Below are 49,944 nucleotides of genomic sequence, written 5' to 3'. Positions count from 1 at the left end.
GGGAGGGGAGAGCGGGGTGTGGGGGGGGGGGGGGGGGGGGGGGGGGGGGGGGGGGGGGGGGGGGGGGGTGTGGGGTGCCCCTTGCAACCCGGCGTCCCCCCGGGGCCCCCTGCTGTTCCACTCGCTTCCTCAGATGCCCGATTTGGGGCGGAGGTTGCCTGTCTGCCCTGTGGGATGCGCTACAAAACCCCGGATCCGTTTGAGGATTGAAAGCAGGCTTTCGTAGCGTCGTCCGGGCTGTTCGTCGGGCAGTGCGCCGCATCCGCGGCACCGGACAGCCATCGCCGAGTCCCCGTACGGCGCGAGCCAGGGGAGCCGGGGACCCATCGTCCCCTGGGGTGAATCGGGCGCCCGCGCGAAAGCGAGGGGGCCCGTAGGAGACCTTCCTGCTCCGAACCCGTCAGCTAACCCGGTAGGCGAGAGGGAAGGAAAGGACCAGCCACTTCATGGCGTTCATGTGCGCCACCGGGAAGCACCGCAAGCCCGGCCGGGTCAAGCGGACCACCGCTCAGGCGGCCGGTATCGCGGCCCTCACCACCACCGGCGTCGTCGGCACCCTCGCCGCCTCCCCGGCGCTCGCCGCCGAGAACTCCGTGGAGCAGACCGGTCTCACGCCCGTTCTCACCGCGAGCGACGACGTGGCCGAGCAGATCGACGCGCAGGCCGCCGCCCAGAAGCAGGCCGCCCAGGAGAGGGCGGCCGAGGAGGCCGCGGCCAAGGCGGCCGCCGAGGACGTCAAGCGGGAGCGCGAGGCCCGGGCCCGAGCCGCCCGCGAGGCCGAGCGCAAGCGCCTGAACGCCTTCGTCGCCCCGATCCCGCATTCCTACGTCTCCACGGCCTACCAGGCCAGCAGCTCCCTGTGGTCCTCCGGCTCGCACACCGGCATCGACTTCCACGCCGCCAGCGGCACGTCCGTCCACGCGGTCGGCTCCGGCACCGTGGTCTCCACCGGCTGGGGCGGCGCGTACGGCAACCAGATCGTGATCCGGATGGCCGATGGCATGTACACCCAGTACGGTCACCTGTCGTCCATCGGCGTCACCGTGGGCCAGAAGGTCATCCCGGGCCAGCCGATCGGCCTGTCCGGCGCGACCGGCAACGTCACCGGCCCGCACCTCCACTTCGAGGCCCGGACGACCCCCGAGTACGGATCGGACATCGACCCCGTGGCCTACCTCCGCAAGCACGGCGTCAACGTCTGACCCTCCGTCGCACGGCACGCGAAGCCCCGGCTCATCGAACCGGGGCTTTCGTCGTTTTTCGCAGTGTCCGCCGGGCCCGTTGTCCAAAAAATATCCATGGATTCCGGCCCGCCGTCGGAAATTCCGGCTCATTGCAATAGAGTCACGGAACACACGTCCATCGTCGACGTTTCACGGGGATAAAGGCGGAGGTCGGGCATGCGTATTCCGGCGCACTCGGTGTGCACGGCGATCCGGGACGACATCGTCGCGGGTGTCTACGAGCGCGGCGGCCGCCTCACCGAGGAAGTCCTGGCCCGCCGCTACGGCGTCTCGCGCGTTCCCGTCCGCGAGGCCCTGCGCACGCTGGAGGCGGAGGGCTTCGTGGTGACCCGCCGGCACGCGGGCGCGTGCGTGGCCGAGCCCACCGAGCAGGAGGCCGCCGACCTGCTGGAGATGCGCATGCTCCTGGAACCGCTCGGAGCGGCGCGGGCCGCACAACGGCGCACCGAGGCCCATCTCAAGGTGCTGCGCGGCCTGGTCCGGCTGGGCCAGGAGCGGGCCAGGAGGGGGAACAGCGAGGATCTGCGCTCGCTGGGCGGCTGGTTCCACGAGACGCTCGCCCAGGCCTCCGGCAGCCCCTCGCTGACCTCGATGCTCACCCAGCTGCGCCACAAGATCGCCTGGATGTACGCGGTGGAGGCGCCGTCGAGCCCGCTGGAGTCCTGGGCGGAGCACGGCGCGATCGTGGATGCGGTGGCGCGCGGCGACGGCGAGCGCGCGCGGGCGGTCACGGCGCTGCACGCCGAGCGCGCGGCGGCCGTGCACCGCCTGCGTTTTTCCGGCGCCGCAGAGCGTGTGAGGACTTCGCAACATGCCGTAAACATGTCGGGCCAGCGGCATTAACACGGGCGCCGTATACAAAGAAGGGTTATTCGGGGGCGGAGTATTTTCCGCTGCCCGAATTCCGTTGCGCCGTAATTGGCGAGAGGGCTCCACGTGCCTGTCGGCCGTAAATCGGCGATGAATGGAGCGGGCGGTGCGGCGCAAACGGCGAAGCCGCGCCGCCCATAAGGGCGGACGCGGCTCCGGAGTCGGGCGCGCGAGGCGCTCAGACGGTTTCGGGCAGCTCTTCCAGGCCCTCGGCGACCAGCTTGGCCAGACGGTCCAGGGCGGCGTCCGCGCCCTCGGCGTCGGAGGCGAGGACGATCTCCTCGCCACCCTGGGCGCCCAGGCCCAGGACGGCCAGCATGGAGGCCGCGTTGACGGGGTTGCCCCCGGCCTTGGAGATCGTCACCGGGACGCCTGCGGCCGTGGCGGCTCGGACGAAGATGGAGGCGGGACGGGCGTGGAGGCCCTCGGCCCAGCCGACGTTGACGCGGCGCTCAGCCATGTGTTGCTGCCCTTCAGTCTTCAGGGTTGTCTAGACCAGTTTCCCATATCGCGAAGCATGCCCGGAGCGGACCTTCGTCCCCTCCGGTGTGTCGCCGGACCGCGGCCTCGGTCCGGCTTGTCGTCCTCCACAGACTGCCTCGCGCCGTTGTCGTACGCGAGCCGTACTCTGGGGCCCATGCAGACCCCGGCGGACCGGCAGGACCGGCACGAGTACCCCGCCCACTGGGAGGCGGACGTGGTGCTGCGCGACGGGGGCACCGCGCGCGTCAGGCCCATCACCGTCGATGACGCCGACCGCCTGGTCAGCTTCTACGAACAGGTCTCGGACGAGTCGAAGTACTACCGCTTCTTCGCGCCGTACCCCCGGCTCTCCGCCAAGGACGTCCACCGCTTCACGCACCACGACTTTGTGGACCGGGTGGGACTCGCGGCCACCATCGGCGGCGAGTTCATCGCCACCGTACGCTACGACCGCATCGGCACCGACGGGATGCCCGCCTCCGCGCCCGCCGACGAGGCCGAGGTCGCCTTCCTGGTGCAGGACGCCCATCAGGGCCGCGGGGTCGCCTCCGCCCTGCTGGAGCACGTCGCGGCCGTCGCCCGGGAGCGGGGCATCCGCCGCTTCGCCGCCGAGGTGCTGCCCGCCAACACCAAGATGATCAAGGTGTTCACGGACGCCGGCTACACCCAGAAGCGCAGCTTCGAGGACGGCGTCGTACGTCTGGAGTTCGACCTCGAACCCACCGACCGCTCCCTCGCCGTGCAGCGCGCGCGGGAGCAGCGCGCCGAGGGCCGCTCGGTACGACGGCTCCTCGTGCCCGGCTCCGTGGCGGTCGTCGGCGTCGGCCGCACCCCCGGCGGGGTCGGCCGCAGCGTCCTCGGCAACATCCGGGACGCCGGCTACCCCGGCCGCCTGCATGCCGTGAACAAGGCCTTCCCCGAGGACCTCGAGGAGGTCGACGGGGTGCCCGCCCACCGCTCGGTGCGGGACATCGAGGGGCATGTCGACCTCGCCGTCGTCGCCGTGCCCGCCGAGCACGTGCCCGCCTCGGTCGCCGAGTGCGGCGAGCACGGCGTCCAGGGGCTCGTCGTACTCTCCGCCGGATACGCCGAGAGCGGCCCCGAAGGGCGCGAACGGCAACGGGCCCTCGTCCGGCAGGCGCGCGCGTACGGCATGCGGATCATCGGCCCCAACGCCTTCGGGATCATCAACACCGCCCCGGACGTCCGGCTGAACGCCTCCCTCGCCCCGGAGATGCCCCGCCCCGGCCGCATCGGTCTGTTCGCCCAGTCCGGCGCCATCGGCATCGCCCTGCTCTCCCGGCTGCACCGACGCGGGGGAGGGGTCACCGGGGTCACGGGCGTGTCCACCTTCGTGTCCGCCGGCAACCGCGCCGACGTCTCCGGCAACGACGTCCTCCAGTACTGGTACGACGACCCCGAGACCGACGTCGTCCTCATGTACCTGGAGTCCATCGGCAACCCCCGCAAGTTCACCCGGCTCGCCCGGCGGACGGCGGCGGCCAAGCCGCTGGTCGTGGTGCAGGGGACGGGGGCCGCGCCGCAGGGCCACGCGGTGCGCGCCACGCGGCTGCCGCACGCGACCGTCTCCGCGCTGCTCCGGCAGGCCGGGGTGATCCGGGTCGACACGATCACCGAACTGGTCGACGCGGGCCTGCTGCTCGCCCGGCAGCCGCTGCCCGCCGGACCGCGCGTGGCGATCCTCGGCAACTCCGAGTCGCTGGGCGTGCTGACCTACGACCGCTGTCTCGCGGAGGGGCTGCGGCCTTCGCGGCCGCTGGACCTGACGACCGGGGCGACGGCGGAGGACTTCCACCGGGCGCTGGGCGCCGCGCTGGCGGACGACACGTGTGACGCCGTCGTGGTCACCGCCATCCCCGCCATCGGCGAGCGCTCGCCGGATGATGCGGAGCTGGCGGAGGCCCTGCGGTCGGCCGCGGCGGCCGTGCCGGGCAAGCCGGTGCTGGTGGTGCACGTGGAGCTGGGAGGGCTCGCCGAGGCGTTGTCGGCTGCGGCGAGCACCGCGCCCCAGGCCGTCGCCAAGGCACCCGGCACCGAGGGCGGTGCCCGGAACGCCCCGCCTCCGGCCCCGGCGGAGCGGGGGGAGCCCCGGCGCCCCGCGGAACGGCCGCCCACCGCGCGGGCGGCAACCGGAAACGGCGAACCCGGGCCCACCCCCGCGGTCGCGCCGGCTCCGCCGGAGGGCACCCGGCTCATCCCCGCCTACCCCGCCGCCGAGCGCGCCGTCCGGGCCCTGGCCGAAGCCGTCAGGTACGGGCAGTGGCGGCGGGAGGCCATGGACCCGGGGAAGGTGCCGGAGTACGACGACATCGACGAGAAGGGGGCCGCCCGGCTGATCGGGGACCTGCTCGCGCGCGGGGAGGGACTCACCATCCCCGCCGCGGAGACCTGCGAGCTGCTCGCGAGGTACGGCGTCCCCGTCCGCCAGGCGCTCCCGGCGCCCACCCCGGACGCCGCCGCCGAGGCCGCCCGCGCCCTCGGCTATCCCGTGGCCCTGAAGGCGACCGCCCCCCATCTGCGGCACCGGGCCGACCTGGGCGGCGTACGCCTGGACCTCGCGGACGAGGAGCAACTGCGCCGGGCCTACGCCGAGTTGACCGAGCTGTTCGGGGCGGCGGAGGGGTTGCGGCCGGTGGTGCAGGGCATGGCACCGCGCGGGGTCGACACGGTCGTACGGGCCGTGATCGATCCGGCGGCCGGGGCGGTGCTGTCCTTCGGGCTGGCCGGGGCCGCCTCGCAGCTGCTCGGGGACATGGCGCACCGGCTGGTCCCGGTCACCGACCGGGAGGCCACCTCGCTCGTGCGGTCGATCCGCACGGCACCGCTGCTGTTCGGCTGGCGCGGCTCCACGCCGGTCGACACCCCCGCGCTGGAGGAGCTGCTGCTGCGCGTCTCCCGGCTCGTGGACGACCACCCGGAGGTGGTCGCCGTCACCCTGGAGCCGGTCGTCGTCGCCCCGCACGGCGTGAGCGTCCTCGGCGCCACCGTACGGCTCGCACCGCCGCCCGCCCGTGACGACCTCGGCCCCCGCACGCTGCCGGCCTACTGAGCGGAGGGGAGGGGGCCGCACGGAGATCGCCGGCCGGCGGCTGCCCGAGGGCTGCCGGCGGGACCGGGGGGATCCTCCGGCACGGCGGGCAGCCGCGGCCGGCCGCCGGGCACGACCTCACGCACCACCACGGCTCGGAGGCCGTCTCCACCGACCCGGATCTCGTCCCGTGCCCCTCCGCCTCTCAGGACGCCGCCTTCCGCGCCCCACCGCCGAGGAGAGGGCGCGTCCGCGGGAAGCGCCGGGCGCGCGGCACCGTCCGTCGTGGTCGCGTCGGAGGCGGACGCCGACGGCTCCGGACCCGCTTCCCGCCCCATCGCCGCGGGGGGACCGGACATCCTGCCGGGACTCGTCCGGCGGCGCGCACCCGAGCGGGCGCAGGGCGCCCCCCGGTCCCCGCGACTGGCCCGGAGCGCCCTTGCCCACGGATTAAGATGGACGCCATGGCCAAGACCAGTACGACGACCCAGGGGCTGCGCGCGGCGATCGAGCGCAGCGGCTACTACCCGGCCCTCGTGGCCGAGGCGGTGGAGGCCGCTGTGGGCGGCGAGCCCATCCGGTCGTACCTGGTCCACCAGGAGACCACGTTCGACCAGAACGAGGTGCGCCGACACGTGACCGTGCTGGTCCTCACCGGCAACCGCTTCATCGTGAGCCACACCGACGAGCAGGCCGCCGACACCACCTCCCCGACGCCGTACGCCACGACGTCCACCGAGTCCGTGAAGCTCGGCCGCATCTCCTCGGTCGTGGTCAGCCGCGTGGTCGCGAACCCGGAGCAGTACACGCCGGGCACGCTGCCCCGCGAGATCGTGCTGACCATCGGCTGGGGCGCGGTGAGCCGCATCGACCTGGAGCCCGCCGCCTGCGGCGACCCCAACTGCGACGCCGATCACGGCTACACGGGCAGCTCCACGGCGGACGACCTCAGCCTGCGCGTGAGCGAGGCGGGGGACGGCCCGGAGACGGTGCGCCAGGCGCTCGCCTTCGCTCAGGCCATCTCGGAGGCGACCGCGGACGTCACGCGCTGATGTCCCAGCTCTCCGCCTGGGACCACCCGGAACCGCTCGCCCTGGACACCGCGCCGCTGCCCGAGTACGGCACCGGCTCCCTCGCCGACCTGCTGCCCACCCTGGCCGCAGGGACAGGCGTCCCCGGCCTGACCGCCACGATCGAGGAACTGACCGCGGCCGACCGGGTCTGTGTCTTCCTGATCGACGGCCTCGGCTGGGAGCAGCTGCGGGCGCACCCCGACGAGGCGCCGTTCCTGACCTCGCTGCTCGGCAGCTCCCGCGGCGGCACCGGCCGCCCCCTCACCACCGGCTATCCGGCCACCACCGCGACCTCGCTGGCCTCCGTCGGTACCGGCCTGCCGCCGGGCCTCCACGGCCTGCCCGGGTACACCGTCCGCAACCCGGCCACCGGCGAGCTGATGAACCAGCTGCGCTGGCAGCCGTGGGCCCCGCCGCACCCCTGGCAGCCGTATCCCACCGTCTTCCAGCTGGCGCACGAGGCGGGGGTGCACGCCGCCCAGGTGTCCTCGCCCGCCTTCGCGCAGACCCCGCTCACCAAGGTCGCGCTCAGCGGCGGCACCTTCCACGGCCGGCTGTCCGGCGAGGAGCGCATGGACCTCGCGGCCGAGCAACTGGCCGCCGGGGACCGCTCGCTGGTGTACACGTACTACGCCGAACTGGACGGCGCCGGGCACCGCTACGGCGTCGCCTCCGACACCTGGCGCGGCCAGCTCATGTACGTCGACCGGCTCGCCCAGCGCCTCGCCGAGCAACTGCCGCCGCGCAGCGCGCTCTACGTCACCGCCGACCACGGCATGGTCGACATCCCGTTCGACGAGGAGCACCGCATCGACTTCGACACGGACTGGGAGCTGCGCGCCGGGGTCGCCCTGCTGGGCGGCGAGGGACGGGCCCGGCACGTGTACGCGGTGCCGGGCGCCGAGAACGACGTCCTGACCGTCTGGCGCGAGGTGCTCGGCGAGCAGTTCTGGGTGGCGTCGCGGGACGAGGCGATCGCGGCGGGCTGGTTCGGTCCGCGCATCGACGAGCGCGTGTACGCGCGGCTCGGGGACGTGGTCGCGGCCGCGCACGACGACGTCCTGATCACCGCCTCCGAGCGGGAGCCCAAGGAGTCGGCGCTGGTCGGCAACCACGGATCGATGACCCCCGCCGAGCAGCTGGTCCCGCTGCTCGAAGTACGCTCCTGAACCGCCCTCCGCACGACCGCTCGATGAACCACTCGTCGAACGACTCACCGAAAGGTGCTCAACTCCTCATGCCCGAGCTGGTGTTCTTCTCCGGAACGATGGACTGCGGGAAGTCGACGCTGGCTCTGCAGATCGAGCACAACCGCTCCGCCCGGGGCCTCGTCGGAATGATCTTCACCCGGGACGACCGGGCGGGCGAGGGCAAGCTGTCCTCCCGGCTGGGCCTGGTCACCGACGCGGTGGAGGTCGAGGACGGCCAGGATCTCTACGCCTACATCGTCGAGCACCTCTCCCAGGGCGGCCGCGCGGACTACGTGATCGCCGACGAGGCGCAGTTCCTCGCGCCCGGGCAGATCGACCAGCTCGCGCGCGTGGTGGACGATCTCGGGCTCGACGTCTACGCCTTCGGGATCACCACCGACTTCCGCTCCAAGCTCTTCCCCGGCTCGCAGCGGCTGGTGGAGCTGGCCGACCGCATCGAGGTGCTCCAGGTGGAGGCGCTGTGCTGGTGCGGCGCCCGCGCCACCCACAACGCCCGCACGATAGACGGTGAGATGGTCGTCGAGGGCGCCCAGGTGGTCGTCGGCGATGTCAACCAGTCCGCGGGCAAGGTCGGCTACGAGGTGCTGTGCCGCCGCCACCACCGGCGCCGGATGACCGCCGCGTCGGCCCGCGCGGCGGCCCTCTCCCCGGACGTCCTGCCCGTGGCGCCCGCCTGAGAATCCGCCCGCGGCATCTGGGCCCCAGGTGCCCGGCGCGGGTCCTGGATCACCGAATGCCCCGGGGTGCCCGGCGCGACTCCTGGATCACCAGGATGCCGTGGCGCTCAGCACGGGTCCCTGGATCACCGAGAACTCGGCTCCCTCCGGGTCCGCCACCGTCGCCACCCGGCCGTGCAGGCTGTCGCGGGCCGGCCTGAGCACCCGGCCGCCGAGGTTCACGACCTGCCGCAGCGCCGCGTCGGCGTCGGCGACCGTGAAGTACGTCCGCCAGTACGACCCCCGGTCCCGGGGCAGTGCGTGGCCCACGCCGTGCAGCCCCGCCACCGGACGGCCGCCGAGGTGCAGCGTCACGTAGTCGAAGTCGGCGGACACCACCGGCTCCTCCTCGTAACCGAACACGCTCGCGTAGAACTTGGCGATGCTCTCGGTCTCGAAGGTGAGCAGCTCGTTCCAGGCGGGCGTGCCGGGCACACCGGTGATCGCCGTCCCGAGATGCGCGGCGCCCTGCCAGATCCCGAACACCGCCCCGGAGGGGTCGGAGGCGATGGCCATCCGCCCGGCCTCGGCGGCGTCGATCGGGCCGACCGCCACCGTGCCGCCGCACAGCCGTACCGTGTCCGCGGTCCGGTCCACGTCGTCCGAGGCGAGGTACGGCGTCCAGGCGATCGGCAGCCGGCGGTCCGAGGGCAGCTGGCCCATGCCCGCCACCTCCCGGCCGTCGAGCAGGGCTCGCACGTAGGGGCCGAGCTGCTGCGGGCCCGGCCGGAACTCCCAGCCGAACAGCTCACCGTAGAACTCCTCGGTGGCGGCCAGGTCGTGCACCATCAGGCTCACCCAGCAGGGCTCGCCGGGCGCGCGCCGCGCGTGCGGACCGGCCGACTCCCGTGCCTCGGTCATCGATCACTCTCTCCCCGGCCCCTCACGGTGGCCGTGTCGCTTCCGCTCCCCGGAAGGGTGTCCACGCCGACCGCGTGCACGCCCGTGCCGGTGCCCGCATCCTCCCCGGTGCCGTCTGTCCGGCCGCGTCACCGCCCGGCGGTGTCACGAGGGGAATGCCTGAACTGCCGTCGTTCGCCACTTGCTGACGATGCCGTCGGGTGTCCGCCGGCTGTACAGCACGTGCTCGATCCCGTACGCCACGTGATCGAGCCTGTCCGGCCGAGCAGAGTAGCCGGACCTGGACGCCGCGGCCACCCCTGGCGTATGGATGGACGCCATGACAGTCATCATCAGCGCAACCGAACTCGCACACGAGCTGACCGGCGCGAACCCGCCGGTGCTGCTGGACGTCCGCTGGCAGCTGAGCGTGGCGAAGGCGGCGGGCGCGCCGCCCTTCGACGGACGGGCCGAGTACGCGGCCGGGCACCTCCCCGGCGCGGTCTTCGTCGACCTCGACCGGGAACTGGCCGCCACGCCGGGCACGAACGGCCGCCACCCGCTGCCCGACCTCGCGGAATTCGGTGCCGCGATGCGCCGAGCGGGCGTGTCGGCGGGCCGGCCGGTCGTCGTGTACGACGGCGGGCAGGGCTGGGCGGCCGCGCGGGCGTGGTGGCTGCTGCGCTGGACGGGTCACCCGGACGTGCGGGTCCTCGACGGCGGGTTGGCGTCCTGGGAGGGCGAGCCGTCCACGGAGGTGCCCGAGCCGGCCGAGGGCGACTTCGTGCCGGAGCCGGCCGCCGCGGGACTGCTGGACGCGGACGCGGCCGCGGCGCTGGCCCGCACGGGTGTGCTGCTGGACGCGCGCGCGGGTGAGCGGTACCGCGGTGAGGTGGAGCCGATCGACCGGGTCGGCGGCCACATTCCGGGCGCGGTGTCGGCGCCGACGACGGAGAACGTGGGTCCCGACGGCCGCTTCCTGCCCGCGGCGGAACTCAGGGACCGCTTCAAGGCCCTGGGCGTCTCGCAGGACACCGAGGTCGGCGTGTACTGCGGTTCGGGCGTCTCCGGCGCCCACGAGGTGCTCGCGCTGGCCGTGGCGGGCATTCCGGCGGGTCTGTACGCCGGCTCGTGGTCCGAGTGGTCCTCGGACCCGTCCCGCCCGGTGGCGGTGGGCGCGGACCCGCAGTAGGGAGATCAGGCCGGAGGGGAGGGCACGCGTGCGCGTGCCCTCCCCTCCGTAGGTCCGGCGGCCGGTTACTCCTGCTTCTTGCGGCGTGTGCCGAAGACGATCTCGTCCCAGCTCGGCACGGCGGCGCGGCGGCCGGGGCGGACGCCGTCGGCCTCGGCCTGGCGGTCGGTGGACCCGATGAGCCGGTCGCGGTGGCTGCCGACCGAGCGGGGCATGAGGACGTCGGCGTAGGCCGAACCGGCCGAGGCGGCGGGCGCCGGGGGTTCTTCCTCCACGGGTTCCTCGGCGGGTTCCTCCGGGGTCTCCGACGGGCGTTCCGGCACCACCAGGTCGCCCCGGAAACTCGGCACGGCCTCCAGCAGGCTGGTCAGCGAGTCGCGCTCACCCGTGCTCTCCTCGGGCGGCTCGGACGGCTGCGCGGGCAGGCTGGGCCGCTCCCGGTCGCCCCGGTCCAGGGCGCGGTCCATCGACCGCTCGCGCGGCAGCCGGGCGATGCGCGGGACGAACGGGAAGCTCGGCTCGGGCACGGCGAGGTCGTCGGACTCGCCGATCAGCGAGCGCGCCTCGTCGTCCACGGCCTGGACGAGCCGCCGGGGCGGGTCGTACGTCCAGCTCGCCGAGTGAGGTTCGCCCGCGACCCGGTAGACGAGCAGCACCTCCCAGGTGCCGTCGTCGCGCCGCCAGGAGTCCCACTGCACGGTGTCCTTCTCGGCGCCGCGCAGCAGCAGTCGCTCCTGGACCGTCTCGCCGAGCAGGGGGCCGGAGTTCTCGCCGGGACGGCGGACCGGGGTCTTACGGGCGCGCTCGGCCATGAAGGCGCGTTCGGCCAGCACGGGACCCTCGAAGCGCCGCACCCGGTCGACGGGGATGCCCGCGAGCTGTGCGACCTCTTCCGCCGTGGCACCGGCGCGTATACGGGCCTGGATGTCGCGGGGCCGGAGATGGCTCTCGACCTCGATCTCGATCTGGCCGAGGCGGGGCCGGTCGCCGCGCACGGCGGCTCGCAGCCGCTCGTCGATCGGAAGCGTGTACTCCGTAGAGTCGGCAGCCTTCAGCACCAGTCGTGTGCCGTCATTCGAGACGGCCACGACACGCAGTTCGGGCATGGGGACCTCCCGGGTGGTGCCTGCCGACGTCACGTGCGTCGCTGCTTCCGCTAGTCGAGTGTGGCCTGCCCGGGTGCAGCCTGCCACAACCTTGCCGAGTTGCCCGGCGTGTCGGGCACGGGCCCTGGACCGCCGTTATGGCACGGTTACCTGTTCGCAACGCTAAGTGACCAACTCCGTCACCCTGTGCAACTTGCCCCCTCCCGGCGGTCCTGCAAGGCCGCGGGCACCCTGGTGGGAGACCGGACCCAGGGCTCGCAACAGTACTCCATTCGGACCACGTGCGTGGATTGGCGCGCCGCCCAACTTCTGGCAAGGCGTGCGACTTGGCCGTCCGCAACCGGTTTTGTCGATCACGAACGTGGCGAACTTCACGCAATCCCCAGAAACGGAACTAATGGTTTCGTCTGTACGTCCCTTTCTGGTGCGGCCGATCGGTCAATGTCGTCAACTAGGCCGTCAAGTACGGGAAAGGCAGGCAAGTTCCGGGTATGCGCAAGACGCCCGACGCGGGTCGGAAACGGATCGACCTGAACGTCCCCCAGGTCGCCGGCGGTGCCCTCGCCGCGGTCGTGGCGGCCAAACTCGCTTCGTACTTCGGGGTGTACGGCACGATCCTCGGCGCCGGAGTCGTGAGCGTCGTGGCGACCTGCGGCGGCACGGTGTTCCAGCACTTCTTCAAACGGACCGGGGAGCAGTTGAAGGAGAAGGCCGCGGTGGCCGCCCGGCCGCGGGGGCCGAAGGCGCCGCCTCCTTCCGGCGGGTTCACCGAGGGCACCGTCTACCGCGCGCGGGCGAAGAGCGTCCGGCGCCCGGTCCTCGCGGCCGCCGTCGTCTTCGGCGTCACCATGGCCGGCATCACCGCGTACGAGCTGGTGTCCGGCGACAGCTTCAGCGGCGGCCGGGGCACCACGGTGAGCGACGCCGTCACCGGCCGCGGCTCCTCCTCCGTGAAGTCCGGCTCCACGGAACCAGGTTCTTCGCCGTCCGGGTCGGCGGAGTCGGGTTCCCCGGGGTCCGGTTCCTCGAATTCCGGGGAAGGCGCGTCCCCTTCGCCGTCCTCCGGTACGTCCGACGGCCACCGGTCCGGGACCGGCGCGGGGGCGGCCGGCGGCGGGACGCCCGAGTCCGGCGACCCGGCCGGCACGGGGCCGGACGCCGACCCGAGTCCGTCCCCGACCCCCACGCCCAGCGGGTCCGCCGCGACGCCTACGCCCCCAGAACCCTCCGCAAGTAGTCGTTCTGGAACAGCCGTTCCGGGTCGAGACGGTCCCTCAGCGCCGTGAACTCGCCGAAGCGCGGGTACACACGGCCGAAGTACTCGGCGTCCCGCGTGTGCACCTTGCCCCAGTGCGGCCGGCCCTCGTGCGCGGTGAAGATGCGCTCGGCGGCGGTGAAGTAGGCCTGGTACGGGGTGCCCCGGAACATGTGCACGGCGATGTAGGCGCTGTCCCGGCCGGAGGCGGTGGACAGTGTGATGTCGTCGGCCGGGGCGGTGCGCACCTCCACCGGGAAGCTGACGCGCAGGCCCGAGCGGTCGACCATGGCCTTCAGTTCGCGCAGCGTCTCCACCAGGGCCGCACGCGGAACGGCGTACTCCATCTCGACGAAGCGCACCCGGCGCGGGGAGGTGAAGACCTTGTAGGGGATGTCCGTGTACGTCCGTGCGGACAGCGCCCTGCTGGAGATCCGCGCGATCGCGGGGACGGTGGCGGGAGCGGCGCGGCCGACCCACTGGGCCACCTGGAAGACGCCGTTGGAGAGGAACTCGTCCTCGATCCAGCCGGCCAGCTGCCCCACGGGCTGCTCGGGTCCGGCGCTGCGGTTGTTGCGCTTGGTGTTGGTGCTGCCGGTGTGCGGGAACCAGTAGAACTCGAAGTGCTCGTTCTCGGCCCACAGCTGATCGAACTCGGCGAGGACCCGCTCGAAGGGCATCGGTTCCTCGCGCGCGGTGAGCAGGAACAGGGGCTCCACGGCGAAGGTGATCGCGGTGACGATGCCGAGGGCGCCGAGGCCCATTCGGGCGGCCGCGAAGACCTCGGGATTCTCCTTCTCGGAGCAGGTGAGCACCGAACCGTCGGCCGTGACGAGTTCGAGTCCCTTGATCTGGGCGGCGATGGAGCCGGACTCGCGGCCCGTGCCGTGCGTACCGGTGCTGGTGGCCCCCGAGACGGTCTGCTCCATGATGTCGCCCATGTTGGTGAGCGACAGCCCCTCGCGCGCGAGAGCCGCGTTGAGTCTCTTGAGCGGGGTGCCCGCCTCGACCGTGACGGTCATGGACTCCCGGTCGATCCCGCGGATGCCGGTCAGCAGGTGAGGGCGGATCATCACACCGTCGGTCGCGGCGATCGACGTGAAGGAGTGGCCGGTTCCGACCGCCTTCACCCTCAGGCCGTCCTCCCGTGCCCGGCGCACCGCCGCGGCCAGCTCCTCCACGGAGGCCGGCGCGATCTGCCGGGCGGGCCGGGCGGAGACGTTTCCGCCCCAGTTACGCCAGGTGCCGTTCTTCGCGCTCGCTGTGGTGCTCAACGGTGCCTCCCCGCCCCGCGGCCGGCCTGCGGAGCCGGCGGTACCCGAGGAAACCGACCGCGACCGCGACGGCTCCGGACACGACCGGAACCCCGTACCCCGCACGCGCCCCGGCTGCGTCGATCACCCAGCCGGCCACGGAGGAGCCGAGCGCGACGCCGACCGCGAGGCCGGTGCTCACCCAGGTCATGCCCTCGGTCAGCTGCGCGCGAGGTACGTGCTCTTCGATCAGGGACATCGTCGTGATCATCGTCGGTGCGATGGACAACCCCGCAACGAACAGCGCCACGGCCAGAAGCGGCAGGTTTCCGACCAGTAGGAGGGGGATCATACTCACGGCCATCGCCGCCACGCCCAGCAGCCAGCGACGTTGCGGCGCCCCGGCGAACCGCATCAGCCCGAAGACGACCCCGGCCACGCAGGAACCGGCCGCGTACAGGGCGAGGACCACGCTCGCCGCGCCCTTGTGGCCGCGCTCGTCGGCGAAGGCGACGGTGACCACGTCCACCGCCCCGAAGATCGTCCCGGTGGCCACGAACGTGGCCACCAGCACCTGGAGTCCGGCCGAGCGCAGGGGGCTGCCGCCGCCGTGGTGCTCGCGCGGGTGCGGCTCCGGCTCCGTGGCGCGCTGGGTGGTGAGCCAGAAGACGCCGGCCGCCAGGAAGCAGCCGGCCAGCAGGGGCCCCGCCTCCGGGAACCAGGCCGTGGAGAGTCCGATGGAGATGATCGGGCCGAAGATGAAGCAGACCTCGTCGACGACCGACTCGAACGAGTACGCGGTGTGCAGCTTCGGGGTGCCCCGGTAGAGCGCCGCCCAGCGGGCCCGGATCATCGCGCCCAGGCTCGGCACCGAGCCGATCCCGGCGGCGCACGCGAACAGCACCCCGTCCGGCCACCGGAAGTGGGCGGCGAGCAGCAGCCCGGCGGCCGCGGTGAGGGCCACCAGGGTCGCCGGACGCAGCACCCGACGCTGTCCGTGCTGGTCCACCAGCCGGGATATCCGCGGTCCGATCGCCGCCGCGGACAGCGCGACGGTGGCCGACAGGGCACCCGCGAGCCCGTAGCGCCCGGTCAGCTGGGAGACCATCGTGACCACGCCGATGCCCATCATCGACAGCGGCATCCTGCCGAGGAACCCCGCGGCGGAGAAGGCCTTGGTGCCGGGTTCGGCGAACAGGGCTCTGTAGGGGCTGGGCACGTGGTCTCCGAGGCGGCTAGGTAAGGCGCGAATGCGGCTGATACAGCTTACGAGTTAGGGCACCCTAATTGCACCAGGTCCAACGGCGGGAAAAACCGCCCAAAACCATCTGGAACCCGACTCTTCACCCGGCTGTTTCCCGGCTGTCAGCACCGGGTGGCAGGATCAAGACATGCCAGACGCGCTCGATGCCACCCCGTACGACGCCCTGCTCCTGCTCTCCTTCGGCGGCCCCGAAGGCCCGGACGACGTGGTCCCGTTCCTGGAGAACGTCACGCGCGGGCGAGGCATCCCGAAGGAACGCCTGAAGGAAGTCGGTCAGCACTACTTCCTGTTCGGCGGGGTCAGCCCCATCAACGACCAGAACCGCGCCCTGCTGGACGCCCTGCGCAAGGACTTCGCCGAGCACGGCCTGGACCTGCCGGTCTACTGGGGCAACCGCAACTGGGCGCCGTACCTGACGGACACCCTGCGCGAGATGGTCGCCGACGGCCGCCGCCGCATCCTGGTGCTCGCCACCAGCGCCTACGCCTCCTACTCGGGCTGCCGCCAGTACCGCGAGAACCTCGCCGACGCGCTGGCCGCCCTCGAGGCCGACGGCCTGGAGCTGCCCGAGATCGACAAGCTGCGGCACTACTTCAACCACCCCGGCTTCGTCGAGCCCATGATCGACGGCGTGCTGCGCTCCCTCGCCGACCTCCCCGAGGACGTCCGTGACGGCGCCCACATCGCCTTCACCACCCACTCCATCCCGACCTCCGCCGCCGACACCTCCGGCCCGGTCGAGACCCACGGCGAGGGCGGCGCCTACGTCGAGCAGCACCTGGACGTGGCCCAGCTGATCGCCGACGCCGTCCGCGAGCGCACCGGCGTCGACCACCCCTGGCAGCTCGTCTACCAGTCCCGCTCGGGAGCCCCGCACATCCCGTGGCTGGAGCCGGACATCTGCGACCACCTCGAGGAGCGGCACGCCGCGGGCGCCCCGGCCGTCGTCATGGCCCCCATCGGCTTCGTCTCCGACCACATGGAGGTCCTCTACGACCTCGACACCGAGGCCACGGCCAAGGCCGAGGAGCTGGGGCTGCCGGTGCGCCGTTCGGCCACCGTGGGCGCCGACCCGCGGTTCGCCGCCGCCGTCCGCGAGCTGATCGTGGAGCGCGCCGTCGTGGAGCGCGGGCAGCAGGTCACCCCCTGCGCCCTGGGCGCCCTCGGCCCGAGCCACCACCTCTGCCCGGTCGGCTGCTGCCCGGCCCGTGCCCCCCGCCCGGCCGCGGCCGGCGCCGACAGCCCCTACGCGTGAGGAGACCCGTGACCGACGCCCTGCACCGGGACCTGCTCGACCTGGCCCAGGAGGCCGCCCGCCGCGCCGGCGAGCTGCTGCGGGACGGCCGCCCGGCCGACCTGGCCGTGGCGAGGACCAAGTCCAGCCCCATCGACGTCGTCACCGAGATGGACATCGCGGCGGAGAAGCTGATCACCGACCTGATCTCCGGCCGGCGCCCCGACGACGGCTTCCTCGGCGAGGAGGGCGCCTCCGTGGCGGGCACGAGCGGTGTCCGCTGGGTGATCGACCCGCTCGACGGCACCGTCAACTACCTGTACGGCCTGCCGACCTGGGCGGTGTCCATCGCGGCCGAGCAGGACGGCGAGACCGTCGTCGGGGTCGTCGCGGCGCCCATGCGCGGCGAGACGTACCACGCCGTGCGCGGCGGCGGCGCGTGGGCCACGGGCGCGTGGCAGGGCGAGCGGGCGCTCACCTGCCGCCCCGCGCCCCCGCTGGACCAGGCACTGGTCTCCACCGGCTTCAACTACGTCGCCGAGGTCCGCGCCCACCAGGCCGAGGTGGCCGGCCGGATCGTCCCGCTGCTCCGGGACATCCGGCGCGGCGGCTCGGCGGCGATCGACCTGTGCGACGTGGCCTGCGGCCGGCTCGACGGGTACTACGAGCGGGGACTCAACGCGTGGGACTTCGCCGCGGGGGACCTGATCGCCCGGGAAGCGGGCGCCCTGACCGGTGGACGGCCCGGAGAGCGCCCGTCACGTGACCTCACGGTCGCCGGTACGCCAGGGGTCTTCGAGCCCCTCCAGCGGCTGCTGGAGGACTTCGGGGCCTGGCACGACTGACCGCCGCGCGGCAGCCGCACGCAAAAGGACCCCGGCGCTGGATTCGCCGGGGTCCCTTCTTGCGCTTTCGGGCCGATCAGACGCGTGACGCGCCGACCTCCACACCGTGTTCGGCGGCAAGGCGTCGCAGGTCGTCCAACTCTGCCTGCTCCACCTCGGCGAGGAAGTCGTCGCCCTCGTCACGAGCCCGCGACAGGTCGGACTCGGTCGCCTTTATGCGCTGCAGAAGTCCTGCGGTGAAAGCGTCCATGCTGCGCCCCCTCGTCCTGGGTCGTGGGTCGGGTGGCACGGGGGTGTGCCTGTTGAGAAGGGGCGATCACGTCTTACGTAGGTGCCCAGCGCTGCCCGGCTGGGCGGCGACGGTGCCGGACACCCACGCCCGCCCTGCGGAAGCGGACCGCGGAGTACCGCATGGTGCTGCGGCACATGCAGAGCGTGATCGCGGGGTGTAAAGCCGTCCTCCCCCCACTCCCTTCGCCGGAAACCTCAACCGGAGGAGAAAATCTCGTCATCCCGTCCCGCAACCCCGGTCCCTGCGGTCCGGACCTCGCCTTACAGCCGACTTACGGCCGAAAAGGGCAGGATGGAGGTCGCATCCACGAACACCCCTGCCCGCACGCGCCCACGGCGCGCTACGCGGGTGGACATGAGGAAGGACAAGCGACGTGCGCGTACTCGTCGTCGAGGACGAGCAACTGCTCGCCGATGCGGTGGCCACCGGACTGCGCCGGGAGGCCATGGCCGTCGACGTCGTGTACGACGGTGCGGCCGCCCTGGAGCGCATCGGCGTCAACGACTACGACGTGGTCGTCCTCGACCGCGACCTCCCGCTCGTGCACGGCGACGACGTCTGCCGCAAGATCGTGGAACTGGGCATGCCCACGCGCGTGCTCATGCTCACCGCGTCCGGCGACGTCAGCGACCGCGTCGAGGGCCTGGAGATCGGCGCCGACGACTACCTGCCCAAGCCGTTCGCGTTCAGCGAGCTGATCGCGCGCGTGCGCGCCCTCGGCCGCCGTACGAGCGTGCCCCTGCCGCCGGTCCTGGAGCGGGCCGGCATCAAGCTCGACCCCAACCGCCGCGAGGTCTTCCGCGACGGCAAGGAGGTCCAGCTCGCGCCCAAGGAGTTCGCCGTCCTGGAGGTGCTGATGCGCAGCGAGGGTGCGGTCGTCTCCGCCGAGCAGCTGCTCGAGAAGGCGTGGGACGAGAACACCGACCCCTTCACCAACGTGGTGCGCGTGACGGTGATGACCCTGCGCCGCAAGCTGGGCGAGCCGCCCGTCATCGTCACGGTCCCCGGCTCCGGCTACCGGATCTGATCACCCGTGGCCGCGACGCCGGCGCCGCCCCAGGCGCCCCCGAAACCCACCTGGGACCCCAGGAGGCCGCAGCCCACCTTCCCGTGGCTGCGCCCGACCATCCGGATACGGCTCACGCTGCTCTACGGCGGCATGTTCCTGATCGCCGGCATCCTGTTGCTGTCGATCATCTACCTGCTGGCCGCGCAGGCGATCAGCAGCGGCAACCAGCCGCTGTTCAAGATCGTGAGCTTCCAGCAGCTGAAGGTCTCCAGCGACAACTGCCCCGCGATCAACACGACCGCCCTGTCGTTGCAGGACTTCAACGACGCGATCAGCCGGTGCGTCGACAACCAGCGCCAGGCGGCCCTGGACAACCTGCTCAGCCGGTCGCTGCTGGCCCTGCTCGGCCTCGCCGTGATCGCCTTCGCGTTCGGCTACGCGATGGCCGGCCGTGTGCTGTCCCCGCTCGGCCGGATCACCCGCACCGCCCGCCAGGTGGCCGGATCGGACCTGTCCCGCCGGATCGAGCTGGACGGCCCGGACGACGAGCTGAAGGAGCTGGCGGACACCTTCGACGACATGCTGGAGCGCCTGGAGCGGGCCTTCACCGCCCAGCAGCGTTTCGTGGGCAACGCCTCCCACGAGCTGCGCACGCCCCTGGCGATCAACCGCACGCTGCTGGAAGTGCACCTGTCCGACCCGAACGCGCCGATGGAGCTGCAGCAGCTCGGCAAGACGCTGCTGGCCACCAACGAGCGCAGCGAGCAGCTCGTGGAGGGCCTGCTGCTGCTCGCCCGCAGCGACAACCAGATCGTCGAGCGCAAGCCGGTCGACCTGGCCGAGGTGGCCACCCAGGCCATCGACCAGGTGCACGCCGAGGCCGAGGCCAAGGGCGTCAAGATCCGCGGCGAGCGAAAGCCGGCCGTGGTGCAGGGCAACGGCGTGCTGCTGGAGCGGATCGCGCTGAACCTCGTACAGAACGCGGTGCGCTACAACATGGCCGAGGACGGCTGGGTCGAGGTCGCCACCGAGGTCCAGCACGGGCAGGCGGTGCTCACCGTGTCGAACACCGGGCCGGTCGTACCGGCCTACGAGATCGACAACCTCTTCGAGCCCTTCAGGCGGCTCCGCACGGAGCGCACGGGCAGCGACAAGGGGGTGGGTCTCGGCCTGTCCATCGTCCGGTCCGTGGCCCGCGCGCACGGCGGGCACATCGTGGCGGAGCCCCGTGAGGGCGGTGGCCTGGTGATGCGCGTCACCCTGCCGCAGTGATCGGTGGCGACACACGCGAAGGAAGTTCGCTTTACGCGGAATTTCCAGAGCACCTGAGGAGGTTGTCCCTGTGCGATCGATCACATGGGAGGATTTCCGGACATGCACTCTCCGTGATCATGGCACGTGGTAGAAAGCCGGGAAAGTCCTGGTTTTCAGGGCTCTTGATCACGGGAAGTACACGGGGAGGCGCCTTTGAGGTGCGACATTCGAACCGTGTACGGTCCTCACCGCCATCCAAGCCGATCACTCTTGAGGGGTCGGGTTGGGTGTCGATTGAGTAACAGACCTTGATGTGAGGCAAAATCTCCGCCTCAGGTCGGGCACAAGTCCGGCCTCTCACGCGTTACGTGCGCTGGAGACACCGCAGACACCCAGAGGGGGAGAGCGATATGGCAACCGATTACGACACTCCACGCAAGACCGACGACGACGTCGACTCGGACAGCCTCGAAGAACTGAAGGCCCGGCGGAACGACAAGTCCACCTCGTCGGTGGACGTCGACGAGTTCGAGGCCGCAGAAGGGCTCGAGCTGCCCGGCGCCGACCTTTCCAACGAGGAGCTGGCCGTCCGTGTCCTGCCCAAGCAGCAGGACGAGTTCACGTGCATGAGCTGCTTCCTGGTGCATCACCGCAGCCAGCTGGCCCGCGAGAAGAACGGTCAGCCGATCTGCCGCGACTGCGACTGAGGGCGGGTCGGCCATGTCTGGCTCGACCCCTCCACGGAAGCGCCGCTTTCCCCTGAGGAAAGCGGACCACGGGCCGTCCGACGGCCCGCACGGCGCGCGTGACGACGAGCGGGGCTCATCCGGTGCGGGAGCCTCGCTCGAACCGGCGGCCGCCGGGGCCGGCGGGCCGGCGCCGGTGGGGCATCCCGCGCCCGTCGCGAGGCGGCGGGCCGCGGTGATGCGCGAGAAGGCCCGGGACATGGCCCGGGAAGGGGCCCGTAGGGGCGGCAGCCGCGCTCGCGCGGGGCTGGCGTACCTCGCGGACCGGATCATCGAGATCGCCCCGCGTATCCCCGTACGCGACCTCGGGACCCTGCGCAGGCAGTTCCCCGGCCTCGGGCCCGAGGAACTCGCCGACAAGCTGGTGGCGGGCGCCGCGGCCGGGACCTCGACGGTCGGGGCCGGCATCGGGGCTGCGGCGATGCTGCCGGTACCACCGGCCATGCCGACCGAGCTGGCCGCGGAGATCACCGGGGTCGCCGCGATCGAGCTGAAGCTCATCGCCGAACTGCACGAGGTCTACGGCGTACGGCCGCCGGGGAACCTCAAGACCCGCAGCACCGCGTATCTGTCCTCCTGGTCGGGGGAGCGCGGGATCGACGTGATGAAGCCGTCGTCGTACGACGCGGCCCTCGGCGGCCGCATGAAGCGCGAACTGCGCCAGCAGATCATGAAGCGGATGGTCCGCGACCTGCCCAACCTGATGCCGTTCATGGTCGGAGCCGCGGTCGGGGCGGCCATGAACCGCCGGGACACCAGGAGACTCGCGGCGCGCATCCGCGCCGACCTGCGCAAGATGCAGGTGCCGTGGGACGAGCTGCCCGAGCTGCCGCCCCTGGAGAAGCCCGCGGAGCCGCTGAGCCTGCGCGACCTTCCCGGACAGCCCTAGGCGTTCGCCGTCCGGGCCGCGTCGATCGCCGCGGCCAGCTTCTCCGGCTCCCGCGTCGACAGGTACAGGTACGGCGTCGGGTCCTCGGGGTCGGTGACCTCCACGCGCAGTGCCGTGGGGATGTAGGCCCGCAGCAGCAGGAAGGCGCGGGTGTCGGCCTTGTACGTCCGCCAGGCGCGGGCCTCCTCCGCGTCCATGATCTCCGACCCGCCCAGCGCCGACACCGGGATCTTCGCCTCGCCCGCGACCAGGCAGTCGCCCACGACCCGGATGCGCGGGGAGCCGTAGGCGCTGGCCACCACCGCCGCGGCCGCCGTGCCGCCGACCAGGCCGCCGAGCAGCGGCAGCGTGCCGAAGGGGAGCAGGATCAGGGCGAACGAGACACCCACCAGGAAGCTGATCAGCCACCACGAGCGGGGGGCGGTGAGGCGTTCTTCGTAAGGGGCGGCGGAATGCTGCATGGAGCCAAGCTTGGCACGGGATCCGGATTACCCCGACGCGCGGGTAAGGTCTGCGCCTGTGAGTGGTAGTTCCGCAGCTCTTCAGCCTCCCGCCGACGCGGTGAAACCGGTACGGCACCCCGACGCGCCCGCGCCCGGGGAACTTCTCGGTGCCCACTACGAGCACTGTTTCGGTTGTGGTCCCGGCCAGCCGCACGGACTGCACCTGGCGGCCCGGGCCGGTGAGGGCGTCTCGCTGACCGCCGAGTTCACCGTCCAGCCCGCCCACCAGGGCGCCCCGGGCCTCGCGCACGGCGGAGTGCTGGCCACGGCCCTGGACGAGACCCTGGGCTCGCTGAACTGGCTGCTGCGGACCATCGCCGTCACCGGCCGGCTGGAGACCGACTTCGCGCGGCCCGTGCCCGTCGGCACCACGCTGCACCTGGAGGCCGAGGTCACCGCCGTGGCCGGACGGAAGATCTACTCCACCGCCACCGGGCGCATCGGCGGCCCCGAGGGGCCCGTCGCCGTCCGCGCCGACGCCCTCTTCATCGAGGTCAAGGTGGACCACTTCATCGACCACGGCCGCGAGGAAGAGATCCAGGCCGCCATGAACGACCCGGACCAGATCCGGCGTGCCCGCGCCTTCGAGGTGAACCCGTGAGCCGAACCCCCCTGAACGTGCTGATCCGGCGCGTCGACCCGGACGTACCGCTTCCGGAGTACGAGCACCCGGGGGACGCCGGCGCCGATCTGCGCACCACCGAGGCCTGTGAACTGATGCCCGGTGAGCGTGCCGTGCTGCCCACGGGTGTGTCGATCGCCCTCCCGGAGGGGTACGCGGCCTTCGTGCACCCGCGTTCCGGCCTCGCCGCCCGCTGCGGCGTGGCCCTCGTGAATGCCCCAGGGACGGTTGACGCCGGGTACCGTGGGGAGATCAAGGTGATCGTGGTGAATCTCGATCCGCGCGAGTCCGTGCGGTTCGAGCGCTTCGACCGGATTGCCCAACTGGTCGTCCAGCAGGTCGAGAGGGTCCGCTTCCAGGAGGTGGCGGAACTTCCCGACTCGGCGCGGGCCGAAGGGGGCTTCGGGTCCACCGGTGGCCATGCCGCGGTGGGCGGCGAGAGCGGCACAAGCGGTCGGGCCGCCGATGGCGGTCCGACGGGTGGGAATCGATACGCTTCGGTCGTATCCGACCGGGAAGGACAGTGACGTGTTCGGACGTCGCAACAAGAAGGGTGCCGCCGAGGACGCGGCCGGCGAGGCCGAGCAGGTCGTCGACAGCGTCGACACCGAGGCGGACGAGACGGAGGAGGCCGGGCGCGAGCGCGTCCGGCTGGAGCCCGAGCCCCGGCCCGACGGGCCGTGGGACAGCAGCGAGGTGGGCGACCCGGGTGAGGGCCGCGTGGATCTCGGCGGGCTGTTCATTCCGGGCGTCGACGGCATGGAGCTGCGGGTCGAGGTCGCCGGTGACGCGATCGTCGCCGCGACCGTCGTGCTGCGCGACAGCGCCATCCAGCTCCAGGCGTTCGCCGCGCCCAAGCGCGAGGGCATCTGGGGCGAGGTCCGCGAGGAGATCGCGGCCGGCATCACCCAGCAGGGTGGCATCGTCGACGAGGTCGAGGGTCCGCTGGGCTGGGAGCTGCGCGCCCAGGTGCCCGTGCAACTGCCGGACGGCACCGGTGGCTTCCAGGTCGTGCGCTTCGTCGGCGTGGACGGCCCGCGCTGGTTCCTGCGCGGTGTGATCTCGGGCCAGGGCGCCGTGCAGCCGCAGGCCGCCGGCCTGCTGGAGCAGATCTTCCGTGACGCGGTCGTGGTCCGCGGCGAGGGCCCGATGGCGCCGCGCGACCCGATCGTCCTCAAGCTGCCCAACGACGCCCAGATGGTCCCCGAGGGCGTCCAGCAGGAGGAGGGCTCGCGCTTCTCCGGCGGCATGGGCCAGCTGCAGCGCGGACCGGAGATCACTGAGGTCCGCTGACACCGGGACGACGAGAGGGCCGCACCCCTTGGGTGCGGTCCTTTTCGCATGCGTGACCCCTTGACGGACGAATGGTCTGTACCTACGGTCTCCGGCCAACGCCTGCGTTCATAAAGGCACTCCGCGTTCACATACGAGAACGGAGTCACCGTGCGTCGTACCCCACTGCTCGCCCTCGTGACCGCGCTCCTGCTGGGTGCTTTCACGGCACCGACCGCCCACTCCGCCCCCGCCGCCTTCGCGCACCCCGGAGTCACCGTCTCCCGGGGGCAGCTCGACTTCGCCCGCGACAAGGTGCTGGCCGGTGCCCAGCCCTGGAAGGGCGCGTACGACCAGATGATGGCGAGCAAGTACGCCGACCTGAACCGCACCCCCACACCCCGGGCCACCGTCGAGTGCGGCTCCTACTCCAACCCCAACTACGGCTGCACCGACGAGCGCGAGGACGCGATCGCCGCCTACACCGACGCCCTCGCCTGGTACATCACCCGGGACGCGCGCTACGCCCAGAAGGCCATCCAGATCATGGACGCCTGGTCGGCCACCATCACCAGCCACACCAACAGCAACGCACCCCTGCAGACCGGCTGGGCGGGCTCCTCCTGGCCCAAGGCCGCCGAGATCATCAAGTACACGTACACCGGCGCCTGGCCGAACTCCGGCCGCTTCGCGACCATGCTCCGCAACGTCTACCTGCCGGTCGTCATCAAGGGCTCCAACTCCAACGGCAACTGGGAGCTGTCGATGACGGAGGCCGCGGTGGGCATATCCGTCTTCCTCGAGGACAAGGCGTCGTACGACACCGCCATGGCGAAGTTCCGCACCCGTACGGCGGCCTACGTCTACCTCGCCTCCGACGGCGACCTGCCGAAGACCGTGCCCAGCCAGAACCTGGACACCCGGGACAAGATCGTCTCCTACTGGCAGGGCCAGTCCACCTTCGTCACCGGGCTCACCCAGGAGACCTGCCGCGACTTCACGCACACCGGCTACGGCATCTCCGCGATCTCCCACATCGCCGAGACCAGCCGGATCCAGGGCCAGGACCTGTACGGCACCGATGTCGGCGAACGCCTGCGGCAGGCGCTCGGCTTCCAGTCCAAGTACCAGCTCGGCACGGCCGCCCCCAGCTGGCTGTGCGGCGGCACCCTCAAGCTCGGACTCGGCCCCGTCACCGAGGTCGGCTACAACGCCCTGCACAACCGCCTCGGCATCGCCATGACCAACACCCAGACGCTGACCCAGGGCAACCGCCCGGCCGGCAGCAACAACCTCTTCGTCGCCTGGGAGACCCTCACCCACGGCGACAACCCGAACTGAACCGTTGAACGGCCGGGCGCCGCACGGGGATACTGGCGCCCGGTCCACGGGGACGACGGGGGAGGCCACATGAGCCAGGTGCTCACCGAGACCATGGTGCGCGTCGAGGACGTCCACAAGTCGTACGGGCGGGGCGCCGCCACCGTGCACGCCCTGCGCGGGGTGTCCTTCGAGGTGCCGCGCGGCGAACTCGTCGCCCTCAAGGGCCGTTCCGGCTCCGGCAAGACCACGCTGCTGAACCTCGTCGGCGGACTCGACACGCCCGACCGGGGCCGGGTCGAGGTCGACGGGCGGCAGCTGCGGGAACTGGGCGAGAGCGAGCTGCTGCGGCTGCGCCGGGACCGGATCGGGTTCGTCTTCCAGTCCTTCGGGCTCATCCCGATCCTCACCGCGGCCGAGAACGTCGGCGTACCGCTGCGGCTGCGCCGCGCCGAGCCACGCGAGCGGGAGGAGCGCGTCGAGCTGCTGCTCTCCCTCGTCGGGCTCGCCGGTCACGCGGCCCAGCGGCCCGGCGAGCTGTCCGGCGGCCAGCAGCAGCGGGTCGCCATCGCCCGCGCCCTCGCCAACCGCCCGGCCCTGCTGATCGCCGACGAGCCGACCGGGCAGCTCGACGCCGAGACCGGGCACGCCGTGATGGAGCTGCTGCGGGCCGTCGTCCGCACCGAGCAGGTCACCGCCCTGGTCGCCACCCATGACGCGACCCTGCTGGACCTCGCCGACCGGGTGCTGGAACTGAGCGACGGCGAGATCACCGAGCACTGAACCGCACGGGCCGCGGGAGGCTCATCAGGGTTGCGTCAAAGTTGCCCTCCGCCGCGGCCCCTGTCCCGTTTGCCGTGATTGCTGGCCGTAAGGTCGACGCTGCGTAGGCAGGAGTCACGGGAAGACAATGGGGCCATGGCACGCGGCAAGCTTCGGATCTACCTCGGTGCGGCACCGGGTGTCGGCAAGACCTACGCCATGCTGTCCGAGGCGCACCGCCGCATCGAGCGCGGCACCGACTGCGTCGTGGCCTTCGTCGAGCCCCACGGCCGCTCGCGCACCGAGGTGATGCTGCACGGCCTGGAGCAGATGCCGCGCAGACAGCTGGAGTACCGGGACACCTCCTTCGGCGAGATGGACGTCGACGCCGTGCTGCTCCGCGCCCCCGCCGTCGCCCTCGTGGACGAACTCGCCCACACCAACGTCCCCGGCTCCCGCAACGCCAAGCGCTGGCAGGACGTCGAGGAGCTGCTCGCCGCCGGCATCGACGTCGTCTCCACCGTCAACATCCAGCACCTGGAGTCACTCGGCGACGTCGTGGAGTCGATCACCGGGGTGCGGCAGCGCGAGACCGTGCCCGACGAGGTGGTCCGGCGGGCCGACCAGATCGAACTGGTCGACATGTCCCCGCAGGCCCTGCGCCGCCGCATGGCGCACGGCAACATCTACCAGCCGGACAAGGTCGACGCGGCCCTGTCCAACTACTTCCGCCCCGGCAACCTCACCGCCCTGCGCGAGCTGGCGCTGCTGTGGGTGGCCGACCGGGTCGACGAGTACCTGAACGAGTACCGCAGCGAACACCGGGTCTCCCGGATCTGGGGCTCCCGCGAACGGATCGTCGTCGGGCTCACCGGCGGACCCGAGGGGCGCACCCTCATCCGCCGTGCCGCCCGGCTCGCCGAGAAGGGCGCCGGCGGCGAGGTCCTCGCCGTGTACATAGCCCGCAGCGACGGCCTGACCTCGGCCTCCCCGAAGGAGCTGGCCGTCCAGCGCACCCTCGTGGAGGACCTCGGCGGCACCTTCCACCATGTGGTCGGCGACGACATACCGGCCGCCCTGCTGGACTTCGCGCGCGGTGTCAACGCCACCCAGATCGTGCTGGGCTCCTCGCGCCGCAAGGCCTGGCAGTACGTCTTCGGACCCGGTGTCGGCGCCACGGTCGCCCGGGACTCCGGCCCCGACCTCGACGTCCACATCGTCACCCACGAGGAGGTCGCCAAGGGCCGCGGACTGCCCGTGGCCCGCGGCGGACGGCTCGGGCGGGCCCGGATCATCTGGGGCTGGGTGGTGGGTCTGGCCGGGCCCGCGGTCCTCGCGGTGCTGCTGAACACCGTCGATCTCGGCCTCGCCAACGACATGCTGCTGTTCCTGGCCGTCACGGTCGCGGCGGCGCTGCTCGGCGGCCTGCTCCCGGCCCTGGCCTCGGCGGCCTTCGGCTCGCTGCTGCTGAACTACTTCTACACCCCGCCCCTGCACCGGCTGACCGTCGCCGACCCCAAGAACATCGTCGCCATCGCGATCTTCTTCGGCGTCGGCATGTCGGTCGCCTCGGTGGTGGACCTCGCGGCCCGGCGCACCCACCAGGCCGCCCGGCTGCGCGCCGAGTCGGAGATACTCTCCTTCCTCGCCGGGAACGTGCTGCGCGGCGAGACCAGCCTGGAGGAGCTGCTGGAACGGGTCCGCGAGACCTTCGCCATGGAGTCGGCCGCGCTGCTGGAGCGGGCGAGCGACGTCGACCCGTGGACCTGCGCCGGCCGCGCCGGATTCGGGCCCTCGCTCGAGCGCCCCGAGGACGCCGACGTCGACATGCCGGTCGGCGACCACATGGCCCTCGCGCTCACCGGCCGGGTGCTGCCCGCCGCGGACCGCCGGGTGCTGGCCGCCTTCGCCGCCCAGGCAGCCGTCGTCCTCGACCGCAGGCGCCTGCGGGAGGAGGCCGACCAGGCCCGCGCGCTCGCCGAGGGCAACCGCATCCGCACCGCCCTGCTGGCCGCCGTCAGCCACGACCTGCGCACCCCGCTCGCCGGGATCAAGGCCGCGGTCTCCTCCCTCCGCTCCGACGACGTGGCCTGGTCCGAGGAGGACCAGGCGGAGCTGCTCCAGGGCATCGAGGAGGGCGCCGACCGCCTCGACCACCTCGTGGGCAACCTCCTCGACATGTCCCGCCTGCAGACCGGCACCGTCACCCCGCTCATCCGCGAGATCGACGTGGACGAGGTCGTCCCGATGGCGCTCGGGGGCGTACCCGAGGGCAGCGCCGAGCTGGACGTGCCCGAGACCCTGCCGATGGTCGCCGTCGACCCCGGGCTGCTGGAGCGGTCGGTGGCCAACCTGGTGGAGAACGCCGTCAAGTACAGCCCGCGCGGGCGGCGCGTCCTGGTCTCCGCCAGCGCCATAGCCGACCGGGTCGAGGTGCGCGTGGTGGACCGCGGGCCGGGTGTGCCGGACGAGGCCAAGGACCGCATCTTCGAGCCCTTCCAGCGGTACGGTGACGCTCCGCGCGGTGCGGGGGTCGGGCTCGGCCTCGCGGTCGCCCGGGGCTTCGCCGAGGCGATGGGCGGCACCCTCACCGCCGAGGACACGCCGGGCGGCGGGCTCACCATGGTGCTCAGCCTCCGCGCGGCAGGATCGCGTCCCGGCTCACCCGACGTGGGCTCGGACATCGCAGAACCGGAAAGGCAGGCCCTATGACGACCCGGGTGCTCGTGGTCGACGACGAGCCGCAGATCGTGCGCGCCCTCGTGATCAACCTCAAGGCGCGCAAGTACGAGGTCGACGCGGCCCCCGACGGCAGGACCGCCCTCGAACTCGCCGCCTCCCGCCACCCCGACGTGGTCGTCCTCGACCTGGGCCTGCCGGACATGGACGGCGTCGAGGTGATCAGGGGGCTGCGCGGCTGGACCCGCGTCCCCATCCTGGTCCTCTCGGCCCGCCACTCCTCCGACGAGAAGGTGGAGGCGCTGGACGCGGGCGCCGACGACTACGTCACCAAGCCCTTCGGCATGGACGAGCTGCTGGCCCGGCTGCGGGCGGCCGTGCGCCGGGCCGAGCCGGTCGGCCCCGGCGAGGACGACCTGACGACCCTCGAGACGGAGGGCTTCGCCGTCGACCTCGCCGCCAAGAAGGTCAACCGCGACGGCAAGGACGTCCGGCTCACCCCGACCGAATGGCATCTGCTGGAGGTGCTGGTCCGCAACACCGGCCGCCTGGTCAGCCAGAAACAACTGCTGCAGGAGGTGTGGGGGCCGTCGTACGGGACCGAGACCAACTACCTGCGCGTCTACATGGCCCAACTGCGCAGGAAGCTGGAGACGGATCCCGCGCACCCCAAGCACTTCATCACCGAGCCCGGGATGGGGTACCGCTTCGAGAAGTGAGCGGTGACGAAGTACCGCTTCGGGAAGTGAGCTGCCTTACGGTCCCGTCGGCGCTCCCCGGTACGCTCTAGTTATGACTGCTGTTCCTCGATCCGAAAAGCCGGCCGGCCGGTTCCGGCGCATGCTCGACCGGCTCTCCTCGTCGCAGGAGGACCTGGAGTCCGAGGAGCTGCGTGAGGACGCCGAGACGGCGGGCTGTACCAAGATCGGCGACTGTCGGGACCGGCAGATCGTCACCGTAACTGGTACCTTGCGCACGGTCACGCTGCGCCCGCGGGCCGGAGTCCCGGCCCTGGAGGCCGAGCTGTTCGACGGCTCCGCCGCGCTGGACGTGGTGTGGCTCGGCAGGCGCTCCATCGTGGGCATAGAACCGGGGCGCAAGCTGATCGCATCGGGCCGGATCTCGATGAGCCGGGGCCGCCGGGTGCTGTTCAACCCGAAATACGAACTGCGACCCCTTGGACGGGAGTAGCCGGTGACGTCCCTCGACAAGCCGACCGAAGGCACCGACCAGAGCCCGTCGGACCATGCCCGCGCGGTGACCGAGGCCGCGCTGTTCGAGGCGTTCGGCGGTGTCCGCGGCATGGTCGAGACGGTCGTGCCCGGCCTGCTCTTCGTCGCGATCTTCACGATCGACAAGAACCTGCATCTGGCGGCGATCGCCGCGCTGGCCGTGTCCCTGGTCCTGGTCGTGGTGCGGCTGGCCAGGAAGGACACCGTCAAGCACGCCTTCAGCGGGGTGTTCGGCGTGGCCTTCGGCGTCGTGTTCGCGATGTTCACCGGCAACGCCAAGGACTTCTACCTCCCCGGCATGCTCTACACGCTGGGCCTGGCGCTGGCGTACATCGTCACCACCCTCGCCGGTGTGCCTCTGATCGGCCTCATCCTCGGCCCGGTCTTCAAGGAGAACCTCTCCTGGCGCACCCGCAACCCCGGCCGCAAGAAGGCGTACGCGAAGGCCAGTTGGGCCTGGGGCCTGATCCTGCTCGCCAAGTGCGCGATCCTCTTCCCGCTGTACTGGTGGTCCGACACCACCAAGCTCGGCTGGGTCCTGGTCGCCCTGAAGATCCCGCCGTTCCTGCTGGCGGTGTGGCTCACCTGGGTCTTCCTCGCCAAGGCCCCCGCCCCCATCGACGTGTTCGCGGAGATGGAGGCGGAGGAGAGGGCGGCCGAGGAGAGGAAGGCCGCGCTCGCCGCCGAGGACGGCGAGACGGCCGGAGGACGGCACCGCCGCGACTAGCCGGCCGTACGACGACGAAGGGCGCCCTTGGCAGCAAGGGCGCCCTTCACGTTCGTACCGCCGAAAGGCCTCAGGCCTCTTCCCGCCGCACCGACAGCAGTTCCTCCAGCTGCTCCTCCCGGGCCTGCGCGGCCACGAAGAGCAGCTCGTCGCCCGCCTCCAGGGAGTCCTCCTTGGAGGGGGTCAGCACACGGGTGCCGCGGATGATCGTGACCAGGGAGGTGTCCTGCGGCCACTCCACGTCGCCGACCTGGGTGCCGGCCAGTGCCGACTCCTCGGGCAGGGTCAGCTCGACGAGGTTGGCGTCGCCGTGGCTGAAGCGCAGCAGCCGGACCAGGTCGCCGACGCTCACCGCCTCCTCGACCAGGGCGGACATCAGACGCGGGGTGGAGACGGCCACGTCCACGCCCCAGGACTCGTTGAACAGCCACTCGTTCTTGGGGTTGTTCACGCGGGCGACGACACGCGGGACGCCGTACTCCGTCTTGGCGAGCAGCGAGACGACCAGGTTGACCTTGTCGTCGCCGGTCGCGGCGATGACGACGTTGCAGCGCTGCAGCGCCGCCTCGTCCAGGGACGTGATCTCGCAGGCGTCGGCCAGCAGCCACTCCGCCTGGGGCACCCGCTCCACCGAGATGGCGGTCGGGGCCTTGTCGATGAGCAGGACCTCGTGGCCGTTCTCCAGCAGCTCGCCCGCGATCGAGCGGCCGACGGCGCCGGCACCGGCAATGGCGACCCTCATCAGTGACCGCCCTCCTCTTCCGGGCCCCCGGCGAACGCCGCCTCGACCTTCTCCACGTCGTCCGTCCGCATCATCACGTGCACGAGGTCACCCTCCTGCAGCACCGTCTGGGAGGTGGGCAGGATCGCCTCGCCCAGGCGGGTCAGGAACGCCACCCGGACGCCCGTCTCCTCCTGCAGCTTGCTGATCTTGTGCCCGACCCACTTCGCGGAGGCGTGCACCTCGGCGAGCTGGACGCCGCCGGTGGGGTCGCGCCACAGCGGCTCGGCACCCGAGGGGAGCAGGCGGCGCAGCATCTGGTCGGCGGTCCAGCGGACCGTGGCCACGGTGGGGATGCCCAGGCGCTGGTAGACCTCGGCGCGGCGGGGGTCGTAGATGCGGGCGGCCACGTTCTCCACACCGAACATCTCGCGGGCCACGCGCGCGGAGATGATGTTGGAGTTGTCACCGCTGGAGACGGCGGCGAAGGCGCCGGCCTCCTCGATGCCCGCCTCGCGCAGGGTGTCCTGGTCGAAGCCGACCCCGGTGACCCGGCGGCCCCCGAATCCCGGGCCCAGCCGGCGGAAGGCGGTGGGGTCCTGGTCGATCACGGCGACCGTGTGTCCCTGTTGCTCCAGGGTCTGGGCAAGAGCGGAACCCACTCTTCCGCAGCCCATGATGACGATGTGCACGACCGTCCTTCCGGTGTCCAAAAGTTACTGCTCAGCATCAGGGTCTCAGACCGACGCCCAAAGCTACACACGGGCGGTTCGGGGCGGGCACCCCCGTGCCGGGGTTCGCGCGATCAGCGGCGCCGCTCCCCGTCGCCGACCACGGAACGCGCCCACCGGCGAGTGATGCTGCGCACGCTGAACAGGGTCAGGATTCCGAGGCCGACAAGGGCGACCGTGCCCCCGATCAGCTCAGCGGTCGCGGGCATGGAACCTCCGAGGTGCGAAGACAGGCGGGGTTTGCCATCTAGGCACGGAAGCCGGGCGAGCCACGGAATCCGCAGTTCCTGTGAGGCTTGAGTTCACTCGTGGGGCAGATACGGGACGGCGACTGGGCGGCTGCCAGTTCGAAGGCTTACGATCCTCTCTCGTGTCCAAACTGACCGACGTGCCCAAACGGATCCTGATCGGGCGCGCACTGCGCAGTGACCGGCTGGGTGAGACTCTCCTGCCGAAGCGCATCGCACTGCCCGTCTTCGCCTCCGACCCGCTGTCCTCCGTCGCCTACGCGCCGGGAGAGGTCCTGCTGGTCCTGTCCATCGCGGGCGTGTCGGCGTACCACTTCAGCCCCTGGATCGCCGTCGCGGTCGTGGTGCTGATGTTCACCGTGGTCGCCTCCTACCGGCAGAACGTGCACGCGTACCCGAGCGGCGGCGGCGACTACGAGGTCGCCACGACCAACCTGGGGCCCAAGGCCGGCCTGACCGTCGCCAGCGCCCTGCTCGTCGACTACGTCCTGACCGTCGCCGTCTCCATCGCCTCCGGCATCGAGAACCTCGGCTCCGCGGTCCCCTTCGTGGTCGAGCACAAGGTGCTCTGCGCGACCGCCGTGATCGTGCTGCTGACGTTGATGAACCTGCGGGGCGTGAAGGAGTCGGGCAAGCTCTTCGCGATCCCGACCTACGTCTTCGTCGGCGGCGTCTTCGTCATGATCGCCTGGGGCGCGTTCCGGGGCCTGGTCCTGGGCGACACCATGAACGCGCCGACGGCCGACTACCACATCAAGGCCGAGCACCAGGGCCTCGCGGGCTTCGCGCTCGTCTTCCTGCTGCTGCGCGCCTTCTCCTCCGGCTGCGCCGCGCTGACCGGCGTGGAGGCCATCTCCAACGGCGTGCCGGCCTTCCGCAAGCCCAAGTCGAAGAACGCGGCGACCACGCTCGCCATGATGGGCCTGCTGGCCGTCACCATGTTCTGCGGCATCATCGCCCTCGCCATGGCGACGAACGTCCGCATGGCCGAGCACCCGGCCACCGACCTGATCCGGGGCGGCACCCCGGTCGGCTCCGGCTACGTCCAGAACCCGGTGATCTCCCAGGTCGCCGAGGCGGTCTTCGGCAAGGGCAGCTTCCTGTTCGTCCTGCTCGCCGCCGCCACCGCCCTGGTGCTGTTCCTCGCCGCGAACACCGCCTACAACGGCTTCCCGCTGCTCGGCTCGATCCTCGCCCAGGACCGCTACCTGCCGCGCCAGCTGCACACCCGCGGCGACCGCCTCGCCTTCTCCAACGGCATCGTGCTGCTCGCCGGCGCGGCGGCCCTGCTCGTGGTCATCTACGGCGCCGACTCCACCCGGCTGATCCAGCTGTACATCGTGGGCGTGTTCGTGTCCTTCACGCTCAGCCAGACCGGCATGGTCCGGCACTGGAACCGCCACCTCGCCGTCGAGAAGGACCCGGCCAAGCGCCGCCACATGGTCCGCTCCCGCGCCATCAACGCCTTCGGTGCCTTCTTCACCGGCCTGGTGCTGGTCGTCGTCCTGGTCACCAAGTTCACGCACGGCGCCTGGGTGGCCCTGCTGGGCATGTGCATCTTCTACGCGACCATGACCGCGATCCGGAAGCACTACGACCGCGTGGCCGAGGAGATCTCCGCCCCCGAGGGCCCCGCCGACGACATGGTCCGCCCCTCCCGGGTCCACTCCGTCGTCCTGATCTCCAAGATCCACCGTCCGACGCTGCGCGCCCTGGCCTACGCCAAGCTGATGCGCTCGGACACCCTGGAGGCGCTCACGGTCAACGTCGACCCGGCCGAGACCAAGGCCCTGCGCGAGGAGTGGGAGCGGCGTGGCATCGACGTACCGCTGAAGGTCCTCGACTCGCCGTACCGCGAGGTCACCCGCCCCGTGATCGAGTACGTCAAGGGCCTGCGCAAGGAGTCCCCGCGCGACGCGGTCTCCGTGATCATCCCCGAGTACGTCGTCGGCCACTGGTACGAGCACCTGCTGCACAACCAGAGCGCCCTGCGCCTCAAGGGCCGCCTGCTGTTCACCCCGGGCGTCATGGTGACCTCCGTGCCCTACCAGCTGCAGTCCTCCGAGGCGGCCAAGCAGCGCGCCCGCAAGCGGCAGGAATGGAACGCGCCCGGCGCCGTCCGACGCGGACCGGCGGTGGAGCGGCCGAAGGAGTCCTCGGCGGCCAAGGACTGAGGCAGGGCGGGGAGGCCGTAGACTGGTGGGCTGTTGTCCGGCCCACCGGTGTGCGGCCGTACCCGTCCTTCCCTGTCTCACCTTCCTCGATCTGGAGTCACCCCACCATGCAGGCAGAACCGACGAAGTCTCTGGTGGGCGAGGAGTACGAGGTCGAGATCGGCCCCGTCGCCCACGGCGGCCACTGCATCGCCCGTACCTCCGAGGGCCAGGTGCTGTTCGTCCGGCACGCGCTGCCCGGCGAGCGGGTCCTGGCCCGGGTGACCGAGGGCGAGGAGGGCGCCCGCTTCCTGCGCGCGGACGCGGTGGAGATCCTCCAGGCCTCCAAGGACCGCATCGAGGCCCCCTGCCCCTTCGCCGGCCCCGGCCGCTGCGGCGGCTGCGACTGGCAGCACGCCAAGCCGGGCGCCCAGCGCCGCCTCAAGGGCGAGGTGATCGCCGAGCAGCTCCAGCGGCTCGCGGGCCTCACGCCCGAGGAGGTCGGCTGGGACGGCACGGTGGTGCCGGCCGAGGGCGACAAGCTGCCGGCCGGCCAGGTCCCGCAGTGGCGCACGCGCGTGCAGTACGCGGTGGACGCCGACGGCAACGCCGGACTGCGCCGCCACCGCTCCCACGAGGTCGAACCGATCGACCACTGCATGATCGCCGCGCCCGGTGTCAGCGAACTGGGCATCGAGGACCGGGACTGGTCCGGCATGGCGTCCGTCGAGGCGATCGCCGCGACGGGTTCCCAGGACCGCATGGTGATCCTGGAGCCGCGGCCCGGCGCGCGGCTGCCGCTCGTCGAACTCGACCGGCCCGTCTCCGTGATGCGCGTCGACGAGAAGGACGGCGGCATCCACCGCGTCCACGGCCGCGCCTTCGTCCGTGAGCGCGCCGACGACCACACCTACCGCGTCGGCAGCGGCGGTTTCTGGCAGGTCCACCCGAAGGCCGCCGACACCCTGGTCAAGGCCGTCATGCAGGGCCTGCTGCCCCGCAAGGGCGAGATGGCCCTGGACCTCTACTGCGGCGTGGGCCTGTTCGCCGGCGCCCTCGCCGACCGCCTCGGCGAGAAGGGCGCGGTCCTCGGCATCGAGTCCGGCAAGCGGGCGGTGGAGGACGCGCGGCACAACCTGGCCGACTTCCCGCGGGTCCGCATCGAGCAGGGCAAGGTCGAGTCGGTCCTGCCGCGCACCGGCATCACGGAGGTCGACCTCATCGTCCTCGATCCCCCGCGGGCCGGCGCCGGCCGCCGCACGGTCGAGCACCTCTCCTCCCTCGGCGCCCGCCGCATCGCGTACGTCGCCTGCGATCCCGCTGCGCTGGCTCGGGATCTGGGGTACTTCCGGGAGGGTGGGTACCGGGTGCGGACGTTGCGGGCGTTCGATCTGTTTCCGATGACGTCGCACGTGGAGTGCGTGGCTATTCTCGAGCCCGCAGCAAAAGGCCTCTGAGCTGCAGTTTTCTCGGGCTCTCAGGCGTGACCGGATGTGCTCGACCTGTTTCCCGAAGTGCACGACGTCACACTCGCCTATGCTCCCTGTCCGCCGCTGACCTGGTGTTCTGCGAGTCAGACGAAGGCAGTTGACGCGGATCCGTGGGTCCAGCCTCGCGCTGTGGCACCTCGTCTTGACGCTCGACCGACGCCCGTTCTGACGGCTTGTCAGCCGATCGCGTCGACGTAGTCCGCCGTCCGCCGATATCCGAATGGCCGCGGTGTTCACGAGCGGCGGCACGGGTGAGCGGCACCGGGAGAGGCGGAGACAGCGGGGTCCGAGCAGCAGGGTGTACAGCGCTCCTCCCGGCGACGGCCGCCGTTGTGCGGAGTCCTCGCCGGGTGCTCGGTTTCGTAAGGCCGGTTCGGCGGCCGGTCGGTCGGTGGGACGAGGGCGTACTCGGGGAATGCCGGGCAGACGGGTCACATCGAAGGCCGGGCGCCGCAAGCGCGTTGATGTCGGCCGTTTCCAGGACGCGGCGTGGTGCGCCGTGGCGGGTGGTCTGGATCATGGTCTTCGCCTTCGTGCCGGGTAGCGGCGTGATGAACGCGGGGCGGAACATGAACGACCGCGGGCTCAGATCCAGCAGGGCGTTCTCCGTCTCGCCCTTCACCCGCGCCCACATCATGCGGGTCCGGCCCGTACCGTCCGTGCCCGCCCCCGAGACGTAGCAGAAGGCCAGGTGAGGACTTGAGGCGAGCAGGGCGCGGGCGGCTGCCAGCGGGAAGTCGTAGGAGACCACCCGGTAGGCGGGCTCCTTCATGCCGGCCGCGGCGGTGCCCAGGCAGTAGAAGCAGGCGTCGTAGCCGGTCAGTTGCTCGTGGACGACGGTGAAGTCGGTGAAGTCCTCGTGGTGCAGCTCGCGGAGTCCGGGGTGGACGCGGCCGGTGGGCGTGCGGCCGACGACGAGGACGTCGGTGACCTCCTTGTCGCGCAGGCACGCTTCCCGCACTCCCTGGCCCACCATGCCGGTGGCGTCGAAGACGAGGATGCGCACGGTGTTCCTGTTCTGTCGGTCCGGCCGGTCCCGTCCGGCTCAGACGGGGTACGTGACGTCGGTGAGCTGCTCGGACACCGCCCACAGGCGCTGCTGGAGGGCGGTGTCGCGGGACTTCCTGCTCGAGGCCACGACCCGGGGGTGTCCGCGGGTTCCGCCCATGCCGCCGGGGCCGTAGTACTGGCCCCCCGGTGACGGTGGGGTCGGTGGCGGCCCGCAGGGTGGGCAGGGCGCCCATGGCGGCCGGCTGGGCGATCAGGGGGAGGAGCAGGTCCGCCGTCCTGCGCAGAGGGCGGGGCAGGTTCTGCTGGAGTTCGGTGGCGGCGGCACCGGTGTGCGCGGCGACGGCGATGGTGGTTCCGTGCGGGGCGAGGCGGCGCTGGAGTTGGTAGGTGAACATCAGGTTCGCGAGCTTGGCCTGGCCGTAGGCGGCGACGAGGTTGTAGGAGCGGTCGAAGTGCAGGTCGTCGAAGTGGATGTCGGCCTGGATGCGGTGGCCGAAGCTGCTGACGGTGACCACCCGGGAGCCGGGCACGGGCAGCAGCGCGTCCCGCAGCAGGCCGGTGAACGCGAAGTGCCCCGTGGTCAGCAGGCGCAGCCGCAGTCGGCGGGGCTCCCAGGGTGGCGGCGAAGTGTGAGGACGGATTTCCTGGTGCCGGTCTCGCTGAGCCCGGGGCAGGGGCCCTGGACCTGTCCGGCGGCTGGCTACCGTTCCAGGAATTCAAGCGCGCGCGGGACGAATCTGTCGTGGTGCTGGAAGATCCCGCCGTGTCCGGCGTCGGGGTAGAGGGGTTCGAGTTCGCCTTGGGGCAGCCGGGCCGCCAGGTCGACGGTGTTGACGCTCGGGACCATGCGATCGCTCGCACCGTTGGCCACCAGGACCGGTTGGTGGATGCGCGACAGATCGGCCGGTGCCTGGCGGCCCCAGTGGTGGATGGCCTTCAGCTGGGCGCGGAATGATGAGAGCGAGATGGCTTTGTCGCGGTCGTTCGTGCGTTCCTTCAGCCGGTCCAGGAAGGCGTGGGCCGCCCGGCGGCCACCGGCGGTGTCGGTGAAGAAGAGGTACTGCTTGGGGTCTTTGCGGGTCAGGACGGCCTTGACGGTGTCCTTGATGGTGAGACTGGTGACCTTGTCGATGCCGGGGCCTCCGGCGGGTCCCGTGCCCGCGAGGATGAGCTTGCGTACAAGATCGGGTTCTTCTGCCGCGATGATCTGGGCGATGAAGCCGCCCATCGACAGGCCGAGCAGGTCGACCCTGTCGTACCCGAGGGCCCGGATGAACAGCACGGTGTCGCGGGCCATCGCCTCGATCGTGTCGGGTGTGGAGCCGCCGGACGCGCCGACGCCGCGGTTGTCGAAGGTGATCACGGGGCGCCGGGCGGCGATTCCGTCGACGACGCGGGGATCCCAGTTGTCCAGGACTGCGGACAGGTGGGTGAGGAGGATCAGGGGTACGCCGTCGTCCGGGCCGAGCCGCCGGTAGGCGAAGGTCACGCCACGCACGGACACGGAGCGGTTCGGTGTGTTCTCGTACGACATCGGGGCGGGTGCACTGGACGGTCTGCTCATGGCCGGGTCCTGAGGTGGTGTGGCGGGGGAGTGGGGTGTGGAGGGTCTTGTTGCTGTCGCAGGTGACGTGCGCCTGGGACTCGTTTTCACCCTTACGTCATCGCGACGACGACTTTGCCGGCCTTTGCCCGTCCCTTCTCGAGGTATTCCATGGCCTGGAGGGTTTCTTCGAACGGGAAGACGCGGTCGACGACGGGGCGGATCTTCCCGGTGTCGATGAGGGGGGTGAGTTCGCGCAGTTGGTCGCCGCTGGCCTTCATGAACAAGAACGAGTACGTCACACCGTGGCGCCTGGCGTTGCGCCGGGTTCTGAAGCTGAGGGCGGTCATGGCCAGGCGGAGTATCGGGTTCGCACCCAGTTCGCGGGCGAAGGCCGGGTCGGGCGGGCCCGCGACGCTGATGACTGTGCCGCCGGGTTTGAGAACGCGCAGGGACTTGGCGAGGTTCTGGCCGCCGAGGCTGTCGAGGACGACGTCGTAGCCGTCGAGGACCTCTTCGAAGTCCTGGGTGCGGTAGTCGATGACGACGTCCGCGCCGAGGTCCTTGGCCAGGTGGACCTTGGCGGTGCTCACGGTGGTGGCCACGTGCGCGCCCAGCGCCTTGGCCAGCTGGACGGCGATGGAGCCGAGGCCGCCGGCGCCCGCGTGGATGAGGACCTTCTGGCCCGGCTGCACGCGGGCCCGCTCGACCAGTGCCTGCCATGCGGTGAGGGCGACCAGGGGGAGGGAGGCGGCCTCGGGCATGGTGAGGGTGGCCGGTTTGGGTGCCAGGTCGTCCTGGTGGACGGCGATGAGTTCGGCGAAGGTGCCGATGCGGTCCTTGTCGGGCCGGGCGTAGACCTCGTCGCCCACCGCGAAGTTGGTGACGGACGGGCCGACCCGGACGACCGTCCCGGCGAGGTCGTTACCCAGAATGAGCGGGAGGCGGTATGGCATGAACGCCTTGAAGTCCCCGTTGCGGATCCTGAGGTCCAGCGGGTTCACGCCCGCCGCGTGGATCTTGACCAGGACGTCGTCGGCACCTGTCTGGGGGTCGGCTGCCTCCGCGGCGCGCATCCCGGCCTGGTCGCCGTACTTCTCGACCACGAAAGCCTTCATCGTCGTCTCCGTTCCGTTTCCCGTCCGTGAAAGGTCGGGGTCTCCGCTCGCCCCGGGCTTCTCCCGGTACGAGATTGCTGTGTTGCTCTCCTGGCCGCGGCGCGGGCGCACCTCGTCCTCAGCCGCGTTCACCCATCAGGCCACCGGCACGACCGGGGCGGTGACGCGGTCGGCGGCGCCTCCCTGGAGGCGGTCCAGGGTGGCGGCGATCCCTTCGTGGGGCACGCCGAGCGGCACCGCGCTGACCTCGGCCAGGCGGCTGTACTGCTCGTCGGTCAGCCGGACGTCGAGGGCGCCGAGGTAGCTGTCGAGCTGGGAGAGACTGCGCGGGCCGATGATCGGGACGAGCGTGGCGACGGAGCGGGCGGCGCGCTCGCGCACCCAGGCCACCGCCACCTGGGCGGGCGTCACGCCGGTCTCCTCGGCGATCGCCAGGACGGTGTCGACGACGGCGGTCTTCTGGCCGGTGCTCTCGGTGTGGATGACCATGCCCAGGTCGCTCAGGCGCCCCTCGGCGGAGCTGCGGTACTTGCCGGTGAGCAGTCCGCCGCCGAGCGGGGACCACAGGGCTGCGCCGAGCCCGAGGCTCTCGGCCATGGGCAGGAGCTCACGGTCGGCGGTGCGCTCTACGAGGCTGTACTCGTGCTGGATGCCCACGATCGGGGCCCAGTTCTTCAGGTCCGCTAGGGTTACCGCGCGCGAGACGCGCCAGGCGGGGAAGTTGGACAGCGCGGCGTGGTGGATCTTGCCGGCGCTCACCAGGTCGTCGAGCCCGCGCAGGAGTTCCTCCATCGGAGTGAGCTCGTCGGGGAAGTGCACCCACAACAGGTCGATGTAGTCGGTCCCCAGGCGCTTCAGGCTGGCCTCGACCGAGGCGACCATGTTCTTGCGGCTGTTGCCGGTCTTGGAGATGTCCGGCTGCGGGGCGGCGCCGAGGGTGAACTTCGTGGCCAGGACGAAGTGGTCGCGGTCGGCGGAGATCAGCTTTCCGGTCAGTTCCTCCGACTCGCCGAACTGGTAGCCGTCCGCGCTGTCGAGAAAGGTGCCGCCGGCCTCGGCGAACCGGTCGAAGATCCGCCGGGCCTCGTCGGGCTCGGCGCCTGCGCCCCAGCCGGTGCCGAAATTCGCGGTGCCGAGCGCGTACTCGGAGACGCGCAGTCCGGTCCGGTGACCGAAGGTCGTGTAACGCATGAGATGTCCTTGCGAGAGGGGTGTGGAGGTGGTCGCGCCGGGATAAAGGGGGGAGCGTCAGTCCGCGTTCGGCTGGGGGGCCGCGGACAGGCTCTGCTTGACATACCGGCTGGTCTCGTCGGCGAGGATCTCGGGCAGGCCGGTCTCGATGCCGTACAGGGCCTGGGCCGCGACGTCGGCGGCGGCGACCTTCTGATCGGCGGGCACGCCGGCGGCCATGTCGGTGTCCATGTAGCCGACGTGCAGCGCCGAGACGGTGATCCCGCGCGGTGCCAGCTCCTCACGGGTCGCGTCGCTCAGCGCCCAAGCGGCGGCCTTGGACGCGGCGTAGGAGCCGAGTCCTGCCGGGTGGAACCAGGACAGGGCGGACAGGACGTTGAGCACGGCGCCGCCGCCGTTGCCCTCGATGACGGGGGCGAAGGCGCGGGTCGTGGCGAGCGGGCCGAAGAAGTTGGTCTCCATCTCCCGGCGCACCTCGGCCACGTCGCCTCCGATGAGCGTCGCGCCGGTGGAGATGCCCGCGTTGTTGATCAGCAGTGTCGCGTCGGACGCCACGCGGGCGGCCTCTCGTATCGACGCCTCGTCCGTGACGTCCAGCCGCAGCGGGATGACGCCCGGCACGTCGACCGTCTCGGGGCGTCGGGCCGCGCCGTACACCTTCGCGCCGCACTCGACGAGCTGGGCGGCCAGGTGCCGCCCGAAGCCCCGGTTGGCGCCGGTGACGACTGCGACCGCGTTCCTCAGTTCCATGTCCACTCCTGGCCGTGGCGGGCGCCGGCGGCCACCCGCAACTGTTTAGATTATGAAGCCAATCTAAACATGGGTCTATGATAGATGCCAGTCGACATCTAAATGGGAGGTGACCGTGGGCCGTGTATCGCAGGCGCAGGCGGAGGAAAACCGCAGGCGGGTGGTGGACACCGCATCCCGGCTGTTCCGGGAGCAGGGCACGCAGGTCAGCGTCGCCGACCTGATGAAGGCGGCCGGACTGACCCACGGCGCCTTCTACAAGCAGTTCGCCTCCAAGGAGGCACTCGTCGACGAGGCCACCGCCCACGCCTTCGCCGAGCTCGCCCAGCGCTACAGCGCCGGGCTCGAGCGGCACGACGGGCAGCGCGCCGCCGCCCAGCAGGCGCTGATCGACGCATACCTCTCCGTCGAGCACCGCGACGACCCGGCGGGCGGCTGCCCGGTCGCCGCGCTCGCCACCGACATCGCGCGCGAGGGCGGGAGGCGCGAGGCCCGTCGCGTCTACGCCGAGGGAGTGGCCGACTTCGCCGGCTTCCTGGCCAGTGACGACCAGGACGGCATCGTCCGCCTCTGCACCCTGTTCGGTGCGCTGGTCCTGTCCCGGGCCACCAAGGGCTCCCCGCTCTCCGGGGAGATCCTCGCCGCCGCGCACGCGGCCTTGACCGAAGCGGGCTGATCACGGGCGCGGTGGCCGCGTCGTGGCAGCCGTCCGGTCCCCGGGGAGGTGACGAGCCGGTCGTCATGACGCTCGTTTGACGCTCTGCGCACGTGGAGAGGGAGGCAGAGGGCCGACATCGCGCTCTGACCTGGTATTTCACAGCATGCAAAGGGCCTCTGACCTGCATGTCCTCCTGGATCGCCAAGGCGCGCCGGGAAGCCTCGACCTGTTTTTCCAAGTGCAAGACGTGAAGCGCGTGATCTGCGACGAACGCCGTTTGACCTGGCGTTCTAGTTGGCGTACCGGGACGGCGGTGCGGTCGTCCCTTCTCTCGGTACGTAGGGAGGCCGACCGCCTCGACGCCCAGTTGACGCTAGTTCTGATGGCTCGTCATGTGTGCTCGTTGCCTCCTCGGCGGCTCGCCTGTGGAGCCAGGATCATCCTGGCTCCACTCCACGGTGCGGGTGTGTCACTGGAACTGTGCGAAGAACCTCCAGATCTCTGCTTTGGTCCAGGTGGCGACGCCGCTTTCGCCGGAGGAGCCGTCGACCGGACCGGGTATGTGGCCTCCGTCGAACGCGGCCCATTGGACCGGGTATCCGGCACGGCAGCCGGAGTAGGTGGTGGTGATGTGCGTTCGGCTGCCCGGCGCGGGCTCGCGCGGGGTCTGGGGGGTGCAGCCGTTGTTGCTGACGAATCTGTCGCGCAGGGACCGTCCTTGCGCGATGTCGAGGACGGAGTCGCTGACGCCGTGGATTCCGAAGTAGGCGATGGGCTGGGTGCCGCCGCTGCACCCGCTGATCTGGGCGCCGGACATGACCGCGACGGCCCTGAAGACGTTCGCCCGGCTGCATGCGAGTGCGTAGCTCATACCGCCGCCCCAGCTGAATCCCGTGGCGAAACGCTGTGCCGGGTTGACACAGAGGCCGCCCTCGATTCGCCGGATCATGTCGTCGACGAAGGTGATGTCCTCACCGCCCGAGTTGGCCCAGCCGTTGCCGAGGCCCTGGGGGGCGACGAGGATCGCGCTGTTGTTCGACTGCTCCTGTTGGCCGTAGTAGGACCAGGCGTTGCCGCTCGTGCCGCCCGAGGCGACGTCGCCGGCGGTTCCGCCCCGCCAGTGGAACGCGAAGATCAGCCGGTAGGGGTGGCTGTTGTCGTAGTTGTCGGGAACCCTGAGGATGAAGCTGCGGCTCTTGCCGCCGCTCTGAATCGTGTGTGTACCGCTCGCCAGAGTCGGTGCGCTGCCGCATCCGCCGCCGCCACCACCGGACGACAGCTTGATCATCTGCCATTGCTGGTTCGCGCCGCCCCAGTCGGTGTACTGGACGACGTTGCCGCCGTCGGCGGTGGAGGCGCCCTGCACCTCCACCGCCTTGCCGCTGTTGCGGTTGATCAGCCGGACGTGGCCCGCGTCGGAGTCGGCCAGGCGGAACTGCTGGTTGGCCCCGTTGCGGTCGGCCCACTGCTGGATCGCGGCACCGTCTGCGGTCGAGGCGCCGGCCACGTCGAGAACCTTGCCCGAATGCCGGGCCTTGAGGCGGTAGAAGCCGTCGCCGGAGTCCACGAACTGCCACTGCTGGTTGGCTCCGTCGTTGCGCGTCCACTGGCTGACCCGCGCGCCGTCGGCGGTGGACGAGCCGGAGACGTCCAGCGCCTTGCCGCTGTTGCGGTTGACCAGGACGTACCAGGCACTGGTGTCCACCGTCGCCGCCTCGGCGGGCGCCGGATTCACCACGGCGAGCATGCCGATCGCGAGGGCGGCGGCCACCACGGCGGCGACCCGGGACCACCAGCGATGTCTTCCTGGAGGGGCGAGGGATGCCGCATCGTGGGCCGTCATCGATTCACCCTTTCGTCTGTGACAGGCCTCATCAGGCGCGGGTCCAGCGTTGGTTGCTGCCGTTCGAGCAGGTGTAGAGCTGGATCAGGGTCCCGTTGGCGGTGCCGGCCGCGACGGCGTCGAGGCAGAGGCCGGACTGGACGCCGACGATGGATCCGTCGGAGTTGAGGCGCCATTTCTGGTTGTCGCCGCCCCAGCAGCTGTAGATCTGGACTTTGGTGCCGTTGCCGGTGCCGGCGGCGTCCAGGCACTTGTTGCCGTAGACCCTGAGCTCGCCGGCGGCGGTGTACGTCCACTGCTGGTTGGTGCCGTTGTTGCAGTCCCACAGCTGGAGCTGGGTGCCGTCGGCGGTACTGGCGCTGGGCACGTCCAGGCAACGGCCCGAACCGACGCCCTTGATCTGTCCGGAATCCGCAGGGGGCGTCGTGGAGCCGCCGTTGAGTGCGTTGAGGACGGCGGTGTAGGCGGGCTTCTTGCTGCCGTCGCCGTTGAACAGGAGCGGCGTGTCCCCCGATCGCCAGGAGTCGGTGTCGCGCACTCCCCAGACGGTGATGCCGAGGCAGCGCGAGACGGCCAGGCAGTCGTTGGTCACGCTGGCGTAGGTCGAGGACGAGGCGCCCTGGATGTCGAGTTCGGTGATGGCCACGTCGACGCCGAGGGCGGCGAAGCTCTGCAGGGTGGTGCGGAAGTTGCTGTTGTAGGGGCTGCCGCTGTTGAAGTGCGACTGGAAGCCGACACAGTCGATCGGCACGCCGCGCTGCTTGAAGTCCCGGACCATGGAGTACACGGCCTGGGTCTTGGCCCAGGTCCAGTTCTCGATGTTGTAGTCGTTGTAGCAGAGCTTGGCCGCCGGGTCGGCGGCACGCGCGGTCCGGAAGGCGACCTCGATCCAGTTGTTGCCGGTGCGCTGCAGGTTGGAGTCGCGCCGGGCTCCCGAACTGCCGTCCTCGAAGGCCTCGTTCACGACGTCCCACTGGGCGATCTTGCCCTTGTAGTGGCCCATCACGCCGTTGATGTGGTCGATCATCGCCTGGCGCAGCGAGCTGCCGCTGAGGCTCTGCATCCAGCCGGGCTGCTGGGAGTGCCAGGCCAGGGTGTGACCGCGCACCTGCTTGCCGTTCTGCAACGCCCAGTTGTAGACGCGGTCACCGGCGGTGAAGTTGAACTGGCCCCGCTGCGGTTCGGTGGCGTCTATCTTCATCTCGTTCTCGGCCGTGACCATGTTGAACTCACGGCTCGCGATCGTCGTGTACGCCGAGTCGCCCAGCCTGCCCGAGGCGATGGCGGTGCCGAAGTAGCGGCTGCTCTGCGCCGCCGCGGCGCCGAGCGTGCTCTCGGCGGCGTGTGCGGTCGGCGGCGCGACCAGCGCGGTGACCGCACCGAGGACGCCGACGACCAGCGCCAGCAGCAGGCCGCGGATCTTCCGGCGGATAACGGGTCTGGGAAGGGCATACGAGCCCATGACTGTGCCTCCGAGGTAGAAATCATGGATGGACTGAAGTGCAGGGGATTGCGTCGTCCGCTCCCATTCGGCAGACGGACGGGGCGGGCCGGAGCCCGGGCAGCACGGAATCACCGGACACCGCGGTCACGGGACCGGGACCATCCCAACCGGCACGGGCCGCACCCGGCGCGCCGTCGGGTGACGTACGGCGGGCGGCGGCGGTGTCTCGACACAGGCATGGGGTACTCCATCGCGGCTCGGCCGGGGGACCGTCACGCGCCGTCGCGTACCTCTCCAACTGCGCGAACAGCCGGGATGCGCTGGTGCGAACCTCACCGGAACGAAACGGGGTGGCGCAGGTGCTGTGGTGCGCGGATCTGTCGTGCAGCTCGTGGATCTGCCGTGCAGCACGGATTGCCCAGGCCGGTAGGCCTCGGGATCTCGAACTAGGGCCGGTTTCTCAGACAGGGATGATTGAGGTGGTGACCATGGATCGTCAATACTTCCTGCAGGAGAAATTTCCGATCGTCATACGAAACTTTCGGAATGGTGAGCTGGCACGGTCGACCGTGTGTCAGCACCGTCCGAGCATCGCTCCGTTCCGGGGTCAAGTGGCGTACGAGTCAGTCATTTGACGGTGTGACGTGTGCTGTTCGGCGCGTAGGGGTTCGAAGGGTTTCGGTGTTGGTAGCGATACATGCGAGAGGTATTGACGCCGTTCACCGGCTCTCTATCATTCGGGTTGCTCGATACTTCGACTTATGTTCGATATGACGAACGTGTCGAGCTGCCCCATCACACAGCAGGGCCGTTCCGGGTGGCACCGCCTGAAGTCAGAGCCGCAAGGGTCAGATACCGCATGCGTATGTCATGACCGCGCCAACGCTCGTCGCCGTCTGCCGTGGTGCTCCGGCACCACGGCAGACAGTCCGGCCGGCCTCTGACGAGGCCAACCGGAACCGCCTACTCAAGGTTGAGGAAGTAATCCATGCACAGAGGAAGTTTCAGCCGCAGACATCCGTCTGTGGTGCTCGCCGCCGTGGTTGCGGCCCTGGCCGCGCTGGCGGCGATGCTCGTCGCTGCCCCGGCTCAGGCGGCTTCCAGCGGCGCCTTGCGCGGTGTTGGTTCCGGCCGGTGTCTCGATGTGCCGGGCGCCAGCCAGACCGACGGCACGTATCTGCAGATTTATGACTGCTGGGGCGGGACCAACCAGCAGTGGACGTTGACGGACACCAACCAGCTCACCGTGTACGGCAACAAGTGCCTGGATGTTCCGGGCCATGCCACGGCGGCCGGTACCCGGGTGCAGATCTGGACCTGTTCCGGCGGGGCGAACCAGCAGTGGCGGGTGAACTCCGACGGCACGGTCGTCGGGGTGGAGTCCGGACTGTGCCTGGAGGCTACGGGCGCCGGTACGGCCAACGGCACAGCGGTGCAGATCTGGACGTGCAACGGCGGCAGCAACCAGAAGTGGTCCGGCCTGTCCGGGACCCCGACCCCGCCGGACGGCACGTGTTCCCTTCCGTCGACGTACCGGTGGACGTCGACGGGTGCGCTGGCGCAGCCGGCGAACGGGTGGACCGCGGTGAAGGACTTCACCACTGTGACGCACAACGGCAAGCACTTGGTCTACGCATCGAACGTCTCGGGGTCGTCGTACGGCTCGATGATGTTCAGTCCCTTCACGAACTGGTCGGACATGGCGTCGGCCGGCCAGACCGGGATGAGTCAGGCCGCGGTGGCGCCCACGCTGTTCTACTTCGCGCCCAAGAACATCTGGGTGCTGGCGTACCAGTGGGGTGCCTGGCCCTTCATCTACCGCACGTCGAGCGACCCCACCAACCCCAACGGCTGGTCCGCTCCGCAGCCGCTGTTCACCGGCAGCATCCCCAAAACTGATTCCTCCACCGGCCCGATCGACCAGACCCTGATCGCCGACGGGCAGAACATGTACCTGTTCTTCGCCGGTGACAACGGCAAGATCTACCGGGCGAGCATGCCGATCGGGAACTTCCCGGGCAACTTCGGCTCGTCGTACACGACGGTCATGAGCGACTCGACGAAGAACCTGTTCGAGGCGCCGCAGGTGTACAAGGTTCAGGGCCAGAACCAGTACCTCATGATCGTCGAGGCGCGGGGTGCGAATGAGGAGCGCTACTTCCGCTCGTTCACGGCCTCCAGCCTGAACGGCCCGTGGACCCCACAGGCCGCCACCGAGAGCAACCCCTTCGCGGGCAAGGCCAACAGCGGTGCCACCTGGACCAACGACATCAGCCACGGTGACCTGGTCCGCAACAACCCCGACCAGACCATGACCATCGACCCCTGCAACCTGCAGTTCCTCTACCAGGGCAAGTCCCCCACCGCGGGCGGCCCGTACGACCAACTGCCCTGGCGGCCGGCTGTCCTCACCCTGCAGCGCTGAACCGGCCTGTGTACCTCGCCGACGGCCGGCCTCACCCAGATCGGGCCGGCCGTCGCCTTTGCCACCATGAAGCAGCGCCGGGGAAGCCGATGAACCGCTAACGAGCGCCGAGCCGGACACGGTGCTCTGCTGGAGGCTCTATGCGTTGACTCCAGCCGCCGGTCCGGGCTGGTGTTGAGCATGTCACCCGCCGCCGTGCTCCGTCTCCACCCATGAGCTGTCGAGGAACGGGCTGGGCCTGCCGTGCCAGAAGACGCCACGCTGTCGCGTGCCCGGGTCGCGGCCACGAAGAGCAGGTCCGAGCAGCTGGTCCGCCAGCGCCTGGCGCCCGTATCGACGTCGCCGTGTCCGCGGGCCTCATGGGCGCTGCGGTGACAACGGCATGTATCCGCTCGGCCTCGGCGCCTTCATGGATGGCCGTGCCGCCCTCGACCGGGCGGGGCCGGGCGCTCTGAAGCGGTCATCGTGCCCGATCCCTGGTCGCACCTGTGAGTGTGGCCGAACCGCCATTGCACCATCAGGGCGCTTCGTAGCTGTCACGTTCGTCCCGTCCCTCGTCGAACACGAACAGGGGCTTGGTGCCGTGTGCGGGTGCTTCGGCGAGCGTGACGGCTTCTGCGAAAGCTTCGAGTGGGAACGGCCGGCCCTGCGGAATGGTCAGCACCCCATCGACGACGAGACCGCGCACCTGGGCTTTGCTTCTGAGCATGGATGGTCGGCGGTCAGCCTCGGGGGAGGAGGTGTGCCAGTTCGGCATCCCGGTCGATGAGTCCGGACCCGGTACCCCGTGGCACCAAAGCCTGGGTGTCCTGAAGGAAGGACGAGATGTCCTGCACGGGGACCTCGAGCAAGGCGGTGCCTCCGGAAGAACCGAGGGCGATGTAGATCGACTCGTCAGCCCGCCCTGCGGCCGACCAGATCCGGACGTCCGCGTAACCTGCGGAACCCTCCAGACCGTCAGCCAGAAGATCCCGCCCCAGGACCCATGCGACCGGCTCGTCGCTGTGGACGAAAAAGGCGGCACGGACGACGTAGGGATCAGCAGGCTCGTACCGCAGCCGCATGCACTCGGCGGGGCCCACCGGCATCCCCACCGACTGGTGGAACTCCGGCCGCCGCACACCCGACTACGAGACCTTCCAGATCGACGAGGTGATGGGGCTGCTGCGCGACGAGTTCCACGCCGGGACAGCGGCCGAGCACCCTGTGGGGAAGCGCGGTCGTCCAGTGGGCGAACTGGGCGGCGCACGACCCGTACCGGCTCGCGGCGCGGCTCAAGGGCACCCGCCTGTACGTCGCGCAGGGCAGCGGCATTCCCAACGACGACTTCGGCAACCTCGACGGCGCCCTCCTGGAAGGCACGTTGTGGTGGCAGGCCCGGCGGTTCGTCGAGCGCCTCGCCGACCTCGACGTGCCGGTAACGGCGCACCTGTACCGGGGCGGGTCGCACGCGTGGTCCGCGTGGCGGGGGGAGTTCGAGAGGTCCTGGCCGACGCTCGCCGCCGGCCTCGGACTGAGCCGGGACCAGGAGCCCGCGGCGTCGAGACGTCCGGCTCGGTGACCTCGACGGCGTCATCGCCATCGACCGCGGGGGGGGGGGGGGCGGGGTGGGGGGGGGGGGGGGGGGGACGGAGATTCCTCAAAGGGAGGGGGGGGGGGGGGAGGAGCGGGCTGGG

The 49,944-nt window shown here is 71.0% G+C and carries 47 protein-coding genes, 1 pseudogene and 1 riboswitch; of the genes and pseudogenes, 28 read left to right on the top strand and 20 right to left on the bottom strand.

Annotated features, from left to right (window positions below):
* Positions 1 to 272 precede the first annotated feature (272 nt).
* A riboswitch (cyclic di-AMP (ydaO/yuaA leader) is annotated at positions 273 to 434 on the top strand.
* 12 nt (positions 435 to 446) lie between these two features.
* The gene (locus tag ACZ5CW_RS37820) at positions 447 to 1,202 is read left to right on the top strand and encodes a M23 family metallopeptidase (RefSeq protein WP_468609730.1); all 756 of its coding nucleotides are present in this window, start codon (positions 447 to 449) and stop codon (positions 1,200 to 1,202) included.
* Between the two features lie 198 nt (positions 1,203 to 1,400).
* Positions 1,401 to 2,087: a GntR family transcriptional regulator gene (locus ACZ5CW_RS37815; RefSeq protein ID WP_468609728.1), complete on the top strand. Its 687-nt coding sequence runs from the start codon at positions 1,401 to 1,403 to the stop codon at positions 2,085 to 2,087.
* A 205-nt stretch (positions 2,088 to 2,292) separates the two neighbouring features.
* Here the strand turns inward: ACZ5CW_RS37815 and ACZ5CW_RS37810 are convergent, their stop codons facing one another.
* Positions 2,293 to 2,574, bottom strand: coding sequence for an HPr family phosphocarrier protein (locus ACZ5CW_RS37810; protein WP_365763238.1), 282 nt, complete (start codon positions 2,572 to 2,574; stop codon positions 2,293 to 2,295).
* A gap of 177 nt (positions 2,575 to 2,751) precedes the next feature.
* Here ACZ5CW_RS37810 and ACZ5CW_RS37805 point away from each other — a divergent pair, with 177 nt between their 5' ends.
* The 4 genes from ACZ5CW_RS37805 to ACZ5CW_RS37790 all read left to right on the top strand — a co-directional run bounded on the left by ACZ5CW_RS37805 (position 2,752) and on the right by ACZ5CW_RS37790 (position 8,607).
* A complete protein-coding gene (locus ACZ5CW_RS37805) occupies positions 2,752 to 5,667 on the top strand; it encodes a bifunctional acetate--CoA ligase family protein/GNAT family N-acetyltransferase (RefSeq protein ID WP_468609726.1) in 2,916 nt (971 codons plus the stop codon).
* A 443-nt stretch (positions 5,668 to 6,110) separates the two neighbouring features.
* Positions 6,111 to 6,698 (top strand): DUF5998 family protein, encoded by a 588-nt coding sequence (locus tag ACZ5CW_RS37800; RefSeq protein WP_468609724.1) that lies wholly within the window; start codon positions 6,111 to 6,113, stop codon positions 6,696 to 6,698.
* A complete protein-coding gene (locus ACZ5CW_RS37795; protein ID WP_468609722.1) occupies positions 6,698 to 7,888 on the top strand; it encodes an alkaline phosphatase family protein in 1,191 nt (396 codons plus the stop codon). Before ACZ5CW_RS37800 ends, ACZ5CW_RS37795 begins: the two co-directional genes overlap by 1 nt.
* Positions 7,889 to 7,956: 68 nt before the next feature.
* The gene (locus ACZ5CW_RS37790; protein WP_468609720.1) at positions 7,957 to 8,607 is read left to right on the top strand and encodes a thymidine kinase; all 651 of its coding nucleotides are present in this window, start codon (positions 7,957 to 7,959) and stop codon (positions 8,605 to 8,607) included.
* An 87-nt stretch (positions 8,608 to 8,694) separates the two neighbouring features.
* On the opposite strand, the gene ACZ5CW_RS37785 is transcribed toward ACZ5CW_RS37790, so the two are convergent.
* On the bottom strand, positions 8,695 to 9,507 hold the full coding sequence (locus ACZ5CW_RS37785; RefSeq protein ID WP_468609718.1) for a VOC family protein: 813 nt from the start codon (positions 9,505 to 9,507) through the stop codon (positions 8,695 to 8,697).
* 319 nt (positions 9,508 to 9,826) lie between these two features.
* Between ACZ5CW_RS37785 and ACZ5CW_RS37780 the strand changes: the two genes are divergently transcribed.
* Positions 9,827 to 10,678, top strand: coding sequence for a sulfurtransferase (locus tag ACZ5CW_RS37780; protein WP_468609716.1), 852 nt, complete (start codon positions 9,827 to 9,829; stop codon positions 10,676 to 10,678).
* A gap of 65 nt (positions 10,679 to 10,743) precedes the next feature.
* Here ACZ5CW_RS37780 and sepH read toward each other — a convergent pair whose 3' ends face one another.
* On the bottom strand, positions 10,744 to 11,784 hold the full coding sequence (sepH, locus tag ACZ5CW_RS37775) for a septation protein SepH (protein ID WP_468609714.1): 1,041 nt from the start codon (positions 11,782 to 11,784) through the stop codon (positions 10,744 to 10,746).
* Between the two features lie 491 nt (positions 11,785 to 12,275).
* Between sepH and ACZ5CW_RS37770 the strand changes: the two genes are divergently transcribed.
* Complete coding sequence (locus tag ACZ5CW_RS37770; protein ID WP_468609711.1) at positions 12,276 to 13,070, top strand: hypothetical protein; 795 nt, start codon at positions 12,276 to 12,278, stop codon at positions 13,068 to 13,070.
* Here the strand turns inward: ACZ5CW_RS37770 and ACZ5CW_RS37765 are convergent.
* Both ACZ5CW_RS37765 and ACZ5CW_RS37760 read right to left on the bottom strand, forming a co-directional pair.
* On the bottom strand, positions 12,994 to 14,313 hold the full coding sequence (locus ACZ5CW_RS37765; protein ID WP_468609709.1) for a D-arabinono-1,4-lactone oxidase: 1,320 nt from the start codon (positions 14,311 to 14,313) through the stop codon (positions 12,994 to 12,996). The two genes, ACZ5CW_RS37770 and ACZ5CW_RS37765, sit on opposite strands and share 77 nt — an antisense overlap.
* Positions 14,273 to 15,511, bottom strand: coding sequence for an MFS transporter (locus tag ACZ5CW_RS37760; RefSeq protein ID WP_468609707.1), 1,239 nt, complete (start codon positions 15,509 to 15,511; stop codon positions 14,273 to 14,275). The genes ACZ5CW_RS37765 and ACZ5CW_RS37760 overlap by 41 nt, the downstream gene beginning before the upstream one ends.
* A 172-nt stretch (positions 15,512 to 15,683) precedes the next feature.
* On the opposite strand from ACZ5CW_RS37760, the gene ACZ5CW_RS37755 reads away from it, so the two are divergent.
* Positions 15,684 to 16,811 (top strand): ferrochelatase, encoded by a 1,128-nt coding sequence (locus tag ACZ5CW_RS37755; RefSeq protein WP_468609705.1) that lies wholly within the window; start codon positions 15,684 to 15,686, stop codon positions 16,809 to 16,811.
* Positions 16,812 to 16,819: 8 nt separating this feature from the next.
* Entirely contained in the window at positions 16,820 to 17,635 is an 816-nt protein-coding gene (locus ACZ5CW_RS37750) for an inositol monophosphatase family protein (protein WP_468609703.1), read from the top strand.
* A gap of 76 nt (positions 17,636 to 17,711) precedes the next feature.
* On the opposite strand, the gene ACZ5CW_RS37745 is transcribed toward ACZ5CW_RS37750, so the two are convergent.
* Positions 17,712 to 17,885: a hypothetical protein gene (locus ACZ5CW_RS37745; protein ID WP_173456694.1), complete on the bottom strand. Its 174-nt coding sequence runs from the start codon at positions 17,883 to 17,885 to the stop codon at positions 17,712 to 17,714.
* 415 nt (positions 17,886 to 18,300) lie between these two features.
* Between ACZ5CW_RS37745 and ACZ5CW_RS37740 the strand changes: the two genes are divergently transcribed.
* The 4 genes from ACZ5CW_RS37740 to ACZ5CW_RS37725 all read left to right on the top strand — a co-directional run bounded on the left by ACZ5CW_RS37740 (position 18,301) and on the right by ACZ5CW_RS37725 (position 21,825).
* Positions 18,301 to 18,954 (top strand): response regulator transcription factor, encoded by a 654-nt coding sequence (locus ACZ5CW_RS37740; RefSeq protein WP_003993508.1) that lies wholly within the window; start codon positions 18,301 to 18,303, stop codon positions 18,952 to 18,954.
* Between the two features lie 6 nt (positions 18,955 to 18,960).
* The gene (locus ACZ5CW_RS37735) at positions 18,961 to 20,208 is read left to right on the top strand and encodes a sensor histidine kinase (RefSeq protein WP_468609701.1); all 1,248 of its coding nucleotides are present in this window, start codon (positions 18,961 to 18,963) and stop codon (positions 20,206 to 20,208) included.
* 392 nt (positions 20,209 to 20,600) lie between these two features.
* Positions 20,601 to 20,897, top strand: coding sequence for a DUF4193 domain-containing protein (locus ACZ5CW_RS37730; protein ID WP_003997302.1), 297 nt, complete (start codon positions 20,601 to 20,603; stop codon positions 20,895 to 20,897).
* Between the two features lie 13 nt (positions 20,898 to 20,910).
* Entirely contained in the window at positions 20,911 to 21,825 is a 915-nt protein-coding gene (locus tag ACZ5CW_RS37725; RefSeq protein WP_468609698.1) for a hypothetical protein, read from the top strand.
* Here the strand turns inward: ACZ5CW_RS37725 and ACZ5CW_RS37720 are convergent.
* Complete coding sequence (locus ACZ5CW_RS37720) at positions 21,822 to 22,286, bottom strand: DUF3093 domain-containing protein (protein WP_468609696.1); 465 nt, start codon at positions 22,284 to 22,286, stop codon at positions 21,822 to 21,824. The genes ACZ5CW_RS37725 and ACZ5CW_RS37720 overlap by 4 nt on opposite strands.
* 58 nt (positions 22,287 to 22,344) lie before the next feature.
* On the opposite strand from ACZ5CW_RS37720, the gene ACZ5CW_RS37715 reads away from it, so the two are divergent.
* The 9 genes from ACZ5CW_RS37715 to ACZ5CW_RS37675 all read left to right on the top strand — a co-directional run bounded on the left by ACZ5CW_RS37715 (position 22,345) and on the right by ACZ5CW_RS37675 (position 30,942).
* Positions 22,345 to 22,929, top strand: coding sequence for a PaaI family thioesterase (locus ACZ5CW_RS37715; RefSeq protein ID WP_468609694.1), 585 nt, complete (start codon positions 22,345 to 22,347; stop codon positions 22,927 to 22,929).
* Positions 22,926 to 23,477 (top strand): dUTP diphosphatase, encoded by a 552-nt coding sequence (gene dut, locus ACZ5CW_RS37710; RefSeq protein WP_468609692.1) that lies wholly within the window; start codon positions 22,926 to 22,928, stop codon positions 23,475 to 23,477. Before ACZ5CW_RS37715 ends, dut begins: the two co-directional genes overlap by 4 nt.
* A gap of 1 nt (position 23,478) precedes the next feature.
* Positions 23,479 to 24,243 carry a DUF3710 domain-containing protein gene (locus ACZ5CW_RS37705; protein WP_468609690.1) on the top strand — a complete coding sequence of 255 codons (765 nt, stop codon included), beginning with the start codon at positions 23,479 to 23,481 and terminating at the stop codon, positions 24,241 to 24,243.
* Between the two features lie 150 nt (positions 24,244 to 24,393).
* Positions 24,394 to 25,563: an alginate lyase family protein gene (locus ACZ5CW_RS37700; RefSeq protein WP_468609688.1), complete on the top strand. Its 1,170-nt coding sequence runs from the start codon at positions 24,394 to 24,396 to the stop codon at positions 25,561 to 25,563.
* A 69-nt stretch (positions 25,564 to 25,632) separates the two neighbouring features.
* Entirely contained in the window at positions 25,633 to 26,325 is a 693-nt protein-coding gene (locus tag ACZ5CW_RS37695) for an ABC transporter ATP-binding protein (protein ID WP_468609686.1), read from the top strand.
* A 135-nt stretch (positions 26,326 to 26,460) separates the two neighbouring features.
* Positions 26,461 to 29,016 (top strand): ATP-binding protein, encoded by a 2,556-nt coding sequence (locus tag ACZ5CW_RS37690; protein WP_468609684.1) that lies wholly within the window; start codon positions 26,461 to 26,463, stop codon positions 29,014 to 29,016.
* Complete coding sequence (locus tag ACZ5CW_RS37685) at positions 29,013 to 29,702, top strand: response regulator (RefSeq protein WP_468609682.1); 690 nt, start codon at positions 29,013 to 29,015, stop codon at positions 29,700 to 29,702. The genes ACZ5CW_RS37690 and ACZ5CW_RS37685 overlap by 4 nt, the downstream gene beginning before the upstream one ends.
* Positions 29,703 to 29,775: 73 nt before the next feature.
* Positions 29,776 to 30,174 (top strand): OB-fold nucleic acid binding domain-containing protein, encoded by a 399-nt coding sequence (locus ACZ5CW_RS37680; protein ID WP_078894191.1) that lies wholly within the window; start codon positions 29,776 to 29,778, stop codon positions 30,172 to 30,174.
* A 3-nt stretch (positions 30,175 to 30,177) separates the two neighbouring features.
* Positions 30,178 to 30,942, top strand: coding sequence for a DUF3159 domain-containing protein (locus tag ACZ5CW_RS37675; RefSeq protein ID WP_468609680.1), 765 nt, complete (start codon positions 30,178 to 30,180; stop codon positions 30,940 to 30,942).
* A 70-nt stretch (positions 30,943 to 31,012) separates the two neighbouring features.
* Here ACZ5CW_RS37675 and ACZ5CW_RS37670 read toward each other — a convergent pair whose 3' ends face one another.
* From ACZ5CW_RS37670 to ACZ5CW_RS37660, 3 genes are all read right to left on the bottom strand, one after another.
* Complete coding sequence (locus ACZ5CW_RS37670) at positions 31,013 to 31,684, bottom strand: potassium channel family protein (protein ID WP_184969885.1); 672 nt, start codon at positions 31,682 to 31,684, stop codon at positions 31,013 to 31,015.
* Complete coding sequence (locus ACZ5CW_RS37665; protein WP_189305041.1) at positions 31,684 to 32,355, bottom strand: potassium channel family protein; 672 nt, start codon at positions 32,353 to 32,355, stop codon at positions 31,684 to 31,686. Before ACZ5CW_RS37665 ends, ACZ5CW_RS37670 begins: the two co-directional genes overlap by 1 nt.
* A gap of 113 nt (positions 32,356 to 32,468) precedes the next feature.
* A complete protein-coding gene (locus tag ACZ5CW_RS37660) occupies positions 32,469 to 32,603 on the bottom strand; it encodes a hypothetical protein (RefSeq protein WP_468609677.1) in 135 nt (44 codons plus the stop codon).
* A gap of 161 nt (positions 32,604 to 32,764) precedes the next feature.
* On the opposite strand from ACZ5CW_RS37660, the gene ACZ5CW_RS37655 reads away from it, so the two are divergent.
* On the top strand, positions 32,765 to 34,816 hold the full coding sequence (locus ACZ5CW_RS37655) for an APC family permease (RefSeq protein ID WP_468609675.1): 2,052 nt from the start codon (positions 32,765 to 32,767) through the stop codon (positions 34,814 to 34,816).
* A 107-nt stretch (positions 34,817 to 34,923) separates the two neighbouring features.
* Positions 34,924 to 36,252: a class I SAM-dependent RNA methyltransferase gene (locus tag ACZ5CW_RS37650; RefSeq protein ID WP_468609673.1), complete on the top strand. Its 1,329-nt coding sequence runs from the start codon at positions 34,924 to 34,926 to the stop codon at positions 36,250 to 36,252.
* A gap of 67 nt (positions 36,253 to 36,319) precedes the next feature.
* Here the strand turns inward: ACZ5CW_RS37650 and ACZ5CW_RS37645 are convergent, their stop codons facing one another.
* The 6 genes and pseudogenes from ACZ5CW_RS37645 to ACZ5CW_RS37620 all read right to left on the bottom strand — a co-directional run bounded on the left by ACZ5CW_RS37645 (position 36,320) and on the right by ACZ5CW_RS37620 (position 41,898).
* Positions 36,320 to 37,291 (bottom strand): Rossmann-fold NAD(P)-binding domain-containing protein, encoded by a 972-nt coding sequence (locus ACZ5CW_RS37645; RefSeq protein WP_468609671.1) that lies wholly within the window; start codon positions 37,289 to 37,291, stop codon positions 36,320 to 36,322.
* Between the two features lie 39 nt (positions 37,292 to 37,330).
* Positions 37,331 to 37,871, bottom strand: a pseudogene (locus tag ACZ5CW_RS37640) (oxidoreductase); the annotation flags it as partial.
* 125 nt (positions 37,872 to 37,996) lie between these two features.
* On the bottom strand, positions 37,997 to 38,860 hold the full coding sequence (locus ACZ5CW_RS37635) for an alpha/beta fold hydrolase (protein WP_468609669.1): 864 nt from the start codon (positions 38,858 to 38,860) through the stop codon (positions 37,997 to 37,999).
* Between the two features lie 92 nt (positions 38,861 to 38,952).
* On the bottom strand, positions 38,953 to 39,957 hold the full coding sequence (locus ACZ5CW_RS37630; RefSeq protein ID WP_468609667.1) for an NADP-dependent oxidoreductase: 1,005 nt from the start codon (positions 39,955 to 39,957) through the stop codon (positions 38,953 to 38,955).
* Between the two features lie 135 nt (positions 39,958 to 40,092).
* Positions 40,093 to 41,148 carry an aldo/keto reductase gene (locus ACZ5CW_RS37625; protein ID WP_468609665.1) on the bottom strand — a complete coding sequence of 352 codons (1,056 nt, stop codon included), beginning with the start codon at positions 41,146 to 41,148 and terminating at the stop codon, positions 40,093 to 40,095.
* Between the two features lie 57 nt (positions 41,149 to 41,205).
* Positions 41,206 to 41,898 (bottom strand): SDR family oxidoreductase, encoded by a 693-nt coding sequence (locus ACZ5CW_RS37620; RefSeq protein ID WP_468609663.1) that lies wholly within the window; start codon positions 41,896 to 41,898, stop codon positions 41,206 to 41,208.
* 115 nt (positions 41,899 to 42,013) lie between these two features.
* Between ACZ5CW_RS37620 and ACZ5CW_RS37615 the strand changes: the two genes are divergently transcribed.
* The gene (locus tag ACZ5CW_RS37615; RefSeq protein WP_468609661.1) at positions 42,014 to 42,574 is read left to right on the top strand and encodes a TetR/AcrR family transcriptional regulator; all 561 of its coding nucleotides are present in this window, start codon (positions 42,014 to 42,016) and stop codon (positions 42,572 to 42,574) included.
* 451 nt (positions 42,575 to 43,025) lie between these two features.
* Here ACZ5CW_RS37615 and ACZ5CW_RS37610 read toward each other — a convergent pair whose 3' ends face one another.
* Positions 43,026 to 44,330: an RICIN domain-containing protein gene (locus ACZ5CW_RS37610; protein ID WP_468609777.1), complete on the bottom strand. Its 1,305-nt coding sequence runs from the start codon at positions 44,328 to 44,330 to the stop codon at positions 43,026 to 43,028.
* Between the two features lie 100 nt (positions 44,331 to 44,430).
* Positions 44,431 to 45,861, bottom strand: a complete 1,431-nt coding sequence (locus tag ACZ5CW_RS37605; RefSeq protein ID WP_468609659.1) for an endo-1,4-beta-xylanase — start codon at positions 45,859 to 45,861, stop codon at positions 44,431 to 44,433.
* Positions 45,862 to 46,831: 970 nt separating this feature from the next.
* Here ACZ5CW_RS37605 and ACZ5CW_RS37600 point away from each other — a divergent pair.
* Positions 46,832 to 48,268, top strand: a complete 1,437-nt coding sequence (locus tag ACZ5CW_RS37600) for a non-reducing end alpha-L-arabinofuranosidase family hydrolase (protein WP_468609657.1) — start codon at positions 46,832 to 46,834, stop codon at positions 48,266 to 48,268.
* 517 nt (positions 48,269 to 48,785) lie between these two features.
* Here the strand turns inward: ACZ5CW_RS37600 and ACZ5CW_RS37595 are convergent.
* Positions 48,786 to 48,956: a hypothetical protein gene (locus tag ACZ5CW_RS37595; protein ID WP_468609655.1), complete on the bottom strand. Its 171-nt coding sequence runs from the start codon at positions 48,954 to 48,956 to the stop codon at positions 48,786 to 48,788.
* 34 nt (positions 48,957 to 48,990) lie between these two features.
* Positions 48,991 to 49,389, bottom strand: a complete 399-nt coding sequence (locus ACZ5CW_RS37590; RefSeq protein ID WP_468609653.1) for an SsgA family sporulation/cell division regulator — start codon at positions 49,387 to 49,389, stop codon at positions 48,991 to 48,993.
* 83 nt (positions 49,390 to 49,472) lie between these two features.
* On the opposite strand from ACZ5CW_RS37590, the gene ACZ5CW_RS37585 reads away from it, so the two are divergent.
* A complete protein-coding gene (locus tag ACZ5CW_RS37585; RefSeq protein ID WP_468609775.1) occupies positions 49,473 to 49,829 on the top strand; it encodes an alpha/beta hydrolase-fold protein in 357 nt (118 codons plus the stop codon).
* The last annotated feature ends 115 nt before the right edge of the window (positions 49,830 to 49,944 follow it).

Source organism: Streptomyces sp. NPDC031379, assembly GCF_055569615.1.
The sequence above is the reverse complement of the archived record's forward strand: the minus strand, read 5'-3'. Positions and strand labels throughout refer to the sequence as shown.

Excerpts from the sequence above, each read along its gene's own strand:
- ACZ5CW_RS37805 (WP_468609726.1), top strand. The coding sequence starts at position 2,752 with ATGCAGACCCCGGCGGACCGGCAGGACCGGCACGAGTACCCCGCCCAC.
- ACZ5CW_RS37620 (WP_468609663.1), bottom strand. The coding sequence starts at position 41,898 with ATGGAACTGAGGAACGCGGTCGCAGTCGTCACCGGCGCCAACCGGGGC.
- ACZ5CW_RS37695 (WP_468609686.1), top strand. The coding sequence starts at position 25,633 with ATGAGCCAGGTGCTCACCGAGACCATGGTGCGCGTCGAGGACGTCCAC.
- ACZ5CW_RS37730 (WP_003997302.1), top strand. The coding sequence starts at position 20,601 with ATGGCAACCGATTACGACACTCCACGCAAGACCGACGACGACGTCGAC.
- ACZ5CW_RS37660 (WP_468609677.1), bottom strand. The coding sequence starts at position 32,603 with ATGCCCGCGACCGCTGAGCTGATCGGGGGCACGGTCGCCCTTGTCGGC.
- ACZ5CW_RS37815 (WP_468609728.1), top strand. The coding sequence starts at position 1,401 with ATGCGTATTCCGGCGCACTCGGTGTGCACGGCGATCCGGGACGACATC.
- ACZ5CW_RS37785 (WP_468609718.1), bottom strand. The coding sequence starts at position 9,507 with ATGACCGAGGCACGGGAGTCGGCCGGTCCGCACGCGCGGCGCGCGCCC.
- ACZ5CW_RS37780 (WP_468609716.1), top strand. The coding sequence starts at position 9,827 with ATGACAGTCATCATCAGCGCAACCGAACTCGCACACGAGCTGACCGGC.
- ACZ5CW_RS37670 (WP_184969885.1), bottom strand. The coding sequence starts at position 31,684 with ATGAGGGTCGCCATTGCCGGTGCCGGCGCCGTCGGCCGCTCGATCGCG.
- ACZ5CW_RS37680 (WP_078894191.1), top strand. The coding sequence starts at position 29,776 with ATGACTGCTGTTCCTCGATCCGAAAAGCCGGCCGGCCGGTTCCGGCGC.
- ACZ5CW_RS37745 (WP_173456694.1), bottom strand. The coding sequence starts at position 17,885 with ATGGACGCTTTCACCGCAGGACTTCTGCAGCGCATAAAGGCGACCGAG.
- ACZ5CW_RS37795 (WP_468609722.1), top strand. The coding sequence starts at position 6,698 with ATGTCCCAGCTCTCCGCCTGGGACCACCCGGAACCGCTCGCCCTGGAC.
- ACZ5CW_RS37725 (WP_468609698.1), top strand. The coding sequence starts at position 20,911 with ATGTCTGGCTCGACCCCTCCACGGAAGCGCCGCTTTCCCCTGAGGAAA.
- sepH (WP_468609714.1), bottom strand. The coding sequence starts at position 11,784 with ATGCCCGAACTGCGTGTCGTGGCCGTCTCGAATGACGGCACACGACTG.
- ACZ5CW_RS37820 (WP_468609730.1), top strand. The coding sequence starts at position 447 with ATGGCGTTCATGTGCGCCACCGGGAAGCACCGCAAGCCCGGCCGGGTC.
- ACZ5CW_RS37720 (WP_468609696.1), bottom strand. The coding sequence starts at position 22,286 with ATGCAGCATTCCGCCGCCCCTTACGAAGAACGCCTCACCGCCCCCCGC.
- ACZ5CW_RS37600 (WP_468609657.1), top strand. The coding sequence starts at position 46,832 with ATGCACAGAGGAAGTTTCAGCCGCAGACATCCGTCTGTGGTGCTCGCC.
- ACZ5CW_RS37690 (WP_468609684.1), top strand. The coding sequence starts at position 26,461 with ATGGCACGCGGCAAGCTTCGGATCTACCTCGGTGCGGCACCGGGTGTC.
- ACZ5CW_RS37770 (WP_468609711.1), top strand. The coding sequence starts at position 12,276 with ATGCGCAAGACGCCCGACGCGGGTCGGAAACGGATCGACCTGAACGTC.
- ACZ5CW_RS37605 (WP_468609659.1), bottom strand. The coding sequence starts at position 45,861 with ATGGGCTCGTATGCCCTTCCCAGACCCGTTATCCGCCGGAAGATCCGC.
- ACZ5CW_RS37630 (WP_468609667.1), bottom strand. The coding sequence starts at position 39,957 with ATGAAGGCTTTCGTGGTCGAGAAGTACGGCGACCAGGCCGGGATGCGC.
- ACZ5CW_RS37790 (WP_468609720.1), top strand. The coding sequence starts at position 7,957 with ATGCCCGAGCTGGTGTTCTTCTCCGGAACGATGGACTGCGGGAAGTCG.
- ACZ5CW_RS37810 (WP_365763238.1), bottom strand. The coding sequence starts at position 2,574 with ATGGCTGAGCGCCGCGTCAACGTCGGCTGGGCCGAGGGCCTCCACGCC.
- ACZ5CW_RS37635 (WP_468609669.1), bottom strand. The coding sequence starts at position 38,860 with ATGAGCAGACCGTCCAGTGCACCCGCCCCGATGTCGTACGAGAACACA.
- ACZ5CW_RS37625 (WP_468609665.1), bottom strand. The coding sequence starts at position 41,148 with ATGCGTTACACGACCTTCGGTCACCGGACCGGACTGCGCGTCTCCGAG.
- ACZ5CW_RS37800 (WP_468609724.1), top strand. The coding sequence starts at position 6,111 with ATGGCCAAGACCAGTACGACGACCCAGGGGCTGCGCGCGGCGATCGAG.
- ACZ5CW_RS37755 (WP_468609705.1), top strand. The coding sequence starts at position 15,684 with ATGCCAGACGCGCTCGATGCCACCCCGTACGACGCCCTGCTCCTGCTC.
- ACZ5CW_RS37650 (WP_468609673.1), top strand. The coding sequence starts at position 34,924 with ATGCAGGCAGAACCGACGAAGTCTCTGGTGGGCGAGGAGTACGAGGTC.
- ACZ5CW_RS37685 (WP_468609682.1), top strand. The coding sequence starts at position 29,013 with ATGACGACCCGGGTGCTCGTGGTCGACGACGAGCCGCAGATCGTGCGC.